Source organism: Kitasatospora sp. NPDC088779, assembly GCF_040685395.1.
Taxonomy (GTDB): Bacteria; Actinomycetota; Actinomycetes; order Streptomycetales; family Streptomycetaceae; genus Kitasatospora.
In genome coordinates, this window is record NZ_JBFBHW010000001.1 from 260285 (window position 1) to 316429 (window position 56145).

The following is a 56145-nucleotide window of genomic DNA, read 5'->3' on the forward strand; positions in this document are numbered from 1 at the left end:
CGAACCCGGGATCGGTCAGTAGGAGGCCACCTGTGGACGGGTCGGTGAAGTCCAGATGGTGGCCGGTCCAGTGACCCCTGAGCGCCTCCGTGAGCCGGCGGCTTGGGACGGGCTGGGAGACCGGGTCGGCGAAGCGCCCGTACGCCGGCGGCCCGGCTTGGCTCCCCGGGTGATTGACGACGGTCGGCAGCGGGGCAGACCAGTCGACGCGCGGCACGCCGAACTTGGGTCGGGTGTAGTACTCCGCCAGGAAGCTGTGGCCCGGCCAGCTCTCCAGGGGTCGTAGCCGCCTCGGCACGCCGTCGCCCTGCGTCAACGCCCCGCTGAGTGCGCTCCGTGGCACCAGGTGTGACTCGACCCGCAGCACGGGAGGGATCCGGGGGATCCGGTGCGCGGGCGAGGCATGCCGCCAGGAGTCGGTGAGGCGGATGATGTGTGGCGGTAGATGCAGACGTGGCAGATCCTCCTTCGGCTGGTCCTCCTCGCTGCGCAGGTGGTGGAGGCCGTTGAGCAGCAGCCATGGTGCGCCGGTGGGATCGGAACGGATGAGCACCTCTGTCAGAGCTGCCGGAGGTCCGACCGTCGAGGCCCGCGCCTCGGCGGCCGAGAATGGCGGTGTCCACCAGTTCTCTGATCGTGCAAGGGTGTTGAGACGGGTTCTCCACCTTGCGCCAAGAGTCGGATCGACGGCGCGCCGACAGTATCGGGCCTCCTCCTGTTCTTCCGGATCCGGCGGGGACGCCGTCTGCAGGACACGGGTGGTTTGTTCGGCGAACCACTCCTGTTGAGCACGCTGGAGGGCCTTGGCCACGGCGGGGCTGGAGGTGTCGAACTCCCCGGCGTCGGTTCTGTGGAGAAGTCGGCTGGGCAGTCCGAGGGTGAGGAACCACGCCCGAGAGGCCAGCCAGGACTGACGGGGCCTCGGGCTTTCTTCCTCGAACGGACACCAGGAGAGCGTCGAGGCCGCCCGCGCGATGATTCGGCTGCCGAAGGGGAGGACCGCTACACGCGGGCGGCGCAGAGGGACCGCGGGGAAGGTGCTGTCTGCGATGGCGTCCGGGCGGAGCACCCCCCGGACGGAGAGGACCGCGTCGTGGATGCGCAGGTGCGGCCGAGCGATCGCACGCGTGATCGCAGCTGTGATCGGATCCGTGATCCGGTGGTCCGAGCCCGTGGGCGAGCTGCGGGCGAGGGCCCCGTATGCGGCGAGCCAAGTCGCCTCCGCCACGAGTTCGTCCCGGTGGTGGCCCGATCGGGTGAGCTGTCGGCCGATCAGTTCCGGCCGGTTCACCCAGAGGTCCGCCGCCGTGCGAATGCAGGCGTCGCGGAAGCTGTGGTGGCCGACGCCGGAGAGCCAGAGCAGCAGCGAGGTGACCTCTTCGACCACTGCGTCGCCCCGAGGGCCGATGGATTCGGCCCAGTGGACGAGCCTGCGGAGAAGGGCGATTCCGTTCGGATCGGCGAGGAGGTCGACGATGGGCCCCGCGAATCGGCGCTCAAACCGGCTACGGCGCCAGGCGGTCAGCTGATCCTGCAGGAACTCCACGCCCAGCGGGTGCTTGTGGCAGGTCGCGTTCACCAGGATGGAGTACAGCGCATTCGGGGCGGACCCGGGGTCGCGAAGCTGCCGGATCAGGAAGGCCCGGGATGAGCGGCCGGCCCGCTTCGGGTCCCGGCCCTCCAGTGACTCCAGAACCGCGCCGGCGACGAGGGACCGATGTCGACGGGGCACCAGGTCCGACAGCTCGGCGCCCTCGACGACATGCGGTGTCGCACCTGCCAGCGCCTCCAGCATCCTTTGGTGGTCGGCACGTTGGCCGGACTCCGGATCGCCGTCGCGCGCCCGGTGCGCCGTGTGAACGATCCGGGCGACGGCCCTGGAGGGACGTCGGCCACGAAGCAGGTTCACGGCTCGGACGTGTTCGGCGAACCGCTGGATCGCGAAGCGGACGTGCCGGGTGTTCGGATCCAGGGCCAGTACGCCCGCGTTCTCCAGCCAGCGCAGGAGCACGGCCGGATCGCTCAATCCGGGAGTGTCTGCCAGCACCTGGCAGGCTGCGCGGTATTCGAGGGTGCCCTCCTCTCCGACCCGCTCGGACAGGACCTCGCAGGCGAGGGTGACCAGGGGCGCCGGGGTCGGCGACGGACCGGCGCGGAGCGCGTGCGCCGCGTCCAGGTGTGCGGCGTAGTCGCCGTCGAGGATGAGCAGCCAGGACTGGAAGAGGTCGCCGACGGTCGGTGTGACGATCGGCCCAGGGGCCGGCTGAGGGGAGCGGTGCAGGCACCAGGCCAGCACGGCGAGCATCAGCGGTCGGCGCAGTTCGGAGACGTCCGGCGGGAGCAGCAGTTCCGGGAGCCCGTACATGTCCTGGTACACCCGCCAGGCCTGGCCTGGGCGGGAGATCCCGGGATTCCAGAGGAAGCCATGAACCCGGGTGACGGCCGCCTCCGAGGTGCCCACGGGGCCGGCCGGCCGGGTGTCCATCCGGACGGTGCCGACCAGAGTCACCAGTGGGTAGCGCCGCACCAGTTCGGCCAGGGAGGCGAACGCCGTCCGGACGTCCCCGTGCAGGCAGCGGACCTCGTTCAACGCGTCGATTGCGAGCACGGCGCGACGGCCGGTCAGCAGGGCCTGTTGTTGGAGGGCCGCGAGCAGGTCGCGCAGGCCGTGGGCCCGGGTGCCGGGTGAGACCCGATGGGGGAGTTGGGCCTCGAAAGCCTCGTCCGGACCGAACTCGTGTCCACAGACGAAGGCCGTGGGCGCGCCGTCCGTGATGCGTTCCTGGACCCAGCCGCCCAGCCCGTAGGACTTGCCGGTTCCCCAACCGCCGCCGACGAGGAGGGCGCCGGTCTGTCGGGCCGCGAGGGCGGGGTCGTCGCATACGGTCCGGAGCCGGTGCCCGCAGGTCTGGAGGTCGTCGAGCGCGGCGAGCAGACGGCCCACGGAAGCGCGTTGCACGTACGGGAGCGAGTCGAACGGTTTGGCGGCGCACACGGCGGCCAGCAGCTCGTCGTACATGGCGGTGATGCTCTCGGTCGCCCGGCCGCAGAGTCGGAGCACCTGGTCGATCTGTCGGCGAACGGACTGCGGGTCGGTTCGGCCCTCCGTGTTGAGCAGGTTCGCGGTCGCGTCCAGCTGTTCGGCGCAGAGGACGCGGTCGCTGTCGGAACGGGTCCATCTCTGGCCGGCCTGCGCTGCCGGACCGGCGGACGGTGCGGGCAGGTCGTCGAGCGCCGGGCGCCAGCCATCCCATACCCGAAGGACGGATGCGGTCTCGGCAAGCCGGTTCGCGAGTGCCGAAGGGTCGTCGAGCTCGGCCAGGGCGTCGGACAGGAAGGTGGCGAGCGGCGGAGGCTGGATGTCGACCCGTCCCCGATGGCGGCGAACGGTGCGGGCGGCGGCCGCGGCGTGCCGGTGAAGGTCGGACAGCCGCAGGTAGGCGGGGTCGAAGTACGCCGGAATGGCCTCCTCGGCGAGCGATACGAGGGCGCGCTCGATATCGCTTCTGGTGTAGGCGAGGAACCGCATGGGCGAACCGGGGCGCGCACGGTCGACCTGCGCCGCCCACCGCTCGGCCGCCGCCCGCCACTGCTTCGTGCCAGGTGCGGCGCCTCCCCCGGCGGTGAGGTCCTGCGGGAGGAAGACCAGGAGGTCGGTGAGGTCAGGGTGGTGGGTGAGGGCCGATTTGATGGACTCGTCCACGGCACCGAGCGCGGAGCTCAGTTTTCCGTGGTACTTCGCCTGGATCCCGACCATCCGACCGTCCGCGAGCCGCGCGCAGGCCTCCAGTCCGCCGTCCGGGGGCCGGAGAGCCAGCAGCGTCCCGGCGATGGCGGGGGCGAAGTCGCGTTCGAGGATCGCGGGGAAGAGATGGACGCAGAGCTTCTCGAACACCTGGGCCGGTGCGGCCCCGAGGTCGCTACGGAGCCGGGTGAGATCTACTCCGAGAGGCAATTCGCAGTCCTTTCCGCGGAGCTTGGCCTGTGGAGGGGGACGGCGCGGGGAACCGACGGCCCCCGCGCCTCAGGTCACGCCAGAGAACGGGCGATGCGGTCCCAGGTCTCGACCTGGGCCATGGCATCGGTGACGAGGTCGAGCGCGGCGGCGATGTCTCGGCCCGGCCCGTGGAGAGTGGGAGCGGTGGTGGTGAGCCAGTCCAGGGTGATGCGGAGGAGCCGGAGGGTTTCGAGAGCCTCGCGGGCGAACCGGGACATGTCGGTGAGCTGGCGTGCGACGTCACGGTTCTGGATGTTGTCGCGGGTCTGTGGATGGTGGTCGAGTCTGCTGAGCGCGGTGTGTACGGCGGCATCGATGTCGGGAATCAGCGCGGCGAACTCCGCAGCGCAGGACCTGAGTTCCACGGCGGGGCGGGCGATCGCGGTGCTGAGGCGTTCGGCTGCCGTGCCGTCCGGTGCGGTAGCCAGGTCCGGCACGAGCTCCTCGGCGAGCGCGGCGATGTCGTTCACCAGCCCGGTGACCGCCTTGAGGCCCTCGGTCAGTGGGGGCATGGTCGTCTGGAACGTGGCGAAGAGGTTGGTCGGGGTGGTGACGGCGGTCGGCGTCGGCTCCTGCCGGGGACGGAGGCCGAGCAGGATCCGCACGGGGAGGAACGGCGTGAAGCCGTCCCGGAGGGCTCGGACCAGTGCGCCCTGGAGATCCCGGCGGGCGTGTGCGAGACCGGTCTCGGATCGCTCGAACACGACCCTGCCAGTGCGTGGAAGGCCGGGCGGTTGCCGATTGCGTTCACCGATCTGGAGGGTGGGCCGCCCGGTGGTGTGGCGCAGGCCGAGCTCGTACATGACGGACGGCCTGCCGTCGGTCACGTCGGCGATGACGATGTCGGCCCCGAGTACCTGCCGGTAGCGCAGCTCGTCCGGCTGGGCAGGGTCCGAGCGGAGTGGCCGGAGACCGAGGGCGGCACAGGCGGGGCGGACGATCCGCTGGTAGACCTCCAGGCCGGCGTCGTACGCGTTGCGGTCCCCGGCGGGACCGATCACGACACAGGTCAGGTGGCCCTGGGAAGGCTCCGGGACACTGGGCTTGGGTACCGTGGCCGCAGCGATCATGCGAGGTCCTTCCAGCTGAGCCCCGGGAGCGGTGGCGCAATTGTCAGGTGGGACAAGTCATCCTCATAGATGGGGAGTTCATCGATGCCGAGGGCGCTGAGCAGTCCGACGGTGGGCACCCGGTAGCGGTGCCCGGCGCGGACCACCGGGCAGGGGAAGACTCCGCGGTGAACGAGGTTGTAAGCGGTGCCCAGACAGATGCCGAACGCGCGCGCGGCGGTCCGCAGGTCGACGGCCAGCGGGAGCCCGAACAGCTCGGGGAAGGTGAGTGCCCCCTGGGCGTGGGTGGTCATCGGTCGGCCCCCGCCGGGCGGAGGGGGAGCGTCCCGAGCCGCGGGCCCCGGCGGCGCCGATGGGCGTGCTGGACGACCTCGCGCAGGCCGAGATGGTCGGCGAGTTCGCCGAGCCGCGCGCCCTCGATCGCCGAGCGGGAGGAGAGGCGCAGCGGTGCGGTCAGGCCGTCCGGGCGGTCCGGCGAGGTGATCGCGAGATCCCACAGGTCCTCGGTCGACTCCGAGGTGCGGGCGTCGGCCACCGCGACGATGTCCTCGACCGGCCGTCCGCCCGAGGCCGAGCGGCGGGCGAAGTCCCATCCCCGGCGGCCCGCAGCCTTGAGCAGCTGCGGGCCGACGTCGGGGTCGTCCGGGGAGACCTCGGCCAGCCGTTCGATCAGGGCGAGCATGACCTCGGATTCGACATCGCGCCGGTCCGCGCCCAGCCGGGCGGAGGCCTGGCGGGCGACCCGCTGAAGCCGAGGCAGGGCGAGCCAGACCACGGCCTCGACCCACCCGGCTACCTCCGTCGAACCGATGGCCATGGCCAGCGAGTCGTGCTGAGCGAGTGCGACGGCACGACGCCAGATCTCGCGGCGCAGCGACTCGTCAACCGGCTGCTCGTACAGGGCTGCGCGCGCCTGCGGCAGCTCGAGGAGGCGGGTTGCTCCGCCGACCTCGACCTGGAGAGCGTTCGGCCGCAAATGGGCGGCGCTGGTCACCCGCTGGTGGATGACGTCGAGCACACTGTTGTACGTGATCAGAGCCATGGGGCGGTTCCTCCAGTCGAACGGTGCGGGTCGATGTAGGGCTTGAGCGCCGAGTGAAAGCGGTTGATCGCTCGGGAAAGCCTTCCGACTTCCCTGGGCGGCTGGTGTGGGGCGCTGTCGGGGGCGATGAGGAGGTTGCCTGAGGGGGTGGGGATGTACAGCCACGCCCGACGGGCGAACTCCTTGTCGGGGACGGTCGCCAGGATGCGGCGGAACCGGTCGGGGTGCAGGCCGGTGTGCCGGGACACGACCGCGTCCTCGTACACCCGGTCGGAGACGATCGCCACCAGGTGCGTCGTCTCCTCGCTGGCCTTGGCCAGGACGGCCTTGACCTCCTGGGAGTCGAGCAGTCGGTGCAGTTCGTTCCTCGCGGGCCCGTTCCCCTCGCCGGGTACGCCTTCGGGCGCCACGTGGCCGGAGTGGACGCTGACCCGCATCCGCAGTCGGACGTGGCCCGAATCGGCGTTGTGCTTGGCGAGTTTCTCGTCGAGGCGGTCGAGGAAGGGGTGGACGACGAATCCCAGCAGTGTGGGATCGAAGCCGAACGTGACCCCGTCGCCGGAGTTGACGGGGAACCGCTTTGTGGTCCGGAGGTCGTCGAGGCCGGCTGCGGTGAGGGCGGCGTCCAGGATCTCCTCAAGGTAGGCACTGACCGGCGCGTGGACGGCGCCGGGCAAACTGGTGAAGCCCTTCAGGTCGACGCAGAGCAGGCCGGAGAGCGGCGGCAGGGGCCGACTGACGATGCCGGGGAGTGACGGGGGTTCGGGCATGGCGGTCTCCAGGAACGCAAGGTTCGGCGGTCGCCGGGCTGACGACGAAGAGTCTGCGGTCGGCCGGCGAGGATTAGGGGGCCCGCGACCCCTTAGCGGTGTGTCCTGCGCCACACCTGGTTCGTGGCCGGCGAAGGGGCGCGGCAGGGTAGCAGCCGGTGCCGGGCGGATCGCGCCTCATGCGCCAACTCGTCCTACCCGGGCCTTGGTTGGCGATCGCTCCCCTAATCTCCCGCCATGAACTTGTGCAACAACTCCTCGTCGGGGCTGCTCATGGGCCCGAACCGGACCTTTCAGGCGCTCGTGGGCCCGGCCGCGTGGAACGGCGTCCTCAAGGGCACCGAGCGGAGGAAGCTTCCGGCGGGCCGGAAGCTGGTGGGGCAGGGCGACGTGGGCGCCTTCGTGATCGTCGTGATCAGAGGTGTGGTGAGGGTCGACCAGATCGGGGGTCGTGCCGGTGCGGGTAAGCGGCTGCTTGCCTTCCGGCGTGGCGGCGACCTCATCGGGGATCTCGCGGTGCTCGGTTTCGGCGTGCGGACGGCCACGGTGACGGCGTACACCGACTGTGAGGTGGCGATCGTGCCCGGGGAGACGTTTCGGAGCCCCGGTTTCCAGCGCGACTACGGCTTGGCGATCTCGTCGTACATCGCCGGCCGACACTGGGAGGCCCAGATGCTGGCGCAGCCCGGCGACAACCGGGCCCGGGTCGCATGGGTCCTTGTGCCGCTGCTCGACCACGAGGAGGGGATTACGCGGAGTGTGGCGAATGACGTCCAACTTCCGGTTGTCCAAAGGGATCTCGCAAGTTGCCTGGGCATCGGCGCCAAGCAGGTACGGCAGGTCGTGTCGGTGACGCCGTTCGGCGGGACGCTGGCCGGTCGGCGGGGGCGGCTCGTGGTCGAGGACCCCGAGGGTCTGCGCGCCGCCGCCGCGCGGCTCGGCGGACTGTCGTGAGCGGCTGACGGCCGTTGTCACGTCGCGGCGATCAGGGCGGCGCCGGTCTCGAACACGTGGTGCCAGGCCTGGTCCAGGAGGTAGGCGCCGTTCATGCCGTGGTCGGCGAGCCGCACGAAGTCTCCCCGCCGGGTGAAGTCGGCCGCCCGACGGAGGGGTTCGCGGCGGTCGGCGAGGTAGTGGGTGGCGGCGGACAGCGCGAGGGCGGCGAGGAGGCGGCGGGGTTTGGGGCGGAGGCCGAGGGCGCGGGTGCCGAGGAGGAGGGCGGCGGCCTGGGTGGCGGTGTAGGCGGCGACGTGTGCGGTGCAGGCGCGGCGGCCGGCCGGGGTGGGCCGGCCCTTGGTGCCGGCCTGGTGGTCGGTCTGGATCCAGTGGTCGGCGAGGGTGGCGGAGGCGCGGAGGAGGGCGTAGGCGGCGGCGAAGACGGCGGCGCGGGAGGCGGGTTGGGGGGTGGAGGCCGGCGTGGGCATAGGCATGGGCGTAGGTGCGGGCGTGGGCATGGGGCTCCGATCGGTGGGGTGACGGTTTCCTGGTGGGGCGGCCTGCTGTGGTAGCAAGGCAGGCATGACGGAACGGCCTGGCGGGCGCAGCTCGTACCACCACGGATCGCTGCCGGAGGCGCTGGTCGCCGCGGCGTTCGAGCTGCTGGACGAGTACGGGCAGGAGAAGGTGAGCATGCGGGAGGTGGCGCGGCGGGCCGGGGTGTCGGCGGGGGCGCCGTTTCGCCACTTCGCGGACCGGCAGGCGTTGTTGACGGCGCTGGCGGACCGGGTGCTGGCGGACTTCGCGCGGTGCCAGGAGGCCGAGGTGGCGGCGGTGGATCCGGCCGGGGGGTCGGCCGGGGGGTCGGTGATGCGGGCGGTCGGGCTCGGGTTCGTCCGGTACGCGCTGCACCATCCGCACCGGTTCGATCTGGTGCGTTCGCGGGTGTTCGTGGCCTCGCGGGAGCCGGAGCTGCGGGATCAACTGGACGGCATGGACAGGGCGTTCACCGGTCTGATCGTGGCGGACCAGGAGGCGGGCCGGTTGCGCCCGGGGGATCCGGGGCTGATGGGGCTGGCCGGGCAGGCGCTGGTGTTCGGGCTGGCGCAGATGATCGTGGATGGCTACCTGCCGGAGGAGGAGGCGGAGGAGCTGGCCGGGAAGGTGCTCGACACCTTCGGCCAGGGAATCGCCAACCTTCCTTCGCAGTAACCGATTTGTGCGTGCAGTGAGCCTTGACCGGGTTTCCCGGCCCTGATGTAATCACCGATTACATGGGGTGCGGGAGGCTGAGATGTCCATGGGAACGACGTTCGTCCGATCGATGTTCGCCAAGCCGACGCCGGGCTACACCACCGCGGGCGCCACCGGCGACACCGTGGTGCTGCTGATCGGCATGCGGATCAACCGCTTCTGGGCCGTCCACCACTGGGGCCCGGTGATGTTCGCGATGTTCCGGATGCTGTACGAACTGGGGCGCAGCCCCGAACGCGGCCTGCGCGGACGGATCCTGCTCACCGCCTCGCCGCGCACGTACTACGTCGTCCAGTACTGGGAGTCGAAGGAGAAGCTGTACGGCTACGCGAGCGCGCCGGACGGCTTCCACCACAGCGTCTGGGGCATCGTCAACCGCAAACTGCGGGAGGGGAAGGCCCGTCGGCACGTCGGGCTGTGGCACGAGACGTACGTGGTGCCGGAGGGCGGGTACGAGTCGATCTACTTCGACATGCCGCCGTTCGGTCTCGCGGGCGCCACCGGCTCCCTGCCGCTCGAGGCGCGCGGGCGCCGCGCGTCGCAGCGGCTGGCCTACCGGTCGGGGGAGGGTCCGCAGGACGGCTCGAAGGAGGGCCGGCAGGAGGGCTCGAAGGAGGGCTTGAAGGAGGTCTCGGGGGAGCGGGTGCCCGAGTAGGGGTGCTCACCGGGCGCTCAGGGAGTGTCGCGGGTCGGCCCGGGCGCTGCGGCGTGAGAGCGTCGGGGGATGGCGGAGGAGCAGGGCGGGATGCCGGCGGGCGCGCCGAGAGGTGTACGGGCGGGCGCGCCGACCGGCGCATCGACCGGGGCACCGGCGGGCGCACAGGCGGGCGCACAGGCGGGCGGCGCACCCACGGGCGGGCCGGTGGTGCACGAGGTGCCGTACCACGCGCAGTGGGAGTCGGCCGAACTGGTGCGGGTGATCATCGACGGGCAGGTCGACGCGGCCGAGGACCCTCGGTGGGGGCAGTCCGGTGCGGCCACCCCGGAGGAGTACGCGTGGTGGTCGTGGCGGCTGTGCGGGGTGGCCTGCCTGCGGATGGCGCTCGACCACTGGTGGGGCCTGGCGCCGCCGGCGCTCACGCTGGCCGGGGAGTGCGTGGCGGCGGGGGCCTACGTCCGGGACGGCGAGAGCCTGCGCGGACTGATCCACACGCCGTTCGCCGACTACGTCCGGAGGCGCTGGGGACTGGCCGCGCAGGCACGGGAGTTGGCGCCCGCGGAGCTGGCGGCCGAGGTGGCCGGCGGGCGGCTGGTGATGGTGTCGGTGCATCCCGCGATCCGGGAGCCGGCCGGTCCGGCACCGGTGCGGCGGGGCGGACACCTGGTGCTGGTGGTGGGCGCCACGGACACGGCGGTGGTGATCCACAACCCGTCCGGATTCCCGGGGGAGTCGCAGTCCTTCGCGCACGTGCCGTGGCGGTCGTTCGAGCGCTTCTACGCCGGGCGGGGGATCGTCCTCGGCCCGCCGGGCGCGGGTGGCGCGGGTGGCGCCCGATCGGTTCCCGACCAGCAACCGGTCGGGAGCTGACCGGCGGCTGGTCGGGACCTGATCAGCCCCTGATCAGGAGCTGATCGGGGGCTGATCAGGGGCTGATCAGGGGTTGTCCGGCAGGCCGGCCGGGTTGACCGGGAGCTGGCTGCGACAGAGCGCCGATATCGGCTTCAACGCGGCGGCCAGGCGGTCGAGTTCGGCGCGCGGGTAGTCCTCCCAGACCCGCGCGGCGGCCAGGTCGGTGGCGGCCTCCAGGGACTGGTGCCGGATCCGGCCGAGTTCGGTCACCGAGCCCGCCGTGGTCAGCCAGCCCCGCTCGACCAGGCGCGCCGCGGCCGCGTCCCACTCCTCGTCCGTCCAGCCGCGCATCGGCTGGAGCATCTCGCGCCGGACGTCCATCGCGCACCGGACCACCAGCGCCTCGCACCCGTCCAGGCCGGCCGCCACCAGGGCCGCCACGTGGCCGTCCCCGCGGTGCTCGCGCATCACCGTGGCGGCCTGCCACAGCCGTTCGTACAGGCCGGAGGGGCGGGGCAGCGCGGCGTTGGCGGCGGCCAGCACCCGGCCGACGCAGTCGAGCCGGCCAGCGGCCCGCTCCAGGGCCTCCACCACCAGTTCGACCTGCGCCGGGTCCACGTGCTCCAGCAGCCGGGCCAGCGCCCCCGCCGAGCCCTTCAGCCGGGCGGCCAGCGCCTCCTCCGGGCTCGCGTGCGTCCACACCTCCGGCAGCGCGCGCTCGACCATCGCCGGGGAGAAGCTGAAGAACGCGGCGATCACCGGCGGCGCGTCCACCGCACCCAGCGGCGCCGACCGGCTGGCGAAGTAGCCGCGCCAGCCGCCGTGCAGTCCGGCCGCCTCGTAGGCCTCGCGGCTCTCGGGCAGGAAGTAGGTGACGGAGTGCACCGGTTCGAAGAGCCACCACAGGGCACGGGCGGGGTGGACGAGATCGGCCATCGAAGGACCTTCCTCGGAGAGGGGCGGGGCGAACCCGGCCGGACGGGGCGGCTCGGCGGGCGCCGACGGATCGGGCGCGCGCGGGCCGCTTCAGTGCTGATGACCACGGCGGCGGCCACGGTAATCCCGGACCGGGTGTGATGACGGTCACGGGGAGGTCCCGGTGTGCGCCCGGCGGGGCGGCGGCGCGAGATGATGGGACGAGGTGCCCGCTCCCGGGACGCCGCAGCCCTCCAGTGAACCCTCGTGTGAAGGTAGTCGGTAATGGCGCAGATCAACCCCAGCATCCTGTCCGCGGACTTCGCCCGGCTCGCCGACGAGGCCGAGGCCGTCAGGGGCTCGGACTGGCTGCACGTCGACGTGATGGACAACCACTTCGTCCCCAACCTCACCCTCGGCATCCCGATCGTCGAGTCGCTCGCCCGCGCCACCGACATCCCGCTCGACTGCCACCTGATGATCGAGGACCCGGACCGCTGGGCCCCCCAGTACGTCGAGGCCGGCGCCGGCTCCGTCACCTTCCACGTCGAGGCCGCCGCCGCGCCCGTCCGCCTCGCCCGCGAGATCCGCGCCAAGGGCGCCCGCGCCTCCATGGCCCTCAAGCCGGGCACGCCCATCGAGCCGTACGAGGACCTGCTGCCCGAGCTCGACATGCTGCTGATCATGACCGTCGAGCCCGGCTTCGGCGGCCAGGCGTTCCTCGACATCATGCTGCCGAAGATCCGCCGCACCCGGGAGCTGATCGCCAAGCACGACCTGGAACTGTGGCTCCAGGTCGACGGCGGCGTCTCCGTCGGCACCATCGAGCGCTGCGCCGAGGCCGGCGCCGACGTGTTCGTGGCCGGCTCGGCGGTGTACGGGGCCGAGGACCCGGCCGAGGCCGTGCGCAAGCTGCGGGAGCTCGCGACCAAGGCCTCGGCGGACGCCTGGTGGGCCTGCGGGCACTGAGCCCGGGCGGAGCCGTTCAGGGGCGGGACCGTTCAGGGGCCGGGCCGTTCAGAGACGGGGCTGTTCAGGGGCCGGGCCGGCCGTCATCCAGGGGCCCGGCCGGCCTGGCCCGCCCGGCGAGGGGTGGAGGATCCAGCGGTCGTCAGGGATGATCGTTGGCGAACGCCCCTCGCCCGGCCCCTCTCCGCACGGTGGTGGAACCGCACATGAGCAACCTCGACCGCAAGCCCTCCCCGACCACCTGCGGCCGCGAGGCCGACACCGGACCGGTCAAGGATCTGTTGACCGGACGTCAGGTCCAGCTCGGCGAGAGCACGATGGTCCGCCGACTGCTCCCCAACCTGGGCCGCCGGATGGTCGGCGCCTGGTGCTTCGTCGACCACTACGGACCCGACGACATCGCCGACGAACCCGGCATGCAGGTCCCGCCCCACCCCCACATGGGCCTCCAGACGGTCAGCTGGCTCCACCAGGGCGAGGTGCTGCACCGCGACAGCCTCGGCAGCCTCCAGACCGTCCGCCCGTACGAACTGGGCCTGATGACCTCCGGCCGGGCGATCTCCCACTCCGAGGAATCCCCGCGCCCGCACGCCCGCTACCTGCACGGCGCCCAGCTCTGGGTCGCCCTCCCGGACGCCCACCGGCACACCGCCCCCACCTTCGAGCACCACGGCGACCTGCCCGTCGTCACCGCCCCCGGCCTGCACGGCACCGTCATCCTCGGCACCCTCGACACCGCCACCTCGCCCGGCACCGCCTACACCCCCCTCGTCGGCGCCGACCTCGCCCTCACCGAGGGCGCCGACCTCAAGCTCCCGCTCGTCCCCGACTTCGAGTACGCCGTCCTCTCCATGTCCGGCAGCGTCGACGTCGACGGCGTCCGCGTCGAACCCGGCTCCATGCTCTACCTCGGCTGCGGCCGCCCCGAACTCCCCCTCCACGCCCGCACCGACGCCGCCGTCCTCCTCCTCGGCGGCGAACCCTTCGACGAGCAGATCCTCATGTGGTGGAACTTCATCGGCCGGTCCGGTGAGGAGATCACCCGGGCCCGCGAGGACTGGATGTCCACCGCCCGCTTCGGTGACGTCCACGGCTACGCCGGCGACCGGCTGCGGGCTCCGGAGCTCCCCGCCCTTCCGCTGAAGGCGCGGGGGCGCGTGCGCTGAGGCGGGGAGACGGGGTTCGCGGTCGCTAGCGTTCGTCGGTGAGGTCGCGGACGAGGGTGCTGCTCATCTGGGGGAGTTCGCCGTACTCGGGGTCGTCGCCGGCGACGGGGAGTTGGTGGATGACGGCCGCGAGGCGGGGGGGCAGCTTCACGTCGAGGCCGTAGTGGCACCGGGCGAGGATGTCGGTGAGCACCTGGGCCGGCAGCAGTGCGTGAGGAGTGCTCAGGACGCGCTGTGGCGGGCGGGGGTTGGTGGCCAGTGCTTCGGCCTGTTGGCGCCAGACTTCCGCGTCCAGGAACTCCCCGAGGCTGCGGTGCAACAGGCTCAGGAACGACGCGGAGGTGTAGGAACCGCCGCCGGCCGCGAACTGCCACCAGAACTGGGCGCCGTCGCGATGGCCCGCGACGTACAGCAGCGCGCCGAGGACGAGGGCGCCCTCGGGGTGGATCTGCTCGGCGTTGACGAGGAGGCCCAGGGAGGCCGCGGCGGACGGCATCGAGAGGACCAGGGACGCGGCGAGGTCGAGTTCGTGGGCCGCCTGCTTGTGCTCTGAGGACAGCGGACTCGGGGCGGTCAGCAGCCGCTCCCAGGAGACGCCCGTGCCCCCTGGCTGCGGTCGCGGGGCCCGGGTGGGCAGGTGGATGCCGGCCATGTTCGGGTGCAGGGCCCGGTCGTGCTCGGTGCTCACCGGCTCTCCCCGCGTCGGCCGCCGAGCGCCGCGGCCAGACGGTCGAGAGCCTGGCTCGCGGTCGAACGGACGTTGGCCTCGGTCGTCCCCAGGCAGTCGGCGATCTGCTCGTCCGGCAGGTCGAGCAGGTAGCGCAGCACGATCACGTCGTGCCGCCGCTCGGACAACCGCCGCAGCGCGACGTACAGTTGCTCGTGACTGCCCCCGGTCTCCATCAGGTGCTGCGCCCGCTCGGCGGCGATCCGCACGGCGTAGACCCACCCGGGGACGCTCGCCTGGGTGGGCAGCGGCTCGCCGTTCATCATCAGTTCCGCCAGGGTGGCGCCGATCTCCTCCTTGAGGATCGTCCAGGCGTGGAACGGTGGGATCTTCTCGCGCAGGATGCGCGGCCACTCCTTCCACACGCGGACCTTCGCGATCTCCACCGCTCTGTGTGCGGCGTCGTCGTCGCGAAGGCGCGCGCGGGCGAACCCGGTCCACGCCCCCTCGTGCGTGTCGCAGAACGCGTCGAACGTCAGGCGGTCCCGGTCTCCGACCACCCAGTCGCTCTCGGTCACGTCCCATTCCTCCCCTGCGGCACGCCTGTCGGCTGCCGTCCGGCGCGGGCCGTCGACCGTGGCTGAGCCCCACGGCCGTGCGGCGGTCACAGTGGGAACTCGCTTCCCTGGTAGGAACATTAAGGCGGATTGGATGCCGAGATGTTAAACCGCGACAAGGTGTTTCGAGATCAGACATAAGGTGCGGCTGATGATGGAGATACCGTGCGGAACATGGTCAGAGTGAGTCACTACATGCTCTGATTCGGTCGTCCTGCTTCACGGTCGCGTCGTCACCGGCGGCGGCCCTTGCTTGGCCGTTCGGGCGTGTGGGCATAGTGGAAGGGGCCGCGCCAGGGTCCGCCACCGCTCGCCACGGTGGCGCGGGCGCGGATCGGTCCTGTCCTGCGCAGGGCGAGTCGATGACGTATCAGGGGGAACGCATGACGGACGGCACCGCCAGGACCGACGACGTAGAGGTCAACCTCGACATACACCTGGCCCACTCGGCACGGATGTACGACTACTACCTCGGCGGCACGACGAACTTCCCCGCCGACCGTGAGGCCGCCGGCCGGGCCCTGGCGGTCTTCCCCTACGCCCGCTCCGCCGCGCGCGCCAACCGTGCCTTCATGCGCCGGTCGACGCAGCTGCTCGCCGAGGCCGGGATCCGACAGTTCCTCGACATCGGCACCGGGATCCCCACCTCGCCGAACCTGCACGAGGTCGCGCAGTCGGTCGCACCGGACGCCAAGGTCGTCTACGCCGACAACGACCCGATCGTGCTCCTCCACGCGCAGGCGCTCCTGCGCGGCACCGAGCAGGGCGTCACCGCCTACGTGCAGGCCGATGTGCGCGAGCCCGGAGACCTGTTGGACTCGGCCCGGGCGATCCTGGACTTCACCCAGCCGATCGCGCTCAGCATGAACGCCCTGCTGCACTTCGTGCCGTTCGAGGCCCAGCGGATCACCGAAGGCCTCAAGGCACAACTGCCCAGCGGTTCCGCGCTGGTGGTCAGCCACTTCACGCAGGACTTCGCCGCCGAGGAGACCGCCCGGCTCATCCAGGTCTACACCGCCGCGGGAACCCCCGTCGCCGCCTGCACCCGCGACGAGTTCGCGCAGTTCTTCACCGGCTGGAACCTCCTGGAGCCGGGCGTCGCGGCCACTCCGCGCTGGCACCCGGCGGCGCCTGCGGACGACACCGAGCACATCACCGACGCAGCGGCCTCCTGCTACGGGGCCGTCGCCATCCGCCCCTGAGCCGTTCTCCCAGTCCGGCAGCTTCCAGTCTGGCAGCTTCGAAGCCCGGATGTTCAAGCCCGTACATCGGCATTCCGGGACCCGGGTGCGCCCACCGCCGGTGGCGGCAGGAGTCGTTGTCAGTCGCGGTCAGCGGTCAGCGGTGAGCGGTGAGCGGTGAGCGGTCGGCGGTGAGCGGTCGGCGGGCCGCATCAGCCGCTCGCCGGGCGGCTCACTCGCGCCCGCCGATCGCGTCGACCGGCGCCGGCCGCAGGGCGGACCGGGTGGCCACCGCGATCGAACCCCAGGAGAGCGCGACGGTGACCGCCACGATCGCGACGAGGCCGACGAGGCCGAAGGGGGAGACGGACGGAACGGGTGACTCCGTCAGCCCGAGGCTGATGCCGACCAGGGGCGGGATCGTCGCCAGCAGACCGAACAGCAGCGCCGAGAAGACCACGATCCTGGCTTCGCCGTTCATCATCGCGCGGACCTGGGCCCGGTCGGCGCCGATGAGTTGCAGCATCGCGAACTCGCGCACCCGCGCCGCCGTCGCCATCACCAGGGTGTTCACCACGGCGATGGCGATGTAGCCCAACAGCACGGTCTGGAACAGGAGGTTGAGCGCCCAGTCACCCGAACCGCCGCCCCCGGGCGCGGCCTTGAACGCCTCCTGGCCGCCCACCTGGACCGTCGGGTAGCGTCCGACCGCGCCGCGCAGCGCGTCGGCGAGCGCCTTCGGGTCGGTCCCGTCCGCGGACCTGACCAGCACGGCGGTGTCGACCCGCGCGGTGGTGTGCGCGACGACGAGGTCGTTGGGCAGGGTGACGTCCCCGAAGCCCGAGCCCCGCTCGTAGACCGCCACCACCCTCGGCCTGACCGCCGTGCCGTCGCCGAGCCGCAGGTCGACCGTCCCACCGCGCTGCGCATGGACGGTGTCCGCGACGGCGCGGCTCAACGCCACCGTCTCGCCGCGCAGTTCCGCGGTGTCGCCCTCGACCACCTTGAGGTCCATGGTCTCGGAGAGCCGTTCGGGCGCGACGCCCTGGGCGGCGAAGACCTTGGTCGCGGTGCTGTTCTCGGACGGGAACGTCAGCAGCACCCGCATCCGTGCCACCGGCGTCGCCACGGCGGCGCCGGGCACGCCGCGCACGCCGTCCACGACCTCCGGGGACACCCCGGCGCCGGACGACGAGGTCAGCACGTGGTCGGCCCGCAGGCCGGCGTCGAGTTGCTCCTGCGACGCCGCGATCGTCGTGGAGGCGCCGAACACCTGCACGGCGGCCAGGGTCACGCCCATGGCCAGCGGGGTGACGGCCGAAGCGAGTCGCCGCGCATCGGCTCGCGCGTTGGCCTGGGCGAGGAAGCCGGGGGCCTTGGACTGCCGGTTCAGGCGCGGGCCGAACAGCACGACGGCGCCTCTGATCAGCAGCGGGCCGACACACCCCAGCGCCACGACGAACAACAGGACCGCGCTCGCCGCGGTGTCGGCGGCGGAGTCACCCGACACCGCCACCTCGCCCGAGGTCAGCAGCAGCCCGAGCGGGACGAGCAGGAAGCCGATGGCCAACCGGACCCGGCCGATCCTCCCGGGCTCGACGGCGGCGTCCCCGAGCGCCTCGACCGGGCTGGTCCCGGACACCCGGCGCGCGACCAGCCAGCCGCCGAGCCGGGCGCTGGTCATGCACAGCACCAGCGAGGCGAGGAAGGGCAGCCACCCCACGTCCATCCGGAAGTCCGCGGGCATCGCGCCCGCGAGGACGAACACGCCGCGCATCACGAACGCGATGACGACGCCGGGGATCGCGCCGACCAGGGCACCCGCCAACGACACCAGGGTCATCTCGGCGCCGATCATCCGGTGGATCTGCCGGGGCGTCGCGCCGATGGCACGCAGCAGGGCCAGTTCGCGCCCGCGCTGCCGCACCGACAGCGCGAGCGTGCTCGCCACCACGAACACCACGATCAGCACCATGGTGCCGCCGAACGACGCCGACGTCTCGACCACCAGGCTGCGGGCGTCGCCCACGTCCAAGAACTCCACGTCGCCGCGTTCCGCGCCGGTGTGGGCCACCACCCCCGGCACGGCGGCCGTGATCCTGCCGGCCAGTTGCTCCGGGGTGACGTCGGGCCCGGCCCGCACACCGATCGCGTCCACCCGGTCCGGACGGCCGGACAGCTCGGCCGCCCGGCCGTCGGTGAAGAACACCGCGGACTGGCGGCCCAACCCGCCCCCCGGCGGGGCGGCGACGCCCACCACGCGGTACGGCGACGCGACCGAGCCGACCACGAGCCGCACCGTCGCGCCGGGCGACACGTGGGCGCGCGCGGCGAGCCCGGCGTCGAGTACGACCTCGTCGGGCCCGGCGGGCGCGCTGCCCGCACGCACCGCGAACGGCCCGAGCACCGCGGCGGACCAGCCGTGCCCGACCACGGGGAAGCCGTCCGGGCCGCCCACCGCGCGGCCGTCCGGGGCCAGCACGCCGACCTCGACGTCGACATCGCCGACGGCGGAGCGGACACCGGGCACGGCGGCGACGGCGGCGACCTTGTCGGCGGGCAGCGTGACGCGCTCGCTGTAGCGGACCTCGGAGCTCTCGTCCAGCCAGTACGACTGCTCCGCGCCGAGGACCACCGCCGCGCCCGAGTAGCGTTCGGGGGCCACCCCGCTGCTGAGCCCGGACATCAGCAGGATCCCGCAGGCGGTGATCACCGCCGAGCCCATGGCGATCGCGACGAAGGAGCCGACGAAGCCGCCCTTGCGCCCCCTGATCGTGCTCCAGGCCAGCGACAGGCCCTTGCGGTCCGGCACCACGAGGCGGACCAGCCGTCGGATGCGGCGGATCACCACGCGCCCAGGTACGTCACGCGCGCCGCGACCTGCCCCGAGGCGGGCCGGCGCGGCTCGCCCGCGAGCCGCAACGGCGGCGTGACGATCTCCTCCACGGCCGGCGTGGTCATCGGGTCGCACACCCGGGAAAGGCACTCCTGCCGGAATCGGACGGTCCCACTCCGGGAGTGCGGGCGCCACGATCCAGTCCGACGCGTACGACATCCAGCGCCGGTATCAGGCTCCTTGACGAACCGTAACTCCTCGACGCCGCACCCCAACGGATCGACCAGTCGGCGGATGCGGCACGCCACGCAGGTTGAGACATGCTCGGGGAGCCTACCCGAGGCCCCGCCGCGCCCCGTCGTCGTGGCCGAGGAACGCACGGGGTCGGCCGTCTGAAATCCCCATGGACGAGATTGTGGCGCCGCAGCAATCACTGACAAGATTTCAGCACGGCATCCTGTCGCGGGAGATGCCGCCGAACCGACCGTGGCTCGACGCACGTCTGGAGGCCGCATGGCACGGGTGAACCTGAGGGCTGCATTCATGAGCGGCCTTTCGTCCACCGTCACGGCTCAGCAGGTCTTCACCAACCGGGTCGACGAAGTGGCCGCATTCGCCCGGTCGGTCGACGAGCTTCACCGGATGCTGGACGAGGCCGAGGTCTCGCCGGTCGTGGACCGCGGGCAGGGCCGCCGCAATGTGCTGACCTTCTACGGCGTGGGTGGCATAGGCAAGACGACGCTCTCCCACGAGCTGGAGCGCCGCCTCCTCGCCGAAGCGCGGGAGAAGGAGCGCGACGACGTGGTGACCGTGCGGATCGATCTCTCGGAGGAGGGCGCCGGCGACATCGAGAGCCTGTTGCTGCGTCTGAGGGCCGCCCTGGGCCAGTTGGGGAGCCGTTGGCCGGCCTTCGACCTGGCACTGGCCTCCTACTGGGCTCGCGCCCACCCCGGCGAGGCCTTGCAGGAGTTCCTGGACGCCTCGCCGGCGCTGCGGCGCGCCTCGCGGAGCATCGCGCTGGGTGACCAGATCGCGGAGGCCGTGAAGCAGGTCGACCCGGGTGGTCTGGGAGGTCTGACCGGACTGGCCCACCGGGCCGCGCTGGTCACGTACCGCGCTGTCCGGGACCGGGTGCGGGAGGGCCGGCTGCTGGCCGACTGCGATCTGTTCGCCGAACTGGTCGAGGCGGACGCCGACTACGAGACGCTCTCGTACTTCCCGTACCTGCTGGCCTGGGACTTGGAACGGCAGCCCCGGGGCGGTCGGCCGGGCCGGCGGCCCCGGGTGTGCGTCTTCCTCGACACCTTCGAGGTGGTCAACGGTCAGGCCGATCGCGCAGTGGAACGGTTCGTCCAGCGCTGCGCCTATCTGATGCCGAACGTGCTGTTCGTCATCACCGGCCGGAACCGGATCGACTGGGCCGACTCGGGTGCGGGCGGCGAGCTGGACTTCACCGGCCCGGAGTGCTGGCCCCATCTGCACTTCAGCAACGACACGGCCGAACCACGGCAGCACCTCGTGGGGTACCTGTCGGACTCCGACGCGGACAGCTATCTCCGTGAGGCCCTCGTCCGGGACGGTGAGCCCGCGATGTCGGCGGAGATCCGGGAACGCGTCATCTCCGGCGGCCAGGGGCTTCCCCTGTACCTGGACCTGTCGGTCTCCCACTGCGCCGCCCTGCTGGCACGCGGTGGGCAACCTTCCGTGGCGGACTTCGGCGGCTCGTTCACAGCCGTCGCGACCCGGTCGATCAGGGACCTCCCCCGGGAGGAACGCGACCTGGTCCGAACAGCCGCGCTCACCGACCGGGTGGGCGCGGAGCTGCTGCGCGCCGGTCAACCCGGAGTCTCCGACGGGAGCGTGGCACGGTTCCTTCGCCGACCGTTCCTGACACACGACGACGCCTATGCGTTCCCGTACGCGTTGCACGTGGCGTTGCGGCAGGCCATCGGCGAGGCGGACCGGACGCTTCCTGACGGTTGGTCGGATCGTGACCGCAGTGAGGTCGCCGCCCGGCTGCTGAGCTGGCTGGGCGAACGCCTGGGCGCCTCCGGCGGGCGGGTGGCGACGGCGCAAGCCCTCGAAACCGGGCTCAAGCTCTCTGCCGAGCACGGTGTCTTCGACGACTGGATGGCGCTGGCCACGCAGCGACTCGTCGAGGCCGGCCAGTGGTCGGAGCTCGGAGCCGGTCTTACCGGCGCCCCGGTGGGCCTCCCCGAGTACCGGGCGATCCGGGCCGCCATCCGGGGAGTCCAGCTCCGCCGGACCGGCCGCGTCGAGGAGGCGATCGAGTTGCTCGGCGGCGCGGCCGGAGGCGTGCGGCACGGTGGCCGAACGGCACAGCTGGTCCGCATCCACCTCGCCCACGCCCTGCGCAACCACGGCGACTACACGCAGGCCGCGGAGATCTACCGGGGCTTGGTGGGGGGCGAGTTCGACGCGGCCGCCCGCTACTGGCTCAGCGACTTCGACTACCTCAACGGGCGGTTCGCGGCCGCTCTCGCCTCCCTGCATGAACAACCGGTCCGTGGCCCGGAGGACGAAGGCGAACGGCTCCGGCTGACCGGGCACATCTGGCGGGTCAACGCCCGCTTCGAGGAAGCGACTTCCGTCTACCACGAGGCGATCGGCCTGGCGAGGCGCGAGGGACTGGCCGCCGCAGAGGCGAAGGCACTCGCCAACCTGGCGCAGACCGCCTGCTGGTCCGGGGACACGGCAGCCGTCGCCGACGCGGCGGGCCGGGCCCGGGAACTGCTCGACCTGGTGCCCAACCCCGTCGAACTGGTCAAGCTCCGGTCCGCCGAGGCGGTGGCCCATGCCATGGCCGGCGACGTCGGCGCTGCCCGGTCCGCAGTAGGAGACACCCGGCACCTTGCGGACGGGATCGCTTACCGGGGCGGTCACAACCTGGCGGACGTGGCCGAGATCCTCCTCGGCGTCCTCGCCGGTGACCACGAGGGTGCTCGTCGCACGCGATCCGAGCTCGATGCGCGCACCCGTACGTCCGGAGGCAACACCTACTGGGTTCCCATCACGACTTCCTGGATCGACGGCTCCCTCGCCGCCGCGGAGCACCTGCCTGCCGTCGGCTGGGTGGACGGCCCCGTCGCGTCGTTGGGTCGCTGGGCAGCGGTGGTGACACGTCGATGACTCTCCCCGGCCCCCGCACCTCGGCCGAGTCGTCCGGAGAAAGCAGAGTTTGATGACTGACCTCGTGAGCGTCGGCCTCGTCGGCGTCGGCACCATCGCGCAGACCCATCTCGCAGTCCTGGCCGAACGGGCCGATGTGCTGGTCGAGTTCACGGTCGATCCGAACCGGCCGGAACCGCCCTCGTTCCGTGGAACCACCCCGCGTCACTACGCCGGCCTGGACGACGCGCTCGCGGAGCACCGACCCGATCTGCTCGTGCTCGCCACTCCCACGCACACGCACGCGGAGCTGGCGGCCCAGGCTCTCCGGCTCTCCACGGCCAAGGTGCTGGTCGAGAAACCCCTCGTCCACGACCTCGCCTCGCTCGGGCGGATCCGCGCGCTGGACGAAGCGGTCGACGTGCGGGGCCGGTTGTTCACCGCGCACCACTTCGCCTTCTCTCCGGAGGTCGGCTGGGCGGCGGAACTGCTTGCCGAGCACCCCGAGTGGGGGCCCGTCACGGCCGTCACCTCCGCGTTCTACGACCCCTACGTCCTCAAGGGCACCGATGCCTACGAGTCCTACGGCTCCAGCTGGATGGACTCCGGGGTGAACCAGCTCAGCATGCTCACCCGCCTGGTCGACCTCACGGCGCTCACCTCCGCCCGGCAACTGGACGGCGGCGCCAGCGCGTGGTGCATCGCCGAGTACCGGTCCCGGGGCGAGTCGGGCACCGCACGTCTGCGCAGCAGCTGGCTCACGGGCTCCAGCAGCAAGGAGAGCAGTCTGGTCTTCGGCCGGGCGGGCGTGGAGGTGTGGATCGACCACACCTCCATGACCGGCTTCGCAGCCCGGGACGGTGACCTGCTCGCCGCCTTCGGGACGGACGGTCGGACGGCCCGGAAGGTGGCCCATTACCGGCCGCTGTACGAGAGCCTGCTCTCCGACCGCCCCGACCCGGTCCTCGGGTTCGACGCGGCTGCGAGGATCACCGAGATCCATCACGCGGCGCCCGGCGCGGAGTAGTCCCCGGGGCGGGACGTTGCGACGAGCACCCGCGGGCGCTACCAGGGGGTCAACTCGCCGACCTGGTCGGCGGCCTCCTTCCTCGGGCCGGTCGTGGCGGTTGGAGAGCCGCAGGGCCCGGCGGTTCGCCTCCAGTCACCGGACGGTCTGCGCGTGGGGCCTGCGGGGCCTCCGGCCGGTGGGCCGTGCGCAGTGACAGTTGTCATGTGGTTCGGGAAAAAAAGATCACTGACGAAGTGCCAGGCCGGTGGGGGAGGCTGGCGGTACGGCGGATCGCGGCGGATCGCGGGCGGTGACCGCAGGGCACGCGACAGACGGGGGAGTGGGCACGAAGGTGTTGGTGGCCGAGGCCGGGCTCGGGGGGCTCTGCCTGGCGCACGGGCTGCTCCGGGCCGGCGTGGAGGTGCGGGTCCTTGAGCGGGAGGAGGGGGCGCACAGCCGGTACCAGGGCTTCCGGATCGGCTTGAACGAGCACGGGCGCGCCGCGCTGCGCCAGTGCCTGCCGCAGCGGCTGCACCCCCTGCTGGAGGCCGTCACGGGCCCGATGGCGGGCGAGCGGCGCGTGGTCGACCAGCAGTTGCGCGAGCTGCGCCGGCTCGGCGCGGTGGACGGGGGAACCGCCGTCGACCGGCACGTGCTGCGCCAGCTGCTGCTGGCCGGGCTGACCGCCGTCGCCGGGTACGAGCGGCGGATGATCGACTACGGCTTCGCGGCGGTCGCCGACAGCCTGGAACGCCTGCCGGACTTCGCCCCCCGCGCACCGGTGTCCTGACCGCGCGCACGCGAGCGCACCCGCGTACGCGGGCACGGGGGCGTCACGGTTCCTGAAGGTGTGCTCAGACTTCTTCAGCGGATCTTCAGCGGGTTGGTCGGAGGCTTCTGGGGTCACTCCCCCGTCCGCCTCGTCGCAAGTGAGCCCCCGTTGCCCCTGAGCCCGATCCGTGCAGCCCGCGCCACGGCCGAGACCCGGCCCGTGCCCGAACGGCGGCGGCCCGCCGCCGAGGGGGCGGGTGCGGCCCTGCTGTCCTGGGCGCTCGCCGCCGTGCTGTTCGCCGCCTACAGCGCGCTGTCCGTCTCCCGTCACCTGCACCTGCGGACGAACGGCTTCGACCTGGGCATCTTCGAGCAGGCCGTGCGCGCCTACGCCGAGGGCCGCGCGCCGGTCTCCGAGCTGAAGGGGCCGGGCTTCCACCTGCTCGGGGACCACTTCCACCCGATCCTGGCCACCCTCGCACCGTTCTACCGGGTCTTCCCCTCCGCGCTCACCCTGCTGGTCGCCCAGGCGGCGCTGGTCGCCGTGTCCGCCGTCCCCGTGACCAGGGCCGCGGTGCGGGCGGTCGGCCGGTGGGCGGGCGCGGGCATCGGGGTGGCGTACGGGCTGTCGGTCGGCCTGCAACAGGCCGTCGGCTTCGACTTCCACGAAATCGCCTTTGCCGTACCACTGTTGACGTTCTCTCTGGAGCGGCTGATGCTCCGGCAGTGGCGGTCGGCGGTCGGCTTCGCCCTGCCGCTGCTGCTGGTCAAGGAGGACCTCGCGGCGACGGTCGCCGTCATCGGCTGCTACCTGTTCTGGCACGGCCGCCGCCGACTGGGCGCGGGCGTCGTCGCGCTCTCCGCCGCCACCCTGCTCCTGGTGCTGCTGGTCGTCATCCCGGCCCTCAACCCGGACGGCGCCTACACCTACCTCTCCAGCGTCGACGGCCCGGCCGGCAACCCCGTGACCAGGCTGCTCCTGCCCGGCGAGAAGTGGCACACCGTCGTCACGATTCTGGCCCCCACCGCGTTCCTGGCGCTGCGCTCCCCGCTGATCCTGCTCGCCCTGCCGACGCTGGGCTGGCGCTTCTGGTCCACCAACCCGTCCTACTGGGGGACGGACTTCCACTACGGCGCCGTCCTGATGCCGATCGTCTTCCTCGCCTTCGTCGACGCCCTGACCCGGCTTCGGCTCCGGTTCCGGGCCCGGCACGGCCTGCGGCGGTGGACGGTCCGCGGTTCCGTGGCCGTCGGGCTCGCCGTGACGGCCGCCGCCCTGCCCTCGCAGCCCCTCGCGGAGCTGGCCCGCCCCGCCACCTGGCAGCGCGACGCGACCGTCGACGCGGTGAGCGCGCTGCTGCGCCGGATCCCGGACGGCGCCGAGGTGGCCGCCGCCAACGGCTTCGCGGCCCAACTCACCGGCCGCACCCGGGTCTACCTCTTCCCCCGCTACCCGGGCGCCCCCGGCGCGCGGCCCGACTGGGTGGTGGCAGCCGACCACCCGCGGGACGGGCTCCTCTCCGCCCGCGACGAGGCCGAAGCCCTCCGCGCCCTCCCCGCCGCCGGCTACCGCCCCGTCGCGAGCGCCGCCGGCATCACGGTCTACCGGCTCACCGACCTTGCGGGCTGACCCGGGGCGGTGGTCGGACGACGGGAGGCGTGGTGACAACTCGACGCCAAAGTGCGGTGGTTGCGCCGACGCGCGCAGGGCCCGCCACCTGCGGGGTGGCCCTGCGCGCGTCGGAGGGACGACAGGTCAGCGGGACGGAGGGGCGGAGGGACGGCAGGTCGGCCTGGTGTCAGCTGAAGGCGGCGTCGGCGGTCAGCGTCGACTGGGCGATGGGCTGGCCGACTCCGAGCAGGACGTCGACGCAGTTGTCCAGGATCGGCTGGTCGCTGTCGATGTTGAGGACGGTGGTCAGGTTTTCCCCGGCCAGGCGGGTGGAGGAGCCGGTGACGGTGCCGGTGAGGGTCCCGGCCCCGTCGACGTCGACGACGGCGATGTCGGTGATGGTGCTGCTCGCCTGCGTGCCGTCCTTCAGGTTCCAGGTGAAGGTCGCGGTGGAACCCGGCGCCATGGCCGGCGGCGTCAGCGGGTTGCAGCTGAGCGTGCCGAACTTGAGCGTCGCGGTGACGGTGCCGCCCGTCACGGCCGTCGGGCCGCCCTGGGAGTCGAGGCAGCCGCTCACCGTCCCGCCGATCGCCACGGTGGTGGCCTCCGGGCCGGCCGAGAGCGGCGGGCTGAAGTTGACGGCGGCGTTCACGGTGCAGTTCAGGATTTCCGCGGCGGCCGTCGGGGCGGCGTCGGCGACCGGTGGCACGGCGGTGCACAGGGCGGCGGCGAGAACGGCGGACACGGTGACGGCGCTTCGGCGTACGGACACGTGGATTCCCTTTCTTTCGTCGGACCGGGGGTGAGGCCCTCGCACTCGGAGCGGGGTGGGCCGAAGGGGGACGGTGGCACGGCGCGAGGAATTCCGGCCGTCGCCATCCCGGGGATCCCGCCGATACGCCTCGAATGGTCCAGCGCCGCGGTCCGGCCCTCCGGCGTGGGCGGACACCGGGCGGGCGGACACCGGGAAGGTGGACACCGGGAAGGTGGCGGCCGGCCGGTCGACGGAGGGGCGCCGGGCCCTGGTCGACCTCGGCACCGTGAAGTGGTTCAACGGCCGTCGACGTCGTCGGCCGCTGAGGGCGCGCGGCGTCCGTCAGGCCACGTGGTCGAGGGCCGGCGCGGCCGTCGGCTGTGCCGTGGCCCCGGCGCCCTCGGCCTGCGCGCCCCAGCGGCGGGCCAGGACGGCGCAGACCATCAGTTGCAGCTGGTGGAAGAGCATCAGCGGCAGCACCATCAGCCCGGCCGCCGGGCCCGGGAAGAGGACGGTGGCCATCGGGACACCGCTGGCCAGGCTCTTCTTGGAGCCGCAGAAGACGATCGCGACCAGGTCGCCCCGGCCGAACCCGAGCCGGCGGCCGACCAGCAGCGTCGCGGTCAGGACCAGCCCCAGCAGCGCCGCCTCCACCCCCAGCAGTGCCGCCAGTCGGGGCAGGGAGAGGGCACCCCACACCCCGCCCACCACGGCGGCGCTGAAGGCGCTGTAGACGACCAGCAGGATCGAGCCGCGGTCGACCAGGCCGAGGACGGCGCGGTGGCGGGCCATCCAGGCGGCGATCCAGCGGCGCAGCACCTGGCCGGCGGCGAAGGGGAGCAGGAGTTGTTCGGCGATCTCCAGCACGGTGCCCGGCGAGACGCCGCCCTTGGTGTGCAGGAGCACGGCGGCGAGCAGCGGGGTCAGGACGATGCCGAAGAGGCTGGAGAAGGTCGCGCTGCAGACCGCCGCGGCCGTGTTGCCACGGGCGATGGAGGTGAAGGCGATCGAGGACTGCACGGTGGAGGGCAGCAGGGTCAGGAACAGCAGGCCCTGGTAGAGCTGCGGCGACAGCACCGCCGGCACCAGCAGGTGGGCGGCCACCCCGAGCAGGGGGAAGAGGCCGAAGGTGACCGCGAGCACGGTGCCGTGCAGCCGCCACTGCCTGAGCCCCTCCCAGGCCTCGCGGGCGGAGAGCCGGGCGCCGTAGAGGAAGAACAGGACGGCGACCGCGCCGGTGGCGGCGTCCGAGAAGGCCGGTGCGGCGCTGCCGCGGGCGGGGAGCAGGGCGGCCACTGCCACGGTGCCCAGCAGGGCGGCGATGAACGGGTCGACCCGGAGGCGGGCGGGGCGGCGGGGCAGGTGGGAGCGGAGCGGGTGGTTCGGGCGAGGCATGGTTCTCCGCGGTGGCGGTTCGGGTGGGATGGCCCCAGCCTGCCGCCCGCCGGGGTGATTGTGAATCCCGCTGGCGGCACTCACTGTTATCATGATCCGTGATATCAGCGGATAGAATGGCTAGATGTTCGATCCGGTGCAGTTGAGGTCCTTCCTCGCGGTGGCCCAGACCGGCGGTTTCACCCGGGCCGCCCAGCGGCTGGGGCTGCGGCAGTCGACGGTCAGCCAGCACGTGCGGCGGCTGGAGACGGCCGCCGACCGGCAGCTCTTCCTGCGCGACACCCACTCCGTGCAGCTCACCGGCGAGGGCGAGGCCATGCTCGGCTTCGCCCGGACTATCCTGGAGGCGCACGAGCAGGCGCTCGGCTACTTCGCGCGGACGCAGGTGCGCGGGCGGGTGCGGTTCGGCGCCTCGGAGGACTTCGCCCACACCGAGCTGCCGCAGATCCTGCGGAGCTTCCGGCGGAGCAACCCCCAGGTCGACCTCGAACTCACCGTCGGCCTCAGCGCCGTGCTCTACGAGCAGCTGGCCGACGGACGGCTCGACCTGGTACTCGGCAAGCGCCCGCCCGGCGGCGGCTCACAGGGGCAACTGGTGCGGCAGGACAAGCTGGTGTGGATCGCGGCGGAGGACTTCCGGACGGACCCGGCGGAGCCGCTGCCGCTGATCGTCTACCCGCCGCCCAGCTTCACCCGGGTCCGCGCCCTGGAGGTCTGCGAACGCGACGGGCGGCCCTGGCGGATCGCCTGCACCAGCACCAGCCTCTCCGGGGTCCGGGCCGCCGCGCTGGCCGGCCTCGGGGTGGTGCCGCACGCCCGCAGCCTGATCCCGTCGGGCCTGCGGGTGCTGCCCGACCAGCCGGGCCTGCCCAGCCTCGGTACCATCGAGTTCGCCCTCACCACGGGGCGCACCACGGCGCGCGGCCCGGCCCGGGTGCTGGCCCAGGCGGTCCTCGCGGACGCGTTCCGCCTGCAACGCGCACCGGAGCGGGCGGAGCCGTGACCGGGGGTGACGGCCGGGCGTTCCTGCGGCCGTGATCCCCCGGGGGGCGGGCCGGCCCGGGGTGCGGGTGTCACCACCCCACGGGCAGGGTGCGCGGGGCCCGGGTGATCTGGCCGCGTTTCCAGTCGGGGGCTCCGGCCGCGTGGAGGGTCGGGAAACGGGCGACGAGACCGGACAGGGCCTCCTGGAGCTGGACCCGGGCGAGTTGCGCGCCGACGCAGAAGTGGGCGCCGTGCCCGAAGGCCAGGTGTGACGGGGTGTCCCGGGTGAGGTCGAGCAGGTCGGGCCGGTGGTGGACGCGTTCGTCGTGGTTGGCCGACGAGGTGAGCGCGATCACCGCCTCGCCCTCCTTGACCGTCACCCCGCCCAGCACCACGTCCTCGGTGCTCACCCGCAGGTTGGCGCCCACGGTGGCCTGCGCGTACCGCAGCAGCTCCTCGACCGCACCGGGGATCAACGCGGGCTCGCGGCACAGCAGTTCGTAGCGTTCGGGCTGTTCCAGCAGCAGGTGGACCAGACCGGCGAGGCGGTCCGAGGTGGTGCCGTAGCCGCCGGTGAGCAGGACGATGCAGAACGAGATCAGTTCGCCCTCGCTCAGCCGGTCGCCGTCGTCGCGGGCCGCGATGAGGGCGCTCAGCATGTCGTCGGCGGGGTGGGCCCGTTTGGCGGCGACGAGCCCGGTGAGGTAGCCGGTCATCTCCTCCACGGCCGCCATCACCTCGGCGTCCGTCAGGGCGGTGACGCTGCGCACCGCGTCGTCCCAGGCGTCGAGCCGGTCGCCGTCCACGCGGGGTGTCCCCAGCAGGTCGCAGATGACGGTCAGGGGCAGCGGCCGGGTGAAGTGCGCGACGAGGTCAGCGGGGCGCGGGCGCGGTGCCAGGGCCGTCAGCAGGTCGCCGGTCAGGACGGCGATGCCGCGTCGCATCGCCTCCGCCCGGCGGGCGTTGAGCGCGGGCGAGACCAGCCGGCGCAGCCGGGAGTGGTCGGGCGGGTCGGCGGCCAGGATCGAGTCGGGCAGCGTGGTCGTGCGGTTGATCCGGGGGCCCGTTCCCCGGGTCGCGCGGGCGCGGCTGAAGCGGGGGTCGGCCAGGACGCGGCGGACGTCGGCGTGCCGGGTCACCAGCCACGCGGTGTCGCCGCTGGGCAACCGGACCCGGACGACGGGTTCCTCGCGGCGCAGCCGGGCGAATTCGGGGAGCGGTTCGAGCCCGTCCCGGTGCGGGAAGGGGAAGGGCTCGATGTGTTCGGTCCGGCTCACGCGGCTCTCCATCGGTGGCGGTCAGGGGCGTTCGTAGACGGAGACGTGGTAGGCGCTGTCGCGGGTGAAGGGCGCTCCCGCCCAGTCGCCCCAGCGTTCCTTGAGTCGAAGCCCGGCCCGGCCCGCCATCAGGTCGAGCTCGCCGTGGCCCGCGTAGCGGAACTCGACGTGCAGGTGCCGGGTGCGGCCGTCCTCCTGGATGACGTAGTGCGAGCGGTAGCGCTGGGTCGACGGGTCGAGCCGGCGGTGGCAGAGCACCAGGTGGTCGTCGCCCTCCGCGACGACCTCGGGGCCGGTGGCCGCCGCGAGGGCTTCGGGCACGTGGGCGTCGAGGACGAGGAGGCCGCCGGGGGCGAGGTGCGCCGCCGCGTTGGCGAAGCAGCGTGCCTGGGTGGCCTGGTCGGGCAGTTCGAAGAACGTGCCGCCGCCGAGGAAGACCAGGGTGTAGCTCCCGGCGACCGGCACCTCGGCGAAGTCGCCGATCGTCACGGGGATGTCGGCGCCCCCGGGTTTGGCCCGCAGCCGCCGGACCATGCCCTCGGAGCCGTCGACTCCGTGCACGTCGATCCCGCGCGCCTTCAGCGGCAGGGCCAACCGGCCGGTTCCGATGCCGAGTTCGAGGACGGGCCCGGCGCCGGCGAGGGCGGTGAGCGCGTCGACCGTCGCCCCGCTCACGCCGGGCTTCGCGAACCAGCGGTCGTACGTCTCCGCGAACTCGGTGGCGTAGCCGGGCCCGGGGTCCGAAGGGGGCGGGCCCGAACGGGCGGGTTTCAAGGGCACGGGGTTCAAGGGCGCGGGGTTCACGGGGGCGGGGTCCGAAGGGGCGGGGTTCACGGGGCTCCTAACCGAAGGGGTGCGGGCGGCCGGGGCCGGGGCCGGAGGGCAGCGGGAGGGTGCCGGGGGCGATCACGCGAACCACCCGGACCCCGGCGTCGCGGGCGGGTTTCGCGGTGGTCTCGACGAGGACCACGTCCTGGCCGGTGTGCCCGGCGAGGACGAGCAGCGGGTCGGTGTGCCGGGCGAGGCCGTGCTGCGGGTCGGTGTGCCGGGCGAGGGCGTGCTGCGGGCCGGTGCGCCCGGCGCTGCCGGGCCGACCGGCCGGGGGCGGACGCACACCCCACAGGCGCAGGCTGTCCTGGCGGTGGAACGTCCAGAGCGCGTGCTGGACGGCGGTGGCGGGGGGAGTGGCGCCGTGCCACCGCTCCCAGGTGCGGCGCGCGACCTGCGTCCGCATGCTCCAGCGCACCATCACAGCCTCGTAGGCCGCCTTCTCGACCAGGGCCCCGATCGTGTCCGCCGGCCCGCAGCGGGCCCCGAACGCCTGGCCGGTGCCGTCGGCCCGGTGCACGCACACGACGGCGCAGGCGGTTCCGGCGGGGGCGGGAACGGTGAACGCGGTCGCCACCAGCTCGCCGGCCCGCAGGAACGCGGCCAGCGGCGGTGGCGGGACGGCAGGGAGCAGGCTCGGCGGCCGGTCGGAGAGCCCGTACCAGCTGCGGCGCACCAGGTCGCGTTCGAGCACCTCCCAGGCCGCGTGCCGCGCCGCCGCGGCGGGGTCGGGGTGCGCGGCGATGCCGGTGGAGCCGGCGGCGGGCGCGGCGTCGCAGCCGGCCGGGGGGCGGTGCTGCAGGAAGGCCGAGCCCGCCGGGACGAGCACCTCCGCGCCCCGGACGGTGCGACCGCGCACCCACAGCCGGCGGGCGTCGGGCCGCACCGGCGGGGCCAGCGCGGGTACGCCCTGCCGGCGCAGCTCCCGGTGGGTGGTGACGACCTCGGCGGCCGTCTCGGCCTCGCGCCCGGCCAGCACGTTTCCGAGGCGTTCCAGGAGTTCTCCGCGGGCTCCGGTGGCGACCTGGTCCCGGTCGTGCCCGGCGGCGCTGCCCACCAGCACCGGCGCGCCGTCCGCGGCGCTCGTGCCCTCGAACGCGGGCGACCGGGCGGCGACCCGGGCGAACAGCAGCTCCGGCTGGTCGGGGTAGGGGGTGAACACCTGGGGTGTCCACGCCGTCACGCGGGCCCCCCGAGGACGGTGGCGCACTGGGCGAGCACCCGCCGGCCGTGCGCGGTGAGGGTCTCGGTGTGGGCGGTCAGGGTGGTCACGGCCTGGTGCGCGGAGGCCAGCAGGTCCTGGTGCCGGGCGTCGACGGCCGGGCCCAGACCGGTGAGGCGCCGGTAGAGCAGCACGCTGCGCGCCAGGACCACGGTCTGCTGGAAGAGTCCGGTCAGCGGCCGGGGGTCGGCCCGCAGCGGAGTGGCGACCAGCAGGTCGGTGTGCCGGCCCGGCGCGTCCGGGTCGGCGGGCCGGTCGGGCAGCAGGAACGGTTCTGCGAGGGCGGCGGCGTTGCACCTGGTGTGCGCGCCCTCGTGCACCAGCGCCTCGGCGAACCGCACCGGACCGGGCAGCCCGGCGGCGCTCGCCGTCAGCCGCGAGCGGTGGACGAGGACGGCACCGTGCACGGTGAAGTCGGTGTACCCGTCGATGGCGTCGCCCGTCAGCAGCGCGACCTCGGTGACCGACTCCCGCACCTCGGCCGCGGCCTCGGGCCAGACCCGTGCCAGCAGGCCGAGGGACTGGGCCAGCGCCTCCCGCTCGGACCCGCGCCACCGGACGACGTCGGCGGTGACCGGCGCGCCGTCCGCGCCGGCGCGGGCCGGGATGGACCGCAGCGCGCGGGCCACACTGCGGCCCAGGTGGTCCTGCGGTTCGGCCGGGCCGAAGACGGGCGGCGGCACGTGGTCGAGCCGGGCCGCCAGCGCCCGCCGCAGCTCCGGGGACAGCGGACCGGACCGCAGTGCCTGTTGCACGGTGTGGACGGCGTCGACGGCCGCCGGATGACGCAGTCCGTCGCCCGGCGGTGACGGCAGCTCCGCCCGGTCGAGCACCGCGCGCAGTCGTTCCAGCAGCCGCGCCCGGTCCTCGACGGCCTCGTGGGCGTCCGGTTCGACGTCCATGCTCTCCCTTCCCAGCTCCTGGTCCCTGCTCCTGGACTGGCACCTGCCTCCCGGACAAAGGACGTGCGGCGGGCCGCGAAGGCCCGCCGCACGGCGCGCAGGTCCCTAGTCGCGCGAGGGGACGTCGACCATCAGCGCGAGTTCGGGGAGGTCTTCTTCCACGACCTGCTCGATCTCCTCGTTCATCGAGGACTCCCTTCACCTCACCGGCCCCACCGTTCTCGGCAGGAGTCACCGGCGGTGTCATCGTCCGGGAGGGGGCTCGGCGCCGCCAAGGGTGAGCGGCGGGACACGGCGGGTGTACCGGCCTACGTGGAGGAGTCCGGAATCCGGGCTTGCCGCCCGAACCGCGGGAACGGGATTCCGCACGGGGATCGGAGTGAAATACCGGGCGGGCGCGGAATTTCCGGAGAAGGGGCCCGCACTCGGTCGTCTGCGGTTTTCGCGGATTTCGCCCCGCGGTGATCGGCCCGGGGCGCATCATCCGGACGGTGGTGGTTTCGCCTCGGCGGCGACCACGGGCGGTGGCGCCTTCCACCCTGTTCCGGCCAGGTCGGTCGGGCCGGACGCGGGCGAAGACGGCCGGATGACGCGGCCTTCCGCTCGGCCGGAAGGGTAGGTAATTTGAGGTCGGCGACCCCCCGTACCACCGGGGCACCACCAGCAAATCGCGCATCTCCGATGGGCAATTGAATGCGCGTCAGTTCGTGTGCGGTGAATTGTGGCGGGTGGGTTCGAAGGGGGTGGAAACGTCGGTCGGGGCGAAAGCGCCGGGTGCGCCCGCACACGGCGTCGCGCGTGCTCGGGTGGACACGGCCCTTCGCCTCCCGGAGGCGGAGCGGGAACGCAGGACGGAGGGGGGAGCCCATGGGAGGCGACTGGCGGATCGAGGTCGACGGCCGTCGGTGCATCGGTTCGGGGGTGTGCACGAGCACCGCTCCCGGGCGCTTCACGATCGACGACACCCGGCGATCACGGCCGACCGCCGGCGAGATCGCCCCCGACGAACGGGTGCTGGACGCGGCGTTCACCTGCCCGATGGAGGCCATCTCGGTCGTCCAGCGGAGCAGCGGCCTGACCCTCTTCCCGGACGCCGGGCCGCCCGCGGCCGACCGGGAGGAGACGCCGCCGGGCCCACCGGAGCCCGCCCCGCCCCGCCGGCCCGCCGCCGACCCGCACCGGTTGCCGGTGCCCCCACCGATCGAGGAGTAGACCGGAGTGCGCATCGCCTACCTGCACGGCGGCACCATCCCTTCGTTCTTCGCCAACGGCGTCCAGGTGATGCGGATGTGCGACGCGTTCACCGCCGCCGGGCACGACGTCACCCTCTACACCGCGCCCGGCTCGTACCCGGCCGACGACGCGTACGCCTACTACGGCGTCCGTCACCGCTTCCCCATCCGCGCCGTGCCCATCCCCGAGGACACCCCGGCCGGCTACTGGCGGCGCGCCGAACGGGTCCGGGACCTGCTGGCCGGTGACACCGCTCCCGACCTCGTCTACGGGCGCGACCCGTACGGCCTCGCCGCCGCGGCGGACCTCGCGCCCTTCGTCTACGAGGTGCACCAGATCCGCCGGGACGTGTCCCCGCCCGGGACGGAGCACCGACTCCTCGGCCACCAGCGGCTCGCCCGGGTCGTCGCGATCACCCACGCGCTCGCCCGCGACTTCCAGGAGGCCCACGCCGCCCTGGGGCCGCTGCCGATCCTCGTCGCCCCCGACTGCGCCGACCCGCCCGCCCCGCCGACCGCGGCCGCACCGACGCTGCCGGGCCGCCCGGACGTGCCGCGGATCGGCTACGTCGGCCACCTCTACGACGGACGCGGGATCGACCTGATCCTCGAACTCGCCGACCGGCTCCCCGGTCTGGACTTCCACCTGATCGGCGGCGCCGCCGAGGACCGGGCCCGCTGGGAGGGATCCTGCGGGCTGCCCAACGTGTTCTTCCACGGGCACCGCCCGCCGGCCGAACTCCCCTCCTACTACCCCTCCTTCGACGTCGTCCTCGCCCCGTACCAGCGGAAGGTCTACACCTGGGGCAGGCTCGGCGAGACCGGGCGCTGGGCCTCGCCGATGAAACTGTTCGAGTACATGTCCCACGGCCGCCCGATCATCGCCTCCGACCTCCCCGTCCTGCGGGAGGTCCTCCAGGACGGCGTCAACTGCCTGCTGCGCCCGCCGGACGAGCCGGACGCCTGGGCCGACGCCCTGGCCGGACTGGTCGCCAACGGGGCCCTGCGTCGCGCCCTCGGCGACGAGGCCCGGCGGCAGCTCCTGGACCGGTACACCTGGCGGCGCCGGGCCGACCGGGTGCTCGCGGGCCTCCCGGGGCCGCGGGGTGAATCATCGCCGAACAAGCATGCGGCGAACGGATTCTGACAATCAGTCAAGAAGGTGCCGCCCTCCCCGGTTGGAGAACCGCATGCCCCAAGCGCAGCGCGAGGCCGCGTCCGCCGCCGGACCGGCCGTCGACGGATACCCGGCCCGGCCGAGCGTGCGGGCCGGGGACACCCTGCGGCTGCACGTGTCGACCCGCGCGGCCCGGTTCCGGGCCGACTTCTTCCGCTGCGGCGCCCGCATCCGCCACCTGGGCTCCGTCCAGGGGCCGGGGCGGTACGCGCCGCCCGGGCGGCACGACCAGGACTGGCGCTGGCCCGGCCACGACGTCACCATTCCCGCGGACTGGCCCTCCGGGGTGTACATCGCCGTGCTGAGCCCCGCGACGACCGCGCCCGCGGACCCGGCGCCGCCCGGCGCCGAGGCCCTGGACGCGCGCCGCTCCCGGATCCTGTTCGTGGTGCGGCCCCGGGAACCCGCCCGGACGTCGCGCATCCTCTACAAGGTGCCGGTCTTCACCTACCACGCCTACAACCGAAGTGGCGGCGGATGCCTGTACGGCCCCCTCCACCACGACGAGGCCGCGCTGCGCGCCGGCACCAGGACCGTCAGCCTGCGCCGCCCGGGCGGCGGCATCGGCGGCCCGGTCAAGGGCCACCCGGACGCCCACGACCCGCGCACCCCCCGGCAGACCTTCGCGCACTGGGACGCCCCGTTCATCGCCTGGTTCGAGGCCGCCGGCTTCGAGGCCGACTACTGCACCGACCTCGACCTGCACGAGTCACCCCGACTCACCGACGGCTACCGGCTGTTGATCTCCGCCGGCCACGACGAGTACTGGAGCGAGGACGTCCGCCGCAACGTCACCGCCTTCCGCGACCGGGGCGGCAACTTCGCGCTGTTCGGGGCGAACACCTGCTGGTGGCGGGTGACGGTGAGCGGCGACGGCGCCGCCCTGCGCTGCGCCAAGTACCCGCCCGGCGTCCGGGACGTCGACGTCGACCGACTGCGCGGTTCCCCCGGCCACTGGTGGGAGTCGGACCCGGAGAACGCGCTGACGGGCGTCAGCTACCGCAGCGGCGGCGGCCACTGGGCGGGCCGCCGGGCGCCGCTGGGCTTCACCGTCCAGCACACCGACCACCCGGTCTTCGCGGGCACCGGACTGCGGGACGGCGACGTCCTCGGCGCCGGACACGCCCTGGTGGGCTACGAGTGCGACGGCGCCGCCCACCGCCGCGACGCCGCCCACCGGGCGGTGGCGACCGGAGCGGACGGCACGCCCGCTGGCTTCACCATCCTGGGGGTCGCCGACCTGCCCACGGACCCGGCCGCCGGCTGGCAGTTCGCCGCCCGCGAGGACCCGGACCCGGGCCGGGCCGCGACCTTCGGCCTGTACACCAGGGGCGGCACGGTGTTCACCGCCGCCACCACCGACTGGGCCCGCCTCCTGCCCCTCGACCCGCAGGTGCGCGCCATCACCCGCAACGTCGTCACCCTGCTGTCCTGAGGCCCGGACGGCACCCGCCGCCCCGCCGGGCAGTGGTCTTGCGCATGCCGATACAACTGGGGCGGTTTCGCCCGGAGGGGAACGTGTATGCCCGCACGGCAGGACACCGGCGACGCCGCGGCGCACCGCCTGAGCGCTCGCGCACCGTCCGTCCCGTCGACGCCTCCCAGCCGGGTGGTCGTCGTCGGCCAGGGCTACGTGGGACTGCCCCTGGCGGTCCGCGCGGCGCAGGCCGGCCACCGCGTCGTCGGCTTCGACGTGGACAAGCAACGGGTCGGGCAGCTGCGCGCGGGAGAGTCGTACGTCCTGGACGTCCCCTCCGCGCGCCTGGCTCCGCTGCTCGCCTCCGGGGCCTACCGCGCCAGCACCGACCCGGCGGACTGCGGCGGCTTCGACATCGCGGTGATCACCGTCCCCACCCCGCTGCGCGAGGGACTGCCGGACCTCTCGCACGTCGCCGAGTCGGCCCGCACGCTGGGCGTGCTGCTCCGGCCGGGCGCGATGGTCGTCCTGGAGTCGACCACCTACCCGGGCACGACCGAGGAACTGGTCGGGCCGATCCTGGAGGAGGTGTCCGGGCTGGTGGCCGGCCGGGACTTCCACCTGGGCTACAGCCCCGAGCGGATCGACCCGGGGAACCCGCGCTGGCGCCTGGAGAACACGCCCAAGGTGGTCTCCGGGGTGAACCGGACGTCCCTGGAGCGCGTCCAGGCGTTCTACGGTTCGATCGTCGACGCCGTCGTACCGGTCACCACCTGCCGCACCGCCGAGCTGACCAAGCTCCTGGAGAACACCTTCCGCCACGTCAACATCGCCCTGGTGAACGAACTCGCCATGTTCGCCCACGAGTTGGGTGTCGACGTGTGGGAGGCGATCGACGCCGCCAGCACCAAGCCGTACGGCTACCTGCGCTTCGTCCCCGGCCCGGGCGTGGGCGGGCACTGCCTGCCGATCGACCCGTCGTACCTGTCCTGGTGGGCGGAGCGCACGGCCGGCCGCACCTTCCGGTTCGTCGAACTCGCCAACGACGTCAACAGCCACATGCCCGACTACGTCGTGCGCCGACTCGTCGACGCCCTCGCCCGGCGCGGCAAGACCGTCGAAGGCTCCCGGGTCCTGCTGCTCGGCCTCTCCTACAAGGCCAACACCAGCGACGCGCGCGAGACCCCCTCCGCCCGCGTCGCCGAACTGCTCCTCGCGATGGGCGCGCAGGTGCACGCGGCGGACCCGCACGTCGTCCACCCGCTGCCCGCACCCGCCGACGCGCTCGACGGCGTACGGATGGTGGCCGCCACCCCCGGTGAACTCGCCGCCGCCGACTCGGTGGTGCTGCTCACGGACCACGACGCGTTCGACTACGACACCATCGCCGCCTGCTCCACGTACGTCCTGGACTGCCGCCGACGCCTCAGCGGCGACAACATCGACATCCTCTGACAGGGAGGGACCGGCATGAAGATCGCGATCACCGGCGGCGCCGGATTCATCGGCAGCAACCTCGCCCACACCCTGGCCGAGTGCTCGCAGGTGTCCGAAGTCCGGATCGTGGACGACCTGTCCACCGGCTCCAAGGACAACCTCGCCCCACTCGCCGTCCACTTCCTCGAAGGCAGCGTCCTGGACGCCGCCCTCCTGGACCGCGCGTTCCACGGCATCGACGCGATCGTGCACCTGGCGGCGCTCCCGTCGGTACCCCGGTCGGTGAACGACCCCGTCGCCAGCCACCACGCCAACGCCACCGGCACGCTGTCCGTCCTGGAAGCCGCCCGACGGGCGGGCGGCGTGCAGGTGATCGCCGCCTCCTCGTCCTCCGTCTACGGCGCGAACCCGCGCCTGCCCAAACACGAAGGCCTGCTCCCGGCCCCGATGAGCCCGTACGCCGCGAGCAAACTCGCGGGCGAGGCGTACCTGAGCGCCTACCACCACTCCTACGGCCTGCCGGTCCTCCCGTTCCGCTTCTTCAACGTCTACGGGCCCCGGCAGCCCGCCGGGCACGCCTACGCCGCCGTGGTGCCGGCCTGGATCAGCGCCGCGACCACCGGCCGGCCCCTGGTGGTGCACGGCGACGGCGGCCAGACCCGCGACTTCACGTACGTCGCCACCGTCTGCCGCATCCTCGCCCGGGCAGCGCTGCGCACCGTCGCCGACCCCGAACCGGTGAACCTCGCCTACGGCACCCGCACCTCCCTGCTGGACCTGATCGCCGAACTCGAACTCGCCACCGGGACGACCCTGCACCCGCAGCACACCGCGGCCCGCCCCGGAGACGTCCGGCACTCCCAGGCGGACAACACCCGGCTGCGCACCCTGTTCCCCGAGGTCGAGCCGACCACCCTGCGCGAGGGCCTGGAACAGACCGTCCGGTGGTTCCGCGGCAGGGCCTGAGGCCCCGTGCCCCTGGTCAGCCCCGGTGGTCGAAGGTGTCCGGGTCGGGGCCGATCCGGCCCCCGTCGGCGAGGGCGGCGATGGCGGACAGGTCCTCCGGGCCCAGGGCGAAGTCGAAGACGCCGATGTTCTCCCTGATCCGGGCCGGGGTCGCGGAGCGGGGGATCACCAGGTTGCCGAGCTGGAGGTGCCAGCGGATGACCACCTGGGCCGGCGTCTTCCCGTACCGGTCGGCGATCCGGGCGAGGGCGGGCTCGGCGAGCAGCCGGCCGCCCTGGGCGAGCGGGCTCCACGCCTCGGTGGCGATGGAGTGCTCGGCGGCGAGCGTGCGCATCCGCTCCTGGGGGAGGTAGGGGTGCAGCTCGATCTGGTTGACGGCCGGGACGACGCCGGTCTCCGCCAGCAGCCGTCCGAGCGTCGCGGCGGTGAAGTTGGAGACGCCGACCGCCCTGGCGCGCCCCTCGGCGTGCAGCAGCTCCAGGGCCCGGTACGACTCGACGTACCGGGCCTGCCGGGGGAGGGGCCAGTGGATCAGGTAGAGGTCCACGTAGTCGGTGCCCAGGCTGCGCACGCTCGCGTCGAACGCGCGGAGGGTGCGGTCGTAGCCCTGGTCGGCGTTCCCCAGCTTGGTGGTGAGGAAGACCTCCGGCCGGGGGATGCCGACGTCGCGGACGGCCCGGCCGACGCCCTCCTCGTTGCGGTAGACCCGGGCGGTGTCGATGCGGCGGTAGCCGGCCTCCAGCGCGTGGGTGACGGCCGTGTAGGCCTGGTCGTCGGTCAGCGGCCAGACACCGAGGCCGACGCGCGGGACGGCGGAGCCGTTGTTGAGGACGAGGCGTTGCACGGGGCGGGCCTTTCCGTTCCGGGGTACGGCGGCGGCTTGCCCTTCGAGTGTGTCGCCGCAGGCCGCTCCGAGGAAGACCGCCCAGGTGGTGACGGACGGTCAGATTCGTTGTGCCGCCCGAAGCGCGCGCGGGTTCGCCGCTGAACCCGACGGTTCCCCGGTCGCGTTACGAAGGCTAGAGCAGCCGGCTGACGCGGACAGGGAAAGGTCGGGAAAGATGCGATTTGGCGACATGCTGCACGGACACCGGAAGCACCGGGGCCTGACCCAGCAGCAACTGGCCGATCTCGCCACGCTGAGTGTTCGCGCGGTGCGCAACCTGGAACGGGGCGGGGCGCTGCGGCCCCGGCGGGAGACGGTGCGGCTGCTCGTGGACGTGCTGCGGCTGGACGCCGACCAGCGGGCGCAGTTCGAGTCGGCGGCGTTCGAGTCGACGGCGTTCCCCGAGGGGCCGGGCGCGGCGCCCCGTGATCGCGGCCCCGGCTTGCGGGGGCCCGGGGCGCGCGTTTGAGTGGGAAGGTACCGGCGGAATCGGGGGCGAGGAGGCGCCATGTCGCACCACAAGTCCAACAAGGACGTCGAAGGCGACCCGGACACCGGGCACGGGCGCGGTCTGCCCCGGCGGCCCGACGAGGAGGAGCTCGACGAGCGCACCGAGGAGGACCGCGAGGAGGTGGGCCTGCCCCCGGACCCGGACGCGGACGACCGGCCCGAGCAGGGCCGGCGGTAGGGGCCGGGGCCACTGCCGAGCCCGGCCGGAGCCGCGCTACGGGCCGGTGGGGTCGCCCGTCTCCCCGGTCCTGGTCGGCCGGGTGTGGACCTTGGCGACGCAGGCCGGGAGGGCGGCGGCGTGGTCGTGGTCCCGGGCCCGGTACGCGCTGGGGGTCTCGCCGACCAGCTGGGTGAACCGCGAGCTGAACGAGCCCAGCGAGGTGCAGCCGACCGCCATGCAGACCTCCGTCACGCTCAGGTCGCCGCGCCGCAGCAGTGCCTTGGCCCGCTCGATCCGGCGGGTCATGAGGTAGCCGTACGGGGTCTCGCCGAAGGCGGCGCGGAAGCTGCGGGAGAAGTGGCCCGGCGACATCAGTGCGGTGTGCGCCAGCGCCGGCACGTCCAGTGGCTGGGCGTAGTCGCGGTCCATCCGGTCGCGGGCCCGCCGCAGCCGGGCGAGGTCGGGTAGGGGGAGTCGGGACACCTGGGGCACGTCTGCCACGCTACCCGCCCGGTCCGACAGGGTCGCGCGGAGGCGTGCGCCGGCCGCCGCCCCGGGCCGCCTCCCCGCCCCGTCCGCTCCCGCGCCCCCGCTCCCGCACCCCCGTTCCTGCGCCCTGCCCTGCCCTGTGCTGTCCCCGCGCCCCGCCTCCGTACCCCACCGCCTTGTCCGGACGAATTCCGGTCAAAGGCGCTGTTTTCGAGCAGGGCGGCCGGTATCGGACGAACGGGTCCAGATTCGAACTGGTGGTGGAGTGGGTGTGCCGCTCTTGTCGCGCGTGCACATGAACTTTCGTCAATTCCCTTGCGGATATATTAGATTGCCGGTCTGCTGATGAACTCCTGATCGGCCCGGGTGTGATAACCCGTCGATGATGAGAGCGGGACATTGGGACGAACGAGGAAGCGAACGAGGTGCGCCGCGCAGGTCGCGGCGCTGACGGTGGGACTGTCCGCCGCAGCGCTGGTGACGGCGCCGGCGGCTTTTCCACAACCCGGCGACGGGACGGTGACCGTCCGGGTGATCCGGGCGGTGGACACCAGTGGAGTGTGGACACCGGCCCTGGAGCCAGGGCTCGCGGGCGTGAAAGTGACGCTCACGGATGACGCCGGGGTCGCGATCGAGGGGGTGACGGCGGCCGATGGGACGGTCACGCTGGCCCCGGCGACGGCCAAGCCGTCCGGGGGCAAGTACCGGGTGCAGGTGGTGAATCCGAAGCCCGGGGTGCTGTTCCCGGCGTTCGCCTCGCGGCAGGGGCTGGACGGCGCGCCGACCCAGCTGAGCAGCAACGAGGAGTTCGTCGACCTCTCGGGCGGCAAGAACGCGGCGTACACCACCGGGCTCTGGAACCCCGGTGACTACTGCCAGAAGAACGCCCCGCTGGTCACGACCTGCCAGCCGATGGACCGCGAGGGCGGGGCCCAGCGCACGCTGGTCTCCTTCCCGTACAGCGCGCGTGGCCAGGACGGCGAAGGCGTGACCGCCACGAACCTCGCCACCAACGCCGATACCGGCACGCTGTACGGCATCGCGTGGAACAAGGCCGACCGGCGGTTGTTCTCCTCGGCGGTGGCCAAGCGCACCACCGACTACGGCCCGGGCGGTGCCGGGGCGGTCTACGTCACCGACATCGCGCAGAAGAAGACGACGCTGTTCACCACCGTCCCGAACGCGGGCTCGACGGCCCACGGCGGCGGTACCGACGACGCCTTCCTCGACACGCCGGGCAAGGAGAGCCTCGGCGGCATCAAGATCACCGACGACGGCAAGGACCTGTTCGTCGTCAACCTCAACGACCGCAGGCTCTACCGCTACAACGCCACCCTGCCGGCCGCCGGGAGCCCGACGGCCTCCTACCCGATCCCCGACCCGGGCTGCCCGGCGGCGGGGGACTGGCGTCCGTTCGGCCTCGGCCTCCAGGACGGCACCGGCTACCTCGGCGGAGTGTGCTCCGGCGAGTCCACCGGCAAGCTCACCGACCTGCGCGCGGTGGTCCTGCCCTTCGACCTCGCCACCGGCGTGTTCGGCAAGCCGGTGCTGGACCAGCCGCTGGACTACCCGCGCCAGTCCACCGTCGGTTCGGGCCCGTGCGACGGTGCGGGCTGGTTCCCGTGGACGAGCACCTACCCGACCACGCAGAACGGCCGCCCGTGCGGCAGCGCCACCATCGCCAAGCCCGAGCCCGAGTTGGGCGAGATCACGTTCGAGACCGACGGCTCGATGCTGCTGGCCTTCCGCGACCGCTTCAGCGACCGCGCGCCGGGCGCCCCGGTGCCGGGCTTCGTCGCCGTCGTCATGTCCGGCGGGGACCTGAACAAGGCCTGCCGGGCGAACGGCACGTACGTGATGGACACCAACAACGGGTGCGGGCTCGCCCCCCGGGGCACCCGGTTCTTCGACACGACCTGGGGAGGCCACCGCAACACGGCGTTCGCCGGCATGGCGCTGTCCAAGGTCGAGAGCACCGTCGCGGTCTCCGCCTTCGACCCCAACCACACCGCTCTCGGGTACGGCACGTCGTTCCTCCAGCGGGCGAACGGCCAGCAGGACCCGCAGTTCGGTTTCCGGCTCAACCCGGCCGGGACGATCGCGCCGTTCGGCAAGGGCGCCTCGATGGGCGACCTGGAGGTGCTCTGCGACCAGGCGCCGCTGCAGATCGGCAACCGGGTCTGGTACGACCCCGAGCGCAAGGGCATCCAGAACCCGGGCCAGCGCCCCGTCGAGGGCGCGACCGTCCACCTCTACGACGAGTCGGGCAAGCTGGTCGGCACGACGAAGACGACGAAGCGCGGCGAGTACTACTTCGACGACTCGAACGTCACCGGCGGCCTCAAGCCGAGGACCAAGTACACGATCCGGCTCGACAACCCGGCGGACTACGCCAAGGGCGGGCCGCTCTACCAGTGGGTGCCCACCGACGCGGACGTCGGCGACAACCACTTCATCGATTCCAAGGGCCTGGTGCCGCCCGGTACGAAGTTCCCCGAGCGGGCGCTGACCACCGGCGGGCCGGGCGAGAACGACCACACCTTCGACTTCGGGTTCCGGCAGCAGGAGGGCGCGCTGCGCCTGGTCAAGCACGACCAGGACGGCAAGCCGCTGGCGGGGGCGAAGTTCCAGCTGTGGCACGACACCAACGGCACCGACGGGTTGCAGACCGGCGGTGACAAGCCCGACACGGCGGTGGGCGGCCCCTGCACGACCGGCGCCGACGGCCTCTGCCAGGGCGCCGGGGTGCCGGGGACGTACTACTGGCAGGAGCTCAGCCCGCCCGACGGCTACGCGGCTCCGGACACCACCGTGTTCGGCCCGCTGGCGCTGACCTCCGACAACCTCGCGGACGGTGTCTCGGTGACGGCGGTCAACCGGCTGCTGCCCACTCCGACGCCGACCCCGACGCCGACCAACTCGTCGAGCCCGCCGAGCCCGTCGAGTTCGCCGACCACGCCGGAGCGGACCACGCCGCCGGGGCCGACGGAGTCGCCGAGCCCGTCGACGGCGAACCCGCTGCCCCCGCCCGGGGGACAGCTGCCCAGCACCGGCGCCAGTGCCCTGGTGCCGCTGGGGATCGTCGGCGGCGCGGTGCTGGTGGCGTCCGGTGGTGCGCTGGTCCTCGTCGCCCGTAAGCGCAGGGCGCGGCACCAGTAGGAAGCGGTGAGGAGGGGCGGGCCCGTGGCGTGATTCATGCCACGGGCCCGCCCGCCGCTCGTTCGCACGACGGTGACGACAAGCATGACGGCGACGACGAGCACGACGGTGATGACAAGGAGGAGGGCTGCCAGATGGCCCGCAGGAAGATCGGGAAGAGGGCGCGGTTGCGCCTGCTCGTCGGGGTGGTCGGCGCGGTGGTGGTCGCCGGGGCCACGGTCCTCGGGGTGACGGCCTGGGGCGAACCGGAGGAACGGGCGGTGACCATGGACGAGGCGTCCCGGCTGGCGCTGTCCCGGCTGACGCTGTACCAGGCCAGCCCGGCGGCGGTGGTGCTCACCGCGGCGGAGGGCGGCGGCGTGCAGATCCGGGTGGAGGGGGTGGTGGACTACCGCACCCGCCGGGGGGTGGGCCGCTACCAGGTCTCCGGGGCCTCGGGTCAGCTCGACCACGGCCTGATCATCTGGGACGGCGACGGCCTCGGGCTGGCCCCGGAGCCGGCCGGCTCCGGCCCCGCCTGGGAGCAGGCCGAGCACGTCCCCCGCTCCGGCTGGTCGCCGCGCTCCTACACGGCGGACCCGCTGGACGCCGGGCTCGGCCTGCTGGTCCGCCTTGGCGCGGACCGGCCGGACAACCCGCTGCTGCTCGCCCAGTCCGGGGCGCGCCTGCTCGGCCGGGACCGCATCGACGGCCGCGACTACGACCGCTTCTCGGGCCCGCGCGCCCAGGGCGCCGCCCCGGACGGCGGGCCGTCGCCGCTGACCTACTGGGTCGACGGCGCCGGCGCGCTGCGCCGGGTCACCATGCGGATGTCCGGCCTGGGCACCCCGACGACCGTCGACCTCACCGGTCGGCAGGACGGCGTGCGGATGCCGGAGGCGCCGTGGGCCGCCGGGTGAGGCCCCGGGGCCGCCGGGGCTGCGGCTCACCGGGGCCCGGGCTCACCGGGGTTGCGGCACGGCGGCGGTGTCCGTGGGCAGGGCGTAGCGGTCCGGGTCGACGGGCCCCGGAAGGTCCGTCGCCGGCCGGCCCGGCGCCGACGGGTCGGGCAGGGAGGGCTGCGCGTCCGGGGCCCGCACCTGGTGGAACGGCACGCCGGGCGGCGCCATGACGGTGGCGGGCCGGCCGCCGGGGAGCGGGCCGCGGCCCTGCGCCCCGCACGCCGCCAGGCCCTCCAACTGCTCCGGGCTCTGGGTGTCGGGCGTGTTGCCGGTGAAGCAGTTGCCGGGGTCGGTGGAGGCCAGCACGAGGTCGACGCCGTTGCCCGTGGCGCGGTTGCCCTCGACGCGGTTGCCGCTCGCCGGGTGCCCGGGCGGGTCGGTGACGATGACCCCGGCGGCGCGGTTCCCCTGGACGAGGTTGCGCAGCACCTGGTTCGCGGTGCCGCCGCCGATCCCGAGGCCGATGCCGAAGCCGCCGTCCGCCTGCTCCGGGGTGTCGGCGGCGTTGTTGTCGGCGATCACGTTCCCGGCGATCACCGCGCCGTGCTGCGGGGCGAGGGATTCCAGGTCGTTGGAGTTCACCGTCACGCCGACCCGGTTGCCGACCACCCGGTTGCCGAGGATGCTGAGCCCGTCGGAGGCGTTGGTCAGCTCGATGCCGACCGCGTTGCGCTCCACGGTGTTGCCGTGCACGAGGGTGTCGCAGGGCTTGCACTGGCCGACGTAGATCCCGGAGTCGGCCTGCCCGGAGGCGTAGGAGTCCTCGATCACGCCGCCGCGCGCGTCGAAGGCGTAGATGCCGTACAGGCCGTTGTCGTACGCCGTCACCCGGGAGGCCCGGAAGCCCTGGACGGGCGGGAAGCGGTTGGTGTCGAGCGGGTCGTACGCGGAGCCGCCGGCGCCGTGCCGTTGCAGGTGCTCGTCGGTGACGCCGGTGAACAGGACGCCGTTGGCGAGGTAGCCGTGCACGGTGAGGTTCTCCACCACCGAGCCGGCGCCGGTGACGGTGATGCCGTTGACGAGCCGCACCCCGCCGTCGAGGACGACGCCGTTGCGGTCCGTCCCGCGCAGGACGATGCGCGGCTTGGTGATCCGGACGCTCTCCGGGTACACGCCCGGGTGGACCAGCACCGTGTCGCCCTCGCGCGCGACGTCCACGGCCTGCTGCACGGTCGGGAAGTCCTCCGGGACCTGGACGACCGTACCGGCCGGATGGCGCGCCTCGTCGGAGGAGGAGCCCGATGCCGCGCAGCCAGCCAGCGCCAGGGTGGCGGCGAGCAGCGCCGCAGACAGCCGTCGCAGCGGTCTCGTCGCACGTGCAGGTGAGGGTCGGTGGGTGAGTTGACGCATCATCGGGATTTGCATGAGAGGTGTTCTATCGTCTCCAATGTCGCCCATGCATGCCGAAACCGGAAAAGTGCGGAAACAGACGGAAGCCGCCGGATCCGGTGTGGAGCGGAGGGCGCTGCTCGCGGCCGGAGCGGTGCTCGCCGCCGGACTCGGCGCCGGCGTCCAGGCGTTGGCGCACGGCGGCCACGAAGGCGCCGCGCCGCACCCGGCGGCCCCGCCACCCGGACCGGCACCCCTCTTCCACGGCCCCCGCCAGGCCGGCGTGACCACACCGCCGCAACCCGCCACCCAGCTGCTGGCCTTCGACCTCGCACCCGCGACCACCGCCGGCGGCCGGGACGCCCTGCGCGGCCTGCTCGCGGACCTCACCCGGCTGCTGGCCGCCGCGACCGCCGGGAGCTCGCCGGACCTGCGGCTCCAGGGCGCCGAACCGGCCCGGCTCACCAGCCTGGTGGGCGTCGGCCCCGACCTCGCCGCCCGGCTCGGCCTGAACGTCCCGACCGCGCTCGCCGACCTGCCGGCCTTCGCCGGCGACCGCCTCGACCCGGCGCGCGGCGGCGGCGACGTCCTCCTCCAACTCTGCGGCGCCGACCGCTGGACGCTGACCGTCGTCGCCGAACTCGCCACCGCCGCCGCCCGCGCCGCCGGGGCCACGCCCCGCTGGACCCAGTCCGGCTTTCTGCCCGCCACCGCCCCGGGCACCACCGCCCGCAACCTGTTCGGCTTCAAGGACGGCACCGCCAACCCCGACGAGTCGACCGCCCGGCAGTGGGTCTGGGGTCCGGCGGGGGCGCACGAGAACGGCACCGTCCTGGTCTACCGGCGGATCCGGATGGACGTCGCCGCCTTCGCGGCCCTCCCCGCGGACCGGCGCGACCTGGTCATCGGCCGCCGCGCGGGCGACGGCGCCCCGCTCACCGGCAGCGCCGAACACGACGAACCGGACGTCTACGCCAAGAACCCGGACGGCTCCTACGTCATCCCCGCCACCGCCCACGTCCGGCTCAGCAGCCCCCGCCTCGACGGCGGCGCGCGCATGCTCCGCCGCGGCTACAGCTACGACGACGGCCCGGACGACCGCGGCCTGCTCTTCTGCGCCTTCATGCGCGACCCCGCCCAGTTCACCCGCGTCCAGACCCGCCTCGCCACCCGCGACGCCCTCAACCCGTTCGTCCAGCACCAGGCCTCCGCCGTCGCCTACGTCCTCCCCGGCGCCCCCGAGGGCGCCACCCTGGGCGAGCAGCTCTGGGGCTGAGGGGGAGCAGGGGCTTGCCCGCGACGGCCCGGGGGCCGGCGCGGGCTGCTCGCTGCGGGCGGCCCGGCGCCCCCGGCTACCAGGTGACCGGCAGGTGGGCGGGGCTGCGGGTGGTGGTGCCGAGTTGCCAGGTGAGCCGGTCGACGGGGGTGGTGAGGCGCAGGCCCGGGAGGGCGGCGGCGAGGCGGCGGAGGGATTCGCGCATTTCCAGGCGCATCCGCCAGGCGCCGAGGCAGTAGTGGGGGCCGGCGCTGAAGGCGAGGGTCGGGGCGGGCAGCGGGTGGTCGAGGCCGGCGTCGAGGCCCTCGGGGAAGACGGCGGTGTCGCGGTTGGCGCTGCCGAGGCTGACGGCGAGGACGGCGCCGGCGGGGATCCGGACGCCGCCGAGGTCGACCGGTTCGGTGGCGCGCCGGGTGGTGGCCTCGTCGTCGCCGAGCGGGATGAAGTGGAGGAGTCGTTCGGTGACGCGTTCGGTGGTGTCGGGATCGGCGAGTCGGGGCCACTGCTCGGGGCGTTCGCCGAGCAGGTAGACGAGGGCGTTGCCGAGGGCGCCGGTGACGCTCTCGTTGCCGCTGGCGGTGAGCCCGCAGACCAGGTAGACGAGTGATTCCTCGGGGACGCCGCCGTCCTGGTCGGCGGCCTGGACGAGGCGGCTGACCAGGTCCTCGCCGGGGTGGTGGCGGCGGCGGGCGATCAACTCGCCGGTGTAGGCGGCGTATTCGGCGAGCGCCTCGGCCGGGTCCAGGGTGCCGTCCGCCGCGTCGCCACTGTCGTCCGGGGTGCCGCCGTCGTCCGGGGTGCCGTCGGCGAGGATCGCCCTGGTCCAGCGGCGGAGCCGTTGCTCGTCGAGGCGGTCCGGGCCGTCGCCGTCGAGCCCCATCAGGCGGCTGGTGACGGCGAAGGGCACCGGCCGGGTGAAGGCGGTGACCAGGTCGGCGGGGGTGCCGCCGGCCGCGAGGGCGTCGACGGCCTGCTGGACGCTCTCCGCGACCCAGGGCTGCCAGCCGGCGATGGCGCGCGCGGTGAAGGCCCGTTGGACGGTGCTGCGCAGCCGGCGGTGTTCCGGCCCGTCCTGGTTGAACATCGACGCCGGGTTGCTGGAGACGTCGGCGCCGCCGCCGGGGGTGCCGACGGTGGCCAGGTCGCCGCGGGTGAAGCGGGGGTCGGTGAGGGTCTGGCGGACGTCGTGGTAGCGGGTGACCAGCCAGGCGGGGGTGCCGTCGGGGAGGGTGGTGGGGTGGGGCGGCTGGGCGGGGGTGACGGGGAGTCGGTGCAACGGGGGGAGGGCGGGTGCGGCGGTGGACATGGGTCCCTTCGGGGTCGGCGGTCCGGCGCGGGATGAGAATCCAACTGTCTTATTTACGTAGATCGTTGGATTCCGCTGCTGCTTGTCCAGTTGGTCCCGATGGTAGCGATTCCACCTCCCCCGGTCAGGGTTTCACCGGCCCGGCCCGGCCCGGCCCGGCCCGTCAGCCCGTCAGTGGGCCGGTCCGTCGGTCGGCCAGCCCGAGGTCGCGCAGGTGGGCGGTGAGCGCGGCCGGGTCGACCGCCCCCGCGGTGAGCCCGACGTGGCCGTCGGGGCGGACCAGTACGACGGCGTCGCCGTCGATCCCGTAGGCGCGGCGGGCGTGGCCGCCGGGGTCGAGGACGCCGGCCCGGTGCACGCCCGGGAGGTCGGGCAGGGCGGTCAGGGCGGGGTGCTCGCCGAAGGCCAGCAGGGTGGCGTGCGGGCCGCGGAAGAGGTCGAACAGGCGGGTGGGGGCGCCGTCGGCGGTGGCGCAGGGCGCGTCCGGGGCGCGGTCCCCGGCGCGGATGCCGGTGGCGTCGTCCAGGTCGCGGCCGAGCGGCCCGCCCCGGTAGTGGACGGACAGCCCGGTGAGGTCGGCGCCGGCCGAGTTGGCCAGGCTGAGGAGCTGGTCGGTCAGGGCCCGGGCCCCGCCGTCGCCGCTGAACAGTGCCCGGTGCTGGGCGGAGGAGGCGGCCAGCACGGCGCGGGCGACGGGCAGCCGTTCGGCCTGGTAGCTGTCGAGGAGCGGGTCGGGGGCGCCGCGCAGCGCCGCCGCCAGCTTCCAGCCGAGGTTGTGCGCGTCCTGGATGCCGGTGTTCATGCCCTGGCCGCCGGCCGCGGACTGACAGTGGGCGGAGTCCCCGGCGAGGAACACCCGGCCCTCGCGGTAGCGCTCGACCATGCGTACGGTCGGCCGCCAGACGGTGGACCAGGTCGGCTCGTGCAGCCGGGCGCCGGGCAGGCCGGCCCGTTCGGCGAACAGCTGCCGGAAGGTGTCCAGGGTGGGGGCGGGCAGCCGCCCGTGCCCGTCGGGGGTGACGGAGGCGTGGACGGCCCAGGTGTCGTCCTGGCGCAGCGGGACCAGTACCAGGGCGCCGACGCCGAACCGGGGGTCGTCCCAGACGTGCAGGGCGTCCGGCGCGAACCCGTCCAGGCGCATCGTGGCCATCAGGAAGCGCTCCTCCTCCCAGGTCTCGCCGAGGAACGGGATGCCCGCGAGTTTGCGGACGGTGCTGCGGCCGCCGTCGCAGCCGACCAGGTAGCGGGCGGCGATCCGCTCGGTGGCGGCCCCGGCGCGCTCCCCGTGCTGGACGATGGCGAGGACGCCGTCCCCGTCCTGGGTGTGGTCGACGAGCCCGGTGTCCAGTTCGACCGTGACGCCGTAGTCGGCGAGCCGGTCGCGCAGCACGGCCTCGGTGTGGTGCTGGGCGAGCATCAGCAGGCCGCCGTAAGGGCGGTCGGGGGTCGGGGCGTTGGCGGGTGCCGGGTCGACCTCGTGGCGGAGCCGGTCGCCCCGGTAGCTGCGGATCTTGAGGTTGAGGTCGCCGCGGGCGAGGATCTCGCCGGCCACGCCGAGGTCGTCGAACACCTCCAGCGTCCGGGGGTTGACGCCCTTGCCGCGGACGCCGCGGTCGCGGAAGGCCGGGTCCCGTTCGATGATCCGGCAGTCGACCCCCGCGCGGGCCAGTCCGACGGCGAGCGTCAGTCCGACCGGGCCGGCGCCGACCACGAGGACGTCGGTCGTACGGGCAGTGCTCATGGCGGGCCCCTCCTCGACATAAGATACGAATCGTTTCTTAATCTCGACTGTAGACTCGGCCCGATAAGAAACGCAACGTATCTACAAGGATGGGTGCGGACCTCGGTGACGACCGGCAGCACAACGGAGGACGGACCGGCGGGCGGCAGGGCCTCCCGCCGGCGCGGCGACGAACTGGAACAGGCGATCCTCGACGCCGTCTGGGCCGAACTCGCCGACCATGGCTACGACCGGCTCACCATGGACGGTGTCGCCGCCCGCGCCCGGACCAGCAAACCGGTGCTCTACCGCCGCTGGCCCAACCGCGCCGCGCTGGTCGTCGCCGCCCTCGGCCGCAACGCCCCCGACTACCGGGAGCCGCCCGACACCGGCGAACTGCGGGCCGACCTCGCGCTCTTCCTGCGCAGGCTGCTGCACCGCTTCGACGACCTGCCGCAGGACGCCGTGCACGGCCTCCTGGTCGACCTGATGCGCGACCCCGAACTGCGCGAGCACTTCCGCGGGCTGGTCTCCCAGGGGCCGGTGGGCGGCCTGACGGCGATGCTGCGCCGCGCCGCCGACCGGGGCGAGATCAACCCCGCGCGGCTCACCCCCCGCACCTGCTCCCTCCCGCTCGACCTCCTGCGCGAGGCCGCCCTGCTCGGCGGCGGCGTCCCGCCCGACCACGTCGTCGACGAGATCCTCGACGAGGTCGTCCTGCCGCTGCTCAGGGCGCCCTCCGCGGGCTGACCCGCGAGGCCGGGGTCCTATGCTCGGAGCCGGTCGAACATCCGTACGCGAAAGGGGTCCGCGCATGAGCGGCAGCGTGGTGGCGGTCAGCAGCAGCGCCGAGTACTCGTTCACCAAGCCGAACCGTGACGGCATCGTGCTGCTCACCGGGCTCGGGGTGGAGGGGGACGTGCACGCCGGGGTGACGGTCAAGCACCGTTCGAGGGTCGCCCAGGATCCGGACCAGCCCAACCTGCGCCAGGTCCACCTCATCCACGAGGAGCTCCTCACCGAACTCGGCGAGTCGGGCTTCGCGGTGGCGCCGGGCGCGCTCGGCGAGAACATCACCACCCGGGGCCTCGACCTGCTCGGCCTGCCGGTCGGCGCGGTGCTGCGGATCGGCCCCGAGGCGGTGCTGGAGGTCACCGGCCTGCGCAATCCGTGCCGGCAGATCGACGCCTACCGGCAGGGGCTGTTGAAGCAGGTCGTCGGGCGTGACGAGAGCGGCGCCGTCGTCCGCCGGGCCGGCATCATGACCGTCGTGCGCGCGGGCGGACCGGTCCTTCCCGGCGACGCGATCTCGGTGGAACTGCCGCCCGGCCCGCACCGCCCGCTCGACCGGGTCTGACCGGCTGCCCGGCCCGCATCCCGCCAGGCATACCCCCACCCCGTACACCGAACGCCCCCGACGGCCCTGCCGTCGGGGGCGTTCGGCGGACAGGGCCTAGCCGAGGCGGCCGACCAGGTCGTAGCCGGCCTCGTCCACGGCGGCGGCGACGGCCTCGTCGGCGAGCGGCAGGGTGCTGTCGACGGTGACCTGGCCGGCGGCGAGGTCCACGGCGACGTCGGTGATGCCGTCGATCTTCCGCAGTTCGGCGGTCACCGAGGTGACGCAGTGGCCGCAGGTCATGCCCTTCACCTGGAAGACGGCCCGCCCGGCGGTCCCGGTGGCGGGGGCCTCGGTGGCGCCGGTGCCGCAGGAGCCGCAGCAGGAGGCGGTGGTCTCGGCGGCGGGGGACTCGACGGCGACGGTGGTCTCGGACATGGGGGTGCTCCTGTCATCAGTGCCCGGCGCCGGCCGCGGGTGCGGCCGGCCGCTTCGCCTGGAGAACGTACCATACCCCCCAGGGGTAATTGAGGGCGCCGCCCGCGACGGCTGCGAACGGACTCGACCGATCGTCAACCGATCCTTGTGGCACTCTCGTTGCGCCCTTCCGGCAGGGTGGAAGCGGCCGCCCGCATCCCGGCGGCCGGCGCCGGCAGGCGGCCGATCCCATCACCCGAGGTGACACCCCATGGACCACACCACCCGACCCGGAGCGCGCGGGCCGCGCGGACTGCGCGAGATCCTGGCGGCCGGCGAGCGGACGTACTCCTTCGAGTTCTTCCCGGCCAAGGACGACGCCGGTGAGCGCTCCCTGTGGGCCGCGATCCGGCGGGTGGAGGCGGTCGCGCCGACCTTCGTCTCCGTCACCTACGGCGCCGGCGGCTCCTCGCGCGACCGCACCATCGAGACCACCGAGCGGATCGCCGCCCAGACCACGCTGCGGCCGGTGGCCCACCTGACCGCCGTCGGCCACTCCACCGCCGAGCTCCAGGCCGTCCTGCGCCGCTACGCGGACGTCGGGATCCGCGACGTCCTCGCCCTGCGCGGCGACCCGCCCGGCAACCCGAACGGCGTCTGGCAGCCGCACCCCCGGGGCCTGCGGCACGCCGCCGAACTGGTCGAACTGGTCAAGGGCTGCGGCGCGTTCACGGTCGGGGTGGCGGCCTTCCCGGAGCGCCACCCGCGCTCGGCGGACTGGGCGGACGACATCCGGCACTTCGTCGCCAAGTGCCGGGCGGGCGCCGACTACGCCGTCACCCAGATGTTCTTCGACGTCGAGCACTACCTGCGGCTGCGCGACCGGCTCGCCGAGGCCGGCTGCGACACCCCGGTCATCCCGGAGATCATGCCGGCCACCGACGTCCGCCAGATCGCCCGCTTCGCCGAACTCAGCGGCGCCTCCTTCCCGGCGGGCCTGGCCGCACGGCTGGAGGCGGCCCGCGGCGACCGGCCGGCCGCGCACCGCATCGGCGTCGACCACGCCACCCGGATGGCCGAGCGCCTGCTCCGCGAGGGTGCGCCCGGCCTGCACTTCATCACGCTGAACCGCTCCACCGCGGCCCTGGAGATCCACCGCAACCTCGGGCTGGACCGGCCGGCGTGGCCGGCCCCGCTGGCGGCGGCCTGACGGGGGAGTGCCGCCCCCGGCGAGGTGCGAGGGGTGATACCCGGTACGGGTATATGGTGCTCGGCGCTGGCGAACCCGGGGCACCAGGGAAGGCGGACCCACCATGCACGCGATCCTGCACGCGCTGTCCATCGCCGGATCGATGACCTGGGAGATCACCTGGGCGCTGATCCTCGGCTTCCTGTTCTCCGCCGTCGTCCAGGCCGTCGTCCGCAAGTCCACCGTCGTCCGGCTGCTCGGCGACGACCGCCCCCGCACCCTCGGCGTCGCCGCGCTCCTCGGCGCGGCCTCCTCCTCCTGCTCGTACGCGGCCGTGGCCCTCGCCCGCTCGCTGTTCCGCAAGGGCGCGGACTTCACCGCCGCGATGGCCTTCGAGATCGCCTCGACCAATCTGGTCGTCGAACTCGGCGTCATCCTGGCCCTGTTGCTCGGCTGGCAGTTCACGGCGGCCGAGTTCGTCGGCGGGCCGGTGATGATCCTCGTCCTCGCCCTGCTCTTCCGGCTGCTGCTGCGTGACCGGCTGCTGCGCGAGGCCCGCGCCCAGGCGGAACGCGGCCTGGCCGGCTCGATGGAGGGCCACGCGGCGATGGACATGTCCGTCGCCGGGGAGGGCTCCTTCACCCGGCGGCTGCTGTCCCGGCGGGGCGTCACGGCCGTGTCGCACGTGTTCGTGATGGAGTGGGCGGCCATCCTCAAGGACCTCGTCCTCGGGCTGCTCATCGCCGGTGCCATCGCCGCCTGGGTGCCGGACTCCTTCTGGCAGGCCTTCTTCTTCGCCGACCACCCGCTCGTCGGCCGGCTGTGGGGTCCGCTGGTCGGTCCGGTGGTGGCGATGGCGTCCTTCGTCTGCTCGATCGGCAACGTGCCGCTCGCGGTGGTGCTGTGGAAGGGCGGGATCAGCTTCGGCGGGGTCGTCGCGTTCATCTTCGCGGACCTGCTGATCCTGCCGATCCTCAACATCTACCGGAAGTACTACGGGCGCCGGACGGCCCTGTTCCTGCTCGGCACCTTCTACGTGGCCATGGTGGTGGCCGGCTACACCGTCGAGTTCCTCTTCGGCGCGCTCGGCCTGGTCCCCGACCGGCGCGAGGCCGAGATCCCGATGGCGGGCATCGAGTGGAACTACACCACCTGGCTGAACATCGCCTTCCTGCTCCTCGCCGCCGCCCTGCTCGCCCGCTTCCTGCGCACCGGCGGCCGCGCCATGCTCCGGATGATGGGCGGCGAGCCCGCGGCCGGGGACGGGCACCGGCACGACCAGCGCTGACGCCCGGCAGCGGGTACCTCCCGGGGGTTTCGGGCCGGGCGGATCGCCGGACCGGAAAATACCAGCCGGGGGTATCGGTCCATGCTTGCCTCGGGTACCCCTAGGGGGTATAAAGGAACCCGACGCCGACCGATACCCCCCTAGGGTATGAAGGCCGGGCCGGAGACGCTCAGCGCGTTCCCGGAACGACGACTGTCACGAGGAGCAACGATGACCACCCAGGCACCCGCCTCCACGGAGGTGGAACTCTCGATCGGCGGCATGACCTGCGCCTCGTGCGCGGCCCGGATCGAGAAGAAGCTGAACCGCATGGACGGCGTCTCGGCGAGCGTCAACTACGCCACCGAGAAGGCGAAGGTCGCCTTCCCCGCGGGCGTCGACGTCGCCGACCTGATCGCCACCGTCGAGGCCACCGGCTACAGCGCCGCGCTGCCGAAGCCGCCGGCCGCCGAAGGCCCGGCCGGGCAGGCCGAGCCGGCCGACGAACTCGCCCCGCTGCGCCAGCGGCTGGTCACGGCGGTGGCGCTCGCGGTGCCGGTGATCGCGATGGCGATGGTGCCGGCCCTGCAGTTCGACAACTGGCAGTGGCTGTCGCTGGTGCTGGCCGCTCCGGTGGTCACCTACGCCGCCTGGCCGTTCCACCGCGCCGCCTGGACCAACCTCAAGCACGGCGCCGCGACCATGGACACCCTGGTCTCGCTCGGCACCGGCGCCGCGTTCCTCTGGTCCCTGTGGGCGCTGTTCCTCGGCGACGCCGGAATGCCGGGCATGCGGCACGGCTTCGAGCTGACCATCGCCCGCAGCGACGGCCCGTCGAACATCTACCTGGAGGCGGCGGCCGGCGTCACCGCCTTCATCCTGGCCGGCCGCTACTTCGAGGCCCGCTCCAAGCGCACCGCGGGCGCCGCGCTCCGGGCGCTGCTGGAACTGGGGGCCAAGGACGTCACCGTGCTGCGCGGCGGGGCCGAGGTCCGGATCCCGGTCGGCGGTCTGGCCGTGGGCGACCGGTTCGTGGTGCGGCCCGGCGAGAAGATCGCCACCGACGGCGTGGTGGCCGAGGGGGCCTCGGCGGTGGACGCCTCGATGCTCACCGGCGA

At 73.4% G+C, this 56145-nt stretch carries 51 protein-coding genes (2 of these 51 only partly in view); 28 read left to right on the forward strand and 23 right to left on the reverse strand.

What is annotated here, in order from left to right:
* The 5 genes from AB0P03_RS01255 to AB0P03_RS01275 all read right to left on the reverse strand — a co-directional run.
* Positions 1–3955, reverse strand: the 5' portion of a protein-coding gene (locus AB0P03_RS01255) for a hypothetical protein (RefSeq protein WP_363627497.1). The gene continues 269 nt to the left of window position 1, outside the view; only the first 3955 of its 4224 coding nucleotides appear in the window; it begins with the start codon at positions 3953–3955; its stop codon lies off the left edge, out of view.
* 74 nt (positions 3956–4029) lie between these two features.
* Positions 4030–5067 carry a hypothetical protein gene (locus AB0P03_RS01260; protein ID WP_363627498.1) on the reverse strand — a complete coding sequence of 346 codons (1038 nt, stop codon included), beginning with the start codon at positions 5065–5067 and terminating at the stop codon, positions 4030–4032.
* On the reverse strand, positions 5064–5360 hold the full coding sequence (locus AB0P03_RS01265) for a DNA-binding protein (RefSeq protein ID WP_363583201.1): 297 nt from the start codon (positions 5358–5360) through the stop codon (positions 5064–5066). Before AB0P03_RS01265 ends, AB0P03_RS01260 begins: the two co-directional genes overlap by 4 nt.
* Complete coding sequence (locus tag AB0P03_RS01270; protein WP_363627499.1) at positions 5357–6109, reverse strand: hypothetical protein; 753 nt, start codon at positions 6107–6109, stop codon at positions 5357–5359. The genes AB0P03_RS01265 and AB0P03_RS01270 overlap by 4 nt, the downstream gene beginning before the upstream one ends.
* Positions 6100–6879 carry a hypothetical protein gene (locus tag AB0P03_RS01275; protein WP_363583205.1) on the reverse strand — a complete coding sequence of 260 codons (780 nt, stop codon included), beginning with the start codon at positions 6877–6879 and terminating at the stop codon, positions 6100–6102. Before AB0P03_RS01275 ends, AB0P03_RS01270 begins: the two co-directional genes overlap by 10 nt.
* Positions 6880–7116: 237 nt before the next feature.
* On the opposite strand from AB0P03_RS01275, the gene AB0P03_RS01280 reads away from it, so the two are divergent.
* A complete protein-coding gene (locus AB0P03_RS01280; protein ID WP_363583207.1) occupies positions 7117–7833 on the forward strand; it encodes a cyclic nucleotide-binding domain-containing protein in 717 nt (238 codons plus the stop codon).
* A 17-nt stretch (positions 7834–7850) separates the two neighbouring features.
* On the opposite strand, the gene AB0P03_RS01285 is transcribed toward AB0P03_RS01280, so the two are convergent.
* Complete coding sequence (locus tag AB0P03_RS01285) at positions 7851–8309, reverse strand: hypothetical protein (RefSeq protein ID WP_363627500.1); 459 nt, start codon at positions 8307–8309, stop codon at positions 7851–7853.
* An 88-nt stretch (positions 8310–8397) separates the two neighbouring features.
* On the opposite strand from AB0P03_RS01285, the gene AB0P03_RS01290 reads away from it, so the two are divergent.
* From AB0P03_RS01290 to AB0P03_RS01300, 3 genes are all read left to right on the forward strand, one after another.
* Complete coding sequence (locus AB0P03_RS01290) at positions 8398–9027, forward strand: TetR/AcrR family transcriptional regulator (RefSeq protein WP_363583211.1); 630 nt, start codon at positions 8398–8400, stop codon at positions 9025–9027.
* Positions 9028–9139: 112 nt separating this feature from the next.
* On the forward strand, positions 9140–9724 hold the full coding sequence (locus AB0P03_RS01295; RefSeq protein ID WP_363627543.1) for a DUF4188 domain-containing protein: 585 nt from the start codon (positions 9140–9142) through the stop codon (positions 9722–9724).
* A 69-nt stretch (positions 9725–9793) separates the two neighbouring features.
* The gene (locus AB0P03_RS01300) at positions 9794–10597 is read left to right on the forward strand and encodes a C39 family peptidase (RefSeq protein ID WP_363627501.1); all 804 of its coding nucleotides are present in this window, start codon (positions 9794–9796) and stop codon (positions 10595–10597) included.
* A gap of 66 nt (positions 10598–10663) precedes the next feature.
* On the opposite strand, the gene AB0P03_RS01305 is transcribed toward AB0P03_RS01300, so the two are convergent.
* Positions 10664–11515 (reverse strand): hypothetical protein, encoded by an 852-nt coding sequence (locus AB0P03_RS01305; RefSeq protein ID WP_363583215.1) that lies wholly within the window; start codon positions 11513–11515, stop codon positions 10664–10666.
* 264 nt (positions 11516–11779) lie between these two features.
* Between AB0P03_RS01305 and rpe the strand changes: the two genes are divergently transcribed.
* Entirely contained in the window at positions 11780–12463 is a 684-nt protein-coding gene (gene rpe, locus AB0P03_RS01310; protein WP_363627502.1) for a ribulose-phosphate 3-epimerase, read from the forward strand.
* Between the two features lie 206 nt (positions 12464–12669).
* Complete coding sequence (locus tag AB0P03_RS01315; RefSeq protein WP_363627503.1) at positions 12670–13629, forward strand: pirin family protein; 960 nt, start codon at positions 12670–12672, stop codon at positions 13627–13629.
* A gap of 25 nt (positions 13630–13654) precedes the next feature.
* On the opposite strand, the gene AB0P03_RS01320 is transcribed toward AB0P03_RS01315, so the two are convergent.
* The gene (locus AB0P03_RS01320; protein WP_363585917.1) at positions 13655–14317 is read right to left on the reverse strand and encodes a hypothetical protein; all 663 of its coding nucleotides are present in this window, start codon (positions 14315–14317) and stop codon (positions 13655–13657) included.
* Positions 14314–14874, reverse strand: coding sequence for a sigma factor-like helix-turn-helix DNA-binding protein (locus AB0P03_RS01325; protein ID WP_363627504.1), 561 nt, complete (start codon positions 14872–14874; stop codon positions 14314–14316). The genes AB0P03_RS01320 and AB0P03_RS01325 overlap by 4 nt, the downstream gene beginning before the upstream one ends.
* A gap of 422 nt (positions 14875–15296) precedes the next feature.
* Between AB0P03_RS01325 and AB0P03_RS01330 the strand changes: the two genes are divergently transcribed.
* The gene (locus AB0P03_RS01330; RefSeq protein WP_363585919.1) at positions 15297–16115 is read left to right on the forward strand and encodes an SAM-dependent methyltransferase; all 819 of its coding nucleotides are present in this window, start codon (positions 15297–15299) and stop codon (positions 16113–16115) included.
* Positions 16116–16326: 211 nt separating this feature from the next.
* Here the strand turns inward: AB0P03_RS01330 and AB0P03_RS01335 are convergent, their stop codons facing one another.
* A complete protein-coding gene (locus AB0P03_RS01335; RefSeq protein ID WP_363627505.1) occupies positions 16327–18945 on the reverse strand; it encodes an ABC transporter permease in 2619 nt (872 codons plus the stop codon).
* A gap of 388 nt (positions 18946–19333) precedes the next feature.
* Between AB0P03_RS01335 and AB0P03_RS01340 the strand changes: the two genes are divergently transcribed.
* The 5 genes from AB0P03_RS01340 (at position 19334) to AB0P03_RS01360 (ending at position 25469) form a co-directional block, all read left to right on the forward strand.
* Positions 19334–19456 (forward strand): hypothetical protein, encoded by a 123-nt coding sequence (locus tag AB0P03_RS01340; protein ID WP_363585920.1) that lies wholly within the window; start codon positions 19334–19336, stop codon positions 19454–19456.
* Between the two features lie 17 nt (positions 19457–19473).
* On the forward strand, positions 19474–22080 hold the full coding sequence (locus AB0P03_RS01345; RefSeq protein ID WP_363627506.1) for a hypothetical protein: 2607 nt from the start codon (positions 19474–19476) through the stop codon (positions 22078–22080).
* A gap of 52 nt (positions 22081–22132) precedes the next feature.
* On the forward strand, positions 22133–23086 hold the full coding sequence (locus tag AB0P03_RS01350) for a Gfo/Idh/MocA family oxidoreductase (RefSeq protein ID WP_363627507.1): 954 nt from the start codon (positions 22133–22135) through the stop codon (positions 23084–23086).
* A gap of 322 nt (positions 23087–23408) precedes the next feature.
* A complete protein-coding gene (locus AB0P03_RS01355) occupies positions 23409–23858 on the forward strand; it encodes a hypothetical protein (protein WP_363585923.1) in 450 nt (149 codons plus the stop codon).
* A gap of 150 nt (positions 23859–24008) precedes the next feature.
* Positions 24009–25469 (forward strand): DUF2079 domain-containing protein, encoded by a 1461-nt coding sequence (locus tag AB0P03_RS01360; RefSeq protein ID WP_363627508.1) that lies wholly within the window; start codon positions 24009–24011, stop codon positions 25467–25469.
* Between the two features lie 169 nt (positions 25470–25638).
* On the opposite strand, the gene AB0P03_RS01365 is transcribed toward AB0P03_RS01360, so the two are convergent.
* Together AB0P03_RS01365 and AB0P03_RS01370 are read right to left on the reverse strand one after the other, a co-directional pair.
* On the reverse strand, positions 25639–26223 hold the full coding sequence (locus AB0P03_RS01365; RefSeq protein WP_363627509.1) for a hypothetical protein: 585 nt from the start codon (positions 26221–26223) through the stop codon (positions 25639–25641).
* 324 nt (positions 26224–26547) lie between these two features.
* On the reverse strand, positions 26548–27600 hold the full coding sequence (locus AB0P03_RS01370; protein ID WP_363627510.1) for a bile acid:sodium symporter family protein: 1053 nt from the start codon (positions 27598–27600) through the stop codon (positions 26548–26550).
* 124 nt (positions 27601–27724) lie between these two features.
* On the opposite strand from AB0P03_RS01370, the gene AB0P03_RS01375 reads away from it, so the two are divergent.
* Positions 27725–28603 carry a LysR substrate-binding domain-containing protein gene (locus AB0P03_RS01375; RefSeq protein ID WP_363585927.1) on the forward strand — a complete coding sequence of 293 codons (879 nt, stop codon included), beginning with the start codon at positions 27725–27727 and terminating at the stop codon, positions 28601–28603.
* A 70-nt stretch (positions 28604–28673) separates the two neighbouring features.
* Here AB0P03_RS01375 and AB0P03_RS01380 read toward each other — a convergent pair whose 3' ends face one another.
* From AB0P03_RS01380 to AB0P03_RS01395, 4 genes are all read right to left on the reverse strand, one after another.
* A complete protein-coding gene (locus tag AB0P03_RS01380; protein WP_363585928.1) occupies positions 28674–29861 on the reverse strand; it encodes a cytochrome P450 in 1188 nt (395 codons plus the stop codon).
* A gap of 21 nt (positions 29862–29882) precedes the next feature.
* Positions 29883–30641, reverse strand: a complete 759-nt coding sequence (locus tag AB0P03_RS01385; protein ID WP_363585929.1) for a class I SAM-dependent methyltransferase — start codon at positions 30639–30641, stop codon at positions 29883–29885.
* 61 nt (positions 30642–30702) lie between these two features.
* Positions 30703–31872 carry a YcaO-like family protein gene (locus AB0P03_RS01390; RefSeq protein WP_363627511.1) on the reverse strand — a complete coding sequence of 390 codons (1170 nt, stop codon included), beginning with the start codon at positions 31870–31872 and terminating at the stop codon, positions 30703–30705.
* Complete coding sequence (locus tag AB0P03_RS01395) at positions 31869–32813, reverse strand: HEXXH motif-containing putative peptide modification protein (protein ID WP_363627512.1); 945 nt, start codon at positions 32811–32813, stop codon at positions 31869–31871. Before AB0P03_RS01395 ends, AB0P03_RS01390 begins: the two co-directional genes overlap by 4 nt.
* A gap of 867 nt (positions 32814–33680) precedes the next feature.
* On the opposite strand from AB0P03_RS01395, the gene AB0P03_RS01400 reads away from it, so the two are divergent.
* From AB0P03_RS01400 to AB0P03_RS01420, 5 genes are all read left to right on the forward strand, one after another.
* Complete coding sequence (locus tag AB0P03_RS01400) at positions 33681–34025, forward strand: ferredoxin (protein WP_363627513.1); 345 nt, start codon at positions 33681–33683, stop codon at positions 34023–34025.
* A 6-nt stretch (positions 34026–34031) separates the two neighbouring features.
* A complete protein-coding gene (locus AB0P03_RS01405) occupies positions 34032–35192 on the forward strand; it encodes a glycosyltransferase family 4 protein (RefSeq protein ID WP_363627514.1) in 1161 nt (386 codons plus the stop codon).
* Positions 35193–35235: 43 nt separating this feature from the next.
* On the forward strand, positions 35236–36657 hold the full coding sequence (locus AB0P03_RS01410) for a N,N-dimethylformamidase beta subunit family domain-containing protein (RefSeq protein WP_363627515.1): 1422 nt from the start codon (positions 35236–35238) through the stop codon (positions 36655–36657).
* A gap of 87 nt (positions 36658–36744) precedes the next feature.
* Positions 36745–38094, forward strand: a complete 1350-nt coding sequence (locus AB0P03_RS01415; protein WP_363627516.1) for a nucleotide sugar dehydrogenase — start codon at positions 36745–36747, stop codon at positions 38092–38094.
* A gap of 15 nt (positions 38095–38109) precedes the next feature.
* On the forward strand, positions 38110–39042 hold the full coding sequence (locus AB0P03_RS01420; RefSeq protein WP_363627517.1) for an NAD-dependent epimerase/dehydratase family protein: 933 nt from the start codon (positions 38110–38112) through the stop codon (positions 39040–39042).
* A gap of 16 nt (positions 39043–39058) precedes the next feature.
* On the opposite strand, the gene AB0P03_RS01425 is transcribed toward AB0P03_RS01420, so the two are convergent.
* Complete coding sequence (locus AB0P03_RS01425; protein WP_363627518.1) at positions 39059–39886, reverse strand: aldo/keto reductase; 828 nt, start codon at positions 39884–39886, stop codon at positions 39059–39061.
* A gap of 217 nt (positions 39887–40103) precedes the next feature.
* Here AB0P03_RS01425 and AB0P03_RS01430 point away from each other — a divergent pair, with 217 nt between their 5' ends.
* Positions 40104–40397, forward strand: a complete 294-nt coding sequence (locus AB0P03_RS01430) for a helix-turn-helix transcriptional regulator (RefSeq protein WP_363585938.1) — start codon at positions 40104–40106, stop codon at positions 40395–40397.
* Between the two features lie 39 nt (positions 40398–40436).
* Positions 40437–40616, forward strand: coding sequence for a hypothetical protein (locus AB0P03_RS01435; RefSeq protein WP_363585939.1), 180 nt, complete (start codon positions 40437–40439; stop codon positions 40614–40616).
* A 36-nt stretch (positions 40617–40652) separates the two neighbouring features.
* On the opposite strand, the gene AB0P03_RS01440 is transcribed toward AB0P03_RS01435, so the two are convergent.
* Complete coding sequence (locus AB0P03_RS01440; protein ID WP_363585965.1) at positions 40653–41027, reverse strand: helix-turn-helix transcriptional regulator; 375 nt, start codon at positions 41025–41027, stop codon at positions 40653–40655.
* Positions 41028–41413: 386 nt separating this feature from the next.
* Complete coding sequence (locus AB0P03_RS01445) at positions 41414–41638, reverse strand: hypothetical protein (RefSeq protein ID WP_363618385.1); 225 nt, start codon at positions 41636–41638, stop codon at positions 41414–41416.
* Between the two features lie 49 nt (positions 41639–41687).
* On the opposite strand from AB0P03_RS01445, the gene AB0P03_RS01450 reads away from it, so the two are divergent.
* Together AB0P03_RS01450 and AB0P03_RS01455 are read left to right on the forward strand one after the other, a co-directional pair.
* Positions 41688–44246, forward strand: coding sequence for an SdrD B-like domain-containing protein (locus AB0P03_RS01450; RefSeq protein WP_363627519.1), 2559 nt, complete (start codon positions 41688–41690; stop codon positions 44244–44246).
* A gap of 29 nt (positions 44247–44275) precedes the next feature.
* Complete coding sequence (locus AB0P03_RS01455) at positions 44276–45145, forward strand: hypothetical protein (RefSeq protein WP_363627520.1); 870 nt, start codon at positions 44276–44278, stop codon at positions 45143–45145.
* Positions 45146–45187: 42 nt separating this feature from the next.
* Here AB0P03_RS01455 and AB0P03_RS01460 read toward each other — a convergent pair whose 3' ends face one another.
* Entirely contained in the window at positions 45188–46552 is a 1365-nt protein-coding gene (locus tag AB0P03_RS01460) for a right-handed parallel beta-helix repeat-containing protein (RefSeq protein WP_363585942.1), read from the reverse strand.
* Between the two features lie 31 nt (positions 46553–46583).
* Here AB0P03_RS01460 and AB0P03_RS01465 point away from each other — a divergent pair, with 31 nt between their 5' ends.
* The gene (locus AB0P03_RS01465) at positions 46584–47792 is read left to right on the forward strand and encodes a Dyp-type peroxidase (RefSeq protein ID WP_363627521.1); all 1209 of its coding nucleotides are present in this window, start codon (positions 46584–46586) and stop codon (positions 47790–47792) included.
* Positions 47793–47868: 76 nt separating this feature from the next.
* Here the strand turns inward: AB0P03_RS01465 and AB0P03_RS01470 are convergent, their stop codons facing one another.
* Together AB0P03_RS01470 and AB0P03_RS01475 are read right to left on the reverse strand one after the other, a co-directional pair.
* Positions 47869–49098 carry a cytochrome P450 gene (locus AB0P03_RS01470; protein ID WP_363585944.1) on the reverse strand — a complete coding sequence of 410 codons (1230 nt, stop codon included), beginning with the start codon at positions 49096–49098 and terminating at the stop codon, positions 47869–47871.
* A gap of 163 nt (positions 49099–49261) precedes the next feature.
* Positions 49262–50839 carry an FAD-dependent monooxygenase gene (locus AB0P03_RS01475; protein WP_363627522.1) on the reverse strand — a complete coding sequence of 526 codons (1578 nt, stop codon included), beginning with the start codon at positions 50837–50839 and terminating at the stop codon, positions 49262–49264.
* A 105-nt stretch (positions 50840–50944) separates the two neighbouring features.
* Between AB0P03_RS01475 and AB0P03_RS01480 the strand changes: the two genes are divergently transcribed.
* Together AB0P03_RS01480 and AB0P03_RS01485 are read left to right on the forward strand one after the other, a co-directional pair.
* Positions 50945–51568 carry a TetR/AcrR family transcriptional regulator gene (locus AB0P03_RS01480; protein ID WP_363627523.1) on the forward strand — a complete coding sequence of 208 codons (624 nt, stop codon included), beginning with the start codon at positions 50945–50947 and terminating at the stop codon, positions 51566–51568.
* Between the two features lie 64 nt (positions 51569–51632).
* The gene (locus AB0P03_RS01485) at positions 51633–52175 is read left to right on the forward strand and encodes an MOSC domain-containing protein (protein ID WP_363627524.1); all 543 of its coding nucleotides are present in this window, start codon (positions 51633–51635) and stop codon (positions 52173–52175) included.
* A gap of 96 nt (positions 52176–52271) precedes the next feature.
* On the opposite strand, the gene AB0P03_RS01490 is transcribed toward AB0P03_RS01485, so the two are convergent.
* Positions 52272–52592 (reverse strand): cation transporter, encoded by a 321-nt coding sequence (locus tag AB0P03_RS01490; RefSeq protein ID WP_363627525.1) that lies wholly within the window; start codon positions 52590–52592, stop codon positions 52272–52274.
* Between the two features lie 250 nt (positions 52593–52842).
* Between AB0P03_RS01490 and metF the strand changes: the two genes are divergently transcribed.
* The 3 genes from metF to AB0P03_RS01505 form a co-directional block, all read left to right on the forward strand.
* Positions 52843–53781 (forward strand): methylenetetrahydrofolate reductase [NAD(P)H], encoded by a 939-nt coding sequence (metF, locus tag AB0P03_RS01495; protein WP_363627526.1) that lies wholly within the window; start codon positions 52843–52845, stop codon positions 53779–53781.
* 103 nt (positions 53782–53884) lie between these two features.
* Positions 53885–55048, forward strand: a complete 1164-nt coding sequence (locus AB0P03_RS01500; protein WP_363627527.1) for a permease — start codon at positions 53885–53887, stop codon at positions 55046–55048.
* Between the two features lie 210 nt (positions 55049–55258).
* A protein-coding gene (locus AB0P03_RS01505; RefSeq protein WP_363627528.1) for a heavy metal translocating P-type ATPase crosses the window boundary here: on the forward strand, positions 55259–56145 show its start. It continues 1354 nt past the right edge of the window; 887 of the gene's 2241 nt are visible here — the first part of the coding sequence; its start codon is at positions 55259–55261; the stop codon falls past the right edge of the window.

Excerpts from the sequence above, each read along its gene's own strand:
- AB0P03_RS01260 (WP_363627498.1), bottom strand. The coding sequence starts at position 5,067 with ATGATCGCTGCGGCCACGGTACCCAAGCCCAGTGTCCCGGAGCCTTCC.
- AB0P03_RS01265 (WP_363583201.1), bottom strand. The coding sequence starts at position 5,360 with ATGACCACCCACGCCCAGGGGGCACTCACCTTCCCCGAGCTGTTCGGG.
- AB0P03_RS01270 (WP_363627499.1), bottom strand. The coding sequence starts at position 6,109 with ATGGCTCTGATCACGTACAACAGTGTGCTCGACGTCATCCACCAGCGG.
- AB0P03_RS01275 (WP_363583205.1), bottom strand. The coding sequence starts at position 6,879 with ATGCCCGAACCCCCGTCACTCCCCGGCATCGTCAGTCGGCCCCTGCCG.
- AB0P03_RS01280 (WP_363583207.1), top strand. The coding sequence starts at position 7,117 with ATGAACTTGTGCAACAACTCCTCGTCGGGGCTGCTCATGGGCCCGAAC.
- AB0P03_RS01285 (WP_363627500.1), bottom strand. The coding sequence starts at position 8,309 with ATGCCTATGCCCACGCCGGCCTCCACCCCCCAACCCGCCTCCCGCGCC.
- AB0P03_RS01290 (WP_363583211.1), top strand. The coding sequence starts at position 8,398 with ATGACGGAACGGCCTGGCGGGCGCAGCTCGTACCACCACGGATCGCTG.
- AB0P03_RS01295 (WP_363627543.1), top strand. The coding sequence starts at position 9,140 with ATGTTCGCCAAGCCGACGCCGGGCTACACCACCGCGGGCGCCACCGGC.
- AB0P03_RS01300 (WP_363627501.1), top strand. The coding sequence starts at position 9,794 with ATGGCGGAGGAGCAGGGCGGGATGCCGGCGGGCGCGCCGAGAGGTGTA.
- AB0P03_RS01305 (WP_363583215.1), bottom strand. The coding sequence starts at position 11,515 with ATGGCCGATCTCGTCCACCCCGCCCGTGCCCTGTGGTGGCTCTTCGAA.
- rpe (WP_363627502.1), top strand. The coding sequence starts at position 11,780 with ATGGCGCAGATCAACCCCAGCATCCTGTCCGCGGACTTCGCCCGGCTC.
- AB0P03_RS01315 (WP_363627503.1), top strand. The coding sequence starts at position 12,670 with ATGAGCAACCTCGACCGCAAGCCCTCCCCGACCACCTGCGGCCGCGAG.
- AB0P03_RS01330 (WP_363585919.1), top strand. The coding sequence starts at position 15,297 with ATGACGGACGGCACCGCCAGGACCGACGACGTAGAGGTCAACCTCGAC.
- AB0P03_RS01340 (WP_363585920.1), top strand. The coding sequence starts at position 19,334 with ATGGACGAGATTGTGGCGCCGCAGCAATCACTGACAAGATTTCAGCAC.
- AB0P03_RS01345 (WP_363627506.1), top strand. The coding sequence starts at position 19,474 with ATGAGCGGCCTTTCGTCCACCGTCACGGCTCAGCAGGTCTTCACCAAC.
- AB0P03_RS01350 (WP_363627507.1), top strand. The coding sequence starts at position 22,133 with ATGACTGACCTCGTGAGCGTCGGCCTCGTCGGCGTCGGCACCATCGCG.
- AB0P03_RS01370 (WP_363627510.1), bottom strand. The coding sequence starts at position 27,600 with ATGCCTCGCCCGAACCACCCGCTCCGCTCCCACCTGCCCCGCCGCCCC.
- AB0P03_RS01375 (WP_363585927.1), top strand. The coding sequence starts at position 27,725 with ATGTTCGATCCGGTGCAGTTGAGGTCCTTCCTCGCGGTGGCCCAGACC.
- AB0P03_RS01395 (WP_363627512.1), bottom strand. The coding sequence starts at position 32,813 with ATGGACGTCGAACCGGACGCCCACGAGGCCGTCGAGGACCGGGCGCGG.
- AB0P03_RS01400 (WP_363627513.1), top strand. The coding sequence starts at position 33,681 with ATGGGAGGCGACTGGCGGATCGAGGTCGACGGCCGTCGGTGCATCGGT.
- AB0P03_RS01410 (WP_363627515.1), top strand. The coding sequence starts at position 35,236 with ATGCCCCAAGCGCAGCGCGAGGCCGCGTCCGCCGCCGGACCGGCCGTC.
- AB0P03_RS01415 (WP_363627516.1), top strand. The coding sequence starts at position 36,745 with ATGCCCGCACGGCAGGACACCGGCGACGCCGCGGCGCACCGCCTGAGC.
- AB0P03_RS01420 (WP_363627517.1), top strand. The coding sequence starts at position 38,110 with ATGAAGATCGCGATCACCGGCGGCGCCGGATTCATCGGCAGCAACCTC.
- AB0P03_RS01430 (WP_363585938.1), top strand. The coding sequence starts at position 40,104 with ATGCGATTTGGCGACATGCTGCACGGACACCGGAAGCACCGGGGCCTG.
- AB0P03_RS01435 (WP_363585939.1), top strand. The coding sequence starts at position 40,437 with ATGTCGCACCACAAGTCCAACAAGGACGTCGAAGGCGACCCGGACACC.
- AB0P03_RS01440 (WP_363585965.1), bottom strand. The coding sequence starts at position 41,027 with ATGGACCGCGACTACGCCCAGCCACTGGACGTGCCGGCGCTGGCGCAC.
- AB0P03_RS01460 (WP_363585942.1), bottom strand. The coding sequence starts at position 46,552 with ATGCAAATCCCGATGATGCGTCAACTCACCCACCGACCCTCACCTGCA.
- AB0P03_RS01465 (WP_363627521.1), top strand. The coding sequence starts at position 46,584 with ATGCATGCCGAAACCGGAAAAGTGCGGAAACAGACGGAAGCCGCCGGA.
- AB0P03_RS01470 (WP_363585944.1), bottom strand. The coding sequence starts at position 49,098 with ATGTCCACCGCCGCACCCGCCCTCCCCCCGTTGCACCGACTCCCCGTC.
- AB0P03_RS01475 (WP_363627522.1), bottom strand. The coding sequence starts at position 50,839 with ATGAGCACTGCCCGTACGACCGACGTCCTCGTGGTCGGCGCCGGCCCG.
- AB0P03_RS01485 (WP_363627524.1), top strand. The coding sequence starts at position 51,633 with ATGAGCGGCAGCGTGGTGGCGGTCAGCAGCAGCGCCGAGTACTCGTTC.
- AB0P03_RS01490 (WP_363627525.1), bottom strand. The coding sequence starts at position 52,592 with ATGTCCGAGACCACCGTCGCCGTCGAGTCCCCCGCCGCCGAGACCACC.
- metF (WP_363627526.1), top strand. The coding sequence starts at position 52,843 with ATGGACCACACCACCCGACCCGGAGCGCGCGGGCCGCGCGGACTGCGC.
- AB0P03_RS01500 (WP_363627527.1), top strand. The coding sequence starts at position 53,885 with ATGCACGCGATCCTGCACGCGCTGTCCATCGCCGGATCGATGACCTGG.